The 57,671-nt window shown below is 46.3% G+C and carries 53 protein-coding genes and 4 tRNA genes (1 of these 57 cut by a window edge); 11 read left to right on the forward strand and 46 right to left on the reverse strand.

What is annotated here, in order from left to right:
* Positions 1-92: 92 nt before the first annotated feature.
* Both DFR28_RS06710 and DFR28_RS19825 read left to right on the forward strand, forming a co-directional pair.
* Complete coding sequence (locus DFR28_RS06710; RefSeq protein ID WP_211316913.1) at positions 93-512, forward strand: transposase; 420 nt, start codon at positions 93-95, stop codon at positions 510-512.
* The gene (locus DFR28_RS19825) at positions 509-733 is read left to right on the forward strand and encodes a hypothetical protein (protein ID WP_211316914.1); all 225 of its coding nucleotides are present in this window, start codon (positions 509-511) and stop codon (positions 731-733) included. Before DFR28_RS06710 ends, DFR28_RS19825 begins: the two co-directional genes overlap by 4 nt.
* Before the next feature lie 387 nt (positions 734-1,120).
* Here the strand turns inward: DFR28_RS19825 and DFR28_RS06715 are convergent, their stop codons facing one another.
* Complete coding sequence (locus DFR28_RS06715; protein WP_113953577.1) at positions 1,121-2,023, reverse strand: hypothetical protein; 903 nt, start codon at positions 2,021-2,023, stop codon at positions 1,121-1,123.
* Positions 2,024-2,146: 123 nt separating this feature from the next.
* Here DFR28_RS06715 and DFR28_RS19830 point away from each other — a divergent pair, with 123 nt between their 5' ends.
* Positions 2,147-2,401, forward strand: coding sequence for a transposase (locus tag DFR28_RS19830; RefSeq protein WP_211316915.1), 255 nt, complete (start codon positions 2,147-2,149; stop codon positions 2,399-2,401).
* 69 nt (positions 2,402-2,470) lie between these two features.
* A complete protein-coding gene (locus tag DFR28_RS19835; RefSeq protein WP_211316916.1) occupies positions 2,471-2,992 on the forward strand; it encodes a hypothetical protein in 522 nt (173 codons plus the stop codon).
* A 641-nt stretch (positions 2,993-3,633) separates the two neighbouring features.
* Here DFR28_RS19835 and DFR28_RS06725 read toward each other — a convergent pair.
* Entirely contained in the window at positions 3,634-4,605 is a 972-nt protein-coding gene (locus tag DFR28_RS06725; protein ID WP_113953578.1) for a hypothetical protein, read from the reverse strand.
* On the reverse strand, positions 4,606-4,743 hold the full coding sequence (locus tag DFR28_RS19635) for a hypothetical protein (RefSeq protein WP_170132000.1): 138 nt from the start codon (positions 4,741-4,743) through the stop codon (positions 4,606-4,608).
* Between the two features lie 96 nt (positions 4,744-4,839).
* On the opposite strand from DFR28_RS19635, the gene DFR28_RS06730 reads away from it, so the two are divergent.
* The 3 genes from DFR28_RS06730 to DFR28_RS06740 all read left to right on the forward strand — a co-directional run bounded on the left by DFR28_RS06730 (position 4,840) and on the right by DFR28_RS06740 (position 7,267).
* Complete coding sequence (locus DFR28_RS06730) at positions 4,840-5,271, forward strand: transposase (protein ID WP_113953579.1); 432 nt, start codon at positions 4,840-4,842, stop codon at positions 5,269-5,271.
* A gap of 238 nt (positions 5,272-5,509) precedes the next feature.
* The gene (locus DFR28_RS06735; protein WP_113953580.1) at positions 5,510-6,865 is read left to right on the forward strand and encodes a TolC family protein; all 1,356 of its coding nucleotides are present in this window, start codon (positions 5,510-5,512) and stop codon (positions 6,863-6,865) included.
* 9 nt (positions 6,866-6,874) lie between these two features.
* Positions 6,875-7,267, forward strand: coding sequence for a hypothetical protein (locus DFR28_RS06740; RefSeq protein ID WP_113953581.1), 393 nt, complete (start codon positions 6,875-6,877; stop codon positions 7,265-7,267).
* Positions 7,268-7,547: 280 nt separating this feature from the next.
* Here the strand turns inward: DFR28_RS06740 and DFR28_RS06745 are convergent, their stop codons facing one another.
* The 4 genes from DFR28_RS06745 to DFR28_RS06760 all read right to left on the reverse strand — a co-directional run bounded on the left by DFR28_RS06745 (position 7,548) and on the right by DFR28_RS06760 (position 14,340).
* Positions 7,548-9,341, reverse strand: coding sequence for a PQQ-dependent sugar dehydrogenase (locus tag DFR28_RS06745; protein ID WP_170132001.1), 1,794 nt, complete (start codon positions 9,339-9,341; stop codon positions 7,548-7,550).
* 84 nt (positions 9,342-9,425) lie between these two features.
* Positions 9,426-11,162 carry a DUF1501 domain-containing protein gene (locus tag DFR28_RS06750; protein WP_113953583.1) on the reverse strand — a complete coding sequence of 579 codons (1,737 nt, stop codon included), beginning with the start codon at positions 11,160-11,162 and terminating at the stop codon, positions 9,426-9,428.
* On the reverse strand, positions 11,159-13,537 hold the full coding sequence (locus DFR28_RS06755; RefSeq protein WP_211316917.1) for a hypothetical protein: 2,379 nt from the start codon (positions 13,535-13,537) through the stop codon (positions 11,159-11,161). The genes DFR28_RS06750 and DFR28_RS06755 overlap by 4 nt, the downstream gene beginning before the upstream one ends.
* 377 nt (positions 13,538-13,914) lie before the next feature.
* Complete coding sequence (locus DFR28_RS06760; protein WP_147250946.1) at positions 13,915-14,340, reverse strand: cupin domain-containing protein; 426 nt, start codon at positions 14,338-14,340, stop codon at positions 13,915-13,917.
* Between the two features lie 787 nt (positions 14,341-15,127).
* On the opposite strand from DFR28_RS06760, the gene DFR28_RS06765 reads away from it, so the two are divergent.
* The gene (locus DFR28_RS06765) at positions 15,128-17,713 is read left to right on the forward strand and encodes a delta-60 repeat domain-containing protein (RefSeq protein WP_113953586.1); all 2,586 of its coding nucleotides are present in this window, start codon (positions 15,128-15,130) and stop codon (positions 17,711-17,713) included.
* Between the two features lie 394 nt (positions 17,714-18,107).
* Here DFR28_RS06765 and DFR28_RS06770 read toward each other — a convergent pair whose 3' ends face one another.
* The 16 genes from DFR28_RS06770 to uvrC all read right to left on the reverse strand — a co-directional run bounded on the left by DFR28_RS06770 (position 18,108) and on the right by uvrC (position 33,286).
* Positions 18,108-18,899, reverse strand: a complete 792-nt coding sequence (locus DFR28_RS06770; protein ID WP_113953587.1) for a hypothetical protein — start codon at positions 18,897-18,899, stop codon at positions 18,108-18,110.
* 673 nt (positions 18,900-19,572) lie between these two features.
* The gene (locus tag DFR28_RS06775) at positions 19,573-20,022 is read right to left on the reverse strand and encodes a GIY-YIG nuclease family protein (protein ID WP_113953588.1); all 450 of its coding nucleotides are present in this window, start codon (positions 20,020-20,022) and stop codon (positions 19,573-19,575) included.
* Between the two features lie 52 nt (positions 20,023-20,074).
* Complete coding sequence (locus DFR28_RS06780; RefSeq protein ID WP_245941739.1) at positions 20,075-20,848, reverse strand: tyrosine-type recombinase/integrase; 774 nt, start codon at positions 20,846-20,848, stop codon at positions 20,075-20,077.
* A gap of 388 nt (positions 20,849-21,236) precedes the next feature.
* Complete coding sequence (locus DFR28_RS06785; protein WP_113953590.1) at positions 21,237-21,653, reverse strand: DNA-binding protein; 417 nt, start codon at positions 21,651-21,653, stop codon at positions 21,237-21,239.
* Positions 21,653-21,847 carry a helix-turn-helix transcriptional regulator gene (locus DFR28_RS06790; RefSeq protein ID WP_113953591.1) on the reverse strand — a complete coding sequence of 65 codons (195 nt, stop codon included), beginning with the start codon at positions 21,845-21,847 and terminating at the stop codon, positions 21,653-21,655. The genes DFR28_RS06785 and DFR28_RS06790 overlap by 1 nt, the downstream gene beginning before the upstream one ends.
* Before the next feature lie 96 nt (positions 21,848-21,943).
* Positions 21,944-22,933 carry a hypothetical protein gene (locus DFR28_RS06795; protein WP_113953592.1) on the reverse strand — a complete coding sequence of 330 codons (990 nt, stop codon included), beginning with the start codon at positions 22,931-22,933 and terminating at the stop codon, positions 21,944-21,946.
* Positions 22,930-23,418, reverse strand: a complete 489-nt coding sequence (locus DFR28_RS06800; protein ID WP_147250947.1) for a hypothetical protein — start codon at positions 23,416-23,418, stop codon at positions 22,930-22,932. The genes DFR28_RS06795 and DFR28_RS06800 overlap by 4 nt, the downstream gene beginning before the upstream one ends.
* Position 23,419: 1 nt before the next feature.
* On the reverse strand, positions 23,420-26,005 hold the full coding sequence (gene hsdR, locus DFR28_RS06805) for an EcoAI/FtnUII family type I restriction enzme subunit R (RefSeq protein WP_113953594.1): 2,586 nt from the start codon (positions 26,003-26,005) through the stop codon (positions 23,420-23,422).
* Positions 26,002-27,219, reverse strand: coding sequence for a restriction endonuclease subunit S (locus DFR28_RS06810; protein WP_170132002.1), 1,218 nt, complete (start codon positions 27,217-27,219; stop codon positions 26,002-26,004). Before DFR28_RS06810 ends, hsdR begins: the two co-directional genes overlap by 4 nt.
* Positions 27,219-28,673, reverse strand: coding sequence for a class I SAM-dependent DNA methyltransferase (locus DFR28_RS06815; protein ID WP_113953596.1), 1,455 nt, complete (start codon positions 28,671-28,673; stop codon positions 27,219-27,221). The genes DFR28_RS06810 and DFR28_RS06815 overlap by 1 nt, the downstream gene beginning before the upstream one ends.
* 189 nt (positions 28,674-28,862) lie before the next feature.
* A complete protein-coding gene (locus tag DFR28_RS06820; protein WP_113953597.1) occupies positions 28,863-30,062 on the reverse strand; it encodes a tyrosine-type recombinase/integrase in 1,200 nt (399 codons plus the stop codon).
* Between the two features lie 151 nt (positions 30,063-30,213).
* A tRNA-Leu gene (locus DFR28_RS06825) sits at positions 30,214-30,300 on the reverse strand.
* Positions 30,301-30,445: 145 nt separating this feature from the next.
* Positions 30,446-30,519 (reverse strand) — tRNA-Cys (locus DFR28_RS06830).
* A 113-nt stretch (positions 30,520-30,632) separates the two neighbouring features.
* Positions 30,633-30,707: transfer RNA gene (locus tag DFR28_RS06835), tRNA-Gly, on the reverse strand.
* An 80-nt stretch (positions 30,708-30,787) separates the two neighbouring features.
* Complete coding sequence (gene pgsA / locus DFR28_RS06840; RefSeq protein ID WP_211316918.1) at positions 30,788-31,375, reverse strand: CDP-diacylglycerol--glycerol-3-phosphate 3-phosphatidyltransferase; 588 nt, start codon at positions 31,373-31,375, stop codon at positions 30,788-30,790.
* Between the two features lie 102 nt (positions 31,376-31,477).
* A complete protein-coding gene (uvrC, locus tag DFR28_RS06845; protein ID WP_113953598.1) occupies positions 31,478-33,286 on the reverse strand; it encodes an excinuclease ABC subunit UvrC in 1,809 nt (602 codons plus the stop codon).
* Positions 33,287-33,400: 114 nt separating this feature from the next.
* Between uvrC and efp the strand changes: the two genes are divergently transcribed.
* Together efp and DFR28_RS06855 are read left to right on the forward strand one after the other, a co-directional pair.
* Positions 33,401-33,964, forward strand: coding sequence for an elongation factor P (gene efp, locus DFR28_RS06850; RefSeq protein ID WP_113953599.1), 564 nt, complete (start codon positions 33,401-33,403; stop codon positions 33,962-33,964).
* 242 nt (positions 33,965-34,206) lie between these two features.
* Positions 34,207-34,283 (forward strand) — tRNA-Arg (locus DFR28_RS06855).
* Between the two features lie 13 nt (positions 34,284-34,296).
* Here the strand turns inward: DFR28_RS06855 and queA are convergent.
* The 23 genes from queA to DFR28_RS06970 form a co-directional block, all read right to left on the reverse strand.
* Complete coding sequence (gene queA, locus DFR28_RS06860) at positions 34,297-35,340, reverse strand: tRNA preQ1(34) S-adenosylmethionine ribosyltransferase-isomerase QueA (RefSeq protein ID WP_113953600.1); 1,044 nt, start codon at positions 35,338-35,340, stop codon at positions 34,297-34,299.
* 60 nt (positions 35,341-35,400) lie between these two features.
* Positions 35,401-36,630 carry a sterol desaturase family protein gene (locus tag DFR28_RS06865; RefSeq protein ID WP_113953601.1) on the reverse strand — a complete coding sequence of 410 codons (1,230 nt, stop codon included), beginning with the start codon at positions 36,628-36,630 and terminating at the stop codon, positions 35,401-35,403.
* A gap of 148 nt (positions 36,631-36,778) precedes the next feature.
* The gene (gene fadJ, locus DFR28_RS06870; RefSeq protein ID WP_425455470.1) at positions 36,779-38,899 is read right to left on the reverse strand and encodes a fatty acid oxidation complex subunit alpha FadJ; all 2,121 of its coding nucleotides are present in this window, start codon (positions 38,897-38,899) and stop codon (positions 36,779-36,781) included.
* A 31-nt stretch (positions 38,900-38,930) separates the two neighbouring features.
* Positions 38,931-40,214, reverse strand: coding sequence for an acetyl-CoA C-acyltransferase FadI (gene fadI / locus DFR28_RS06875; RefSeq protein WP_113953602.1), 1,284 nt, complete (start codon positions 40,212-40,214; stop codon positions 38,931-38,933).
* A gap of 115 nt (positions 40,215-40,329) precedes the next feature.
* Positions 40,330-40,878, reverse strand: a complete 549-nt coding sequence (ampD, locus tag DFR28_RS06880) for a 1,6-anhydro-N-acetylmuramyl-L-alanine amidase AmpD (RefSeq protein WP_113953603.1) — start codon at positions 40,876-40,878, stop codon at positions 40,330-40,332.
* An 11-nt stretch (positions 40,879-40,889) separates the two neighbouring features.
* Positions 40,890-41,378, reverse strand: coding sequence for a phosphatidylglycerophosphatase A family protein (locus DFR28_RS06885; RefSeq protein WP_113953604.1), 489 nt, complete (start codon positions 41,376-41,378; stop codon positions 40,890-40,892).
* 3 nt (positions 41,379-41,381) lie between these two features.
* Positions 41,382-42,350, reverse strand: coding sequence for a thiamine-phosphate kinase (thiL, locus tag DFR28_RS06890; RefSeq protein WP_170132003.1), 969 nt, complete (start codon positions 42,348-42,350; stop codon positions 41,382-41,384).
* A 21-nt stretch (positions 42,351-42,371) separates the two neighbouring features.
* Positions 42,372-42,803, reverse strand: a complete 432-nt coding sequence (nusB, locus tag DFR28_RS06895) for a transcription antitermination factor NusB (RefSeq protein WP_113953606.1) — start codon at positions 42,801-42,803, stop codon at positions 42,372-42,374.
* 1 nt (position 42,804) lies between these two features.
* Positions 42,805-43,272 carry a 6,7-dimethyl-8-ribityllumazine synthase gene (gene ribH, locus DFR28_RS06900; protein ID WP_113953607.1) on the reverse strand — a complete coding sequence of 156 codons (468 nt, stop codon included), beginning with the start codon at positions 43,270-43,272 and terminating at the stop codon, positions 42,805-42,807.
* Positions 43,273-43,315: 43 nt separating this feature from the next.
* Complete coding sequence (gene ribB / locus DFR28_RS06905) at positions 43,316-44,410, reverse strand: 3,4-dihydroxy-2-butanone-4-phosphate synthase (RefSeq protein WP_113953608.1); 1,095 nt, start codon at positions 44,408-44,410, stop codon at positions 43,316-43,318.
* A 33-nt stretch (positions 44,411-44,443) separates the two neighbouring features.
* Entirely contained in the window at positions 44,444-44,836 is a 393-nt protein-coding gene (locus tag DFR28_RS06910) for an MAPEG family protein (RefSeq protein WP_113953609.1), read from the reverse strand.
* Between the two features lie 51 nt (positions 44,837-44,887).
* Positions 44,888-45,535 carry a riboflavin synthase gene (locus DFR28_RS06915; protein ID WP_113953610.1) on the reverse strand — a complete coding sequence of 216 codons (648 nt, stop codon included), beginning with the start codon at positions 45,533-45,535 and terminating at the stop codon, positions 44,888-44,890.
* Between the two features lie 10 nt (positions 45,536-45,545).
* A complete protein-coding gene (gene ribD, locus DFR28_RS06920) occupies positions 45,546-46,688 on the reverse strand; it encodes a bifunctional diaminohydroxyphosphoribosylaminopyrimidine deaminase/5-amino-6-(5-phosphoribosylamino)uracil reductase RibD (protein WP_113953611.1) in 1,143 nt (380 codons plus the stop codon).
* A 26-nt stretch (positions 46,689-46,714) separates the two neighbouring features.
* Positions 46,715-47,272, reverse strand: a complete 558-nt coding sequence (nrdR, locus tag DFR28_RS06925; RefSeq protein WP_113953612.1) for a transcriptional regulator NrdR — start codon at positions 47,270-47,272, stop codon at positions 46,715-46,717.
* A gap of 29 nt (positions 47,273-47,301) precedes the next feature.
* The gene (gene glyA / locus DFR28_RS06930; RefSeq protein ID WP_113953613.1) at positions 47,302-48,579 is read right to left on the reverse strand and encodes a serine hydroxymethyltransferase; all 1,278 of its coding nucleotides are present in this window, start codon (positions 48,577-48,579) and stop codon (positions 47,302-47,304) included.
* Between the two features lie 170 nt (positions 48,580-48,749).
* Positions 48,750-49,700: a protein translocase subunit SecF gene (gene secF, locus DFR28_RS06935; RefSeq protein WP_113953614.1), complete on the reverse strand. Its 951-nt coding sequence runs from the start codon at positions 49,698-49,700 to the stop codon at positions 48,750-48,752.
* A 20-nt stretch (positions 49,701-49,720) separates the two neighbouring features.
* A complete protein-coding gene (secD, locus tag DFR28_RS06940; protein WP_113953615.1) occupies positions 49,721-51,577 on the reverse strand; it encodes a protein translocase subunit SecD in 1,857 nt (618 codons plus the stop codon).
* A gap of 60 nt (positions 51,578-51,637) precedes the next feature.
* Complete coding sequence (gene yajC / locus DFR28_RS06945; protein ID WP_113953616.1) at positions 51,638-51,967, reverse strand: preprotein translocase subunit YajC; 330 nt, start codon at positions 51,965-51,967, stop codon at positions 51,638-51,640.
* A gap of 112 nt (positions 51,968-52,079) precedes the next feature.
* Positions 52,080-53,195 (reverse strand): tRNA guanosine(34) transglycosylase Tgt, encoded by a 1,116-nt coding sequence (gene tgt / locus DFR28_RS06950; RefSeq protein ID WP_113953617.1) that lies wholly within the window; start codon positions 53,193-53,195, stop codon positions 52,080-52,082.
* Positions 53,196-53,289: 94 nt separating this feature from the next.
* Entirely contained in the window at positions 53,290-53,733 is a 444-nt protein-coding gene (gene aroQ / locus DFR28_RS06955; RefSeq protein WP_113953618.1) for a type II 3-dehydroquinate dehydratase, read from the reverse strand.
* Positions 53,730-54,827 (reverse strand): 3-dehydroquinate synthase, encoded by a 1,098-nt coding sequence (aroB, locus tag DFR28_RS06960; RefSeq protein ID WP_170132004.1) that lies wholly within the window; start codon positions 54,825-54,827, stop codon positions 53,730-53,732. The genes aroQ and aroB overlap by 4 nt, the downstream gene beginning before the upstream one ends.
* Before the next feature lie 57 nt (positions 54,828-54,884).
* Positions 54,885-55,733 (reverse strand): shikimate dehydrogenase, encoded by an 849-nt coding sequence (gene aroE, locus DFR28_RS06965; protein WP_170132005.1) that lies wholly within the window; start codon positions 55,731-55,733, stop codon positions 54,885-54,887.
* Between the two features lie 86 nt (positions 55,734-55,819).
* Complete coding sequence (locus DFR28_RS06970) at positions 55,820-56,884, reverse strand: 3-deoxy-7-phosphoheptulonate synthase (RefSeq protein WP_281268362.1); 1,065 nt, start codon at positions 56,882-56,884, stop codon at positions 55,820-55,822.
* 247 nt (positions 56,885-57,131) lie between these two features.
* Here DFR28_RS06970 and ppk1 point away from each other — a divergent pair, with 247 nt between their 5' ends.
* Positions 57,132-57,671: the beginning of a polyphosphate kinase 1 gene (gene ppk1, locus DFR28_RS06975; protein ID WP_113953621.1), read on the forward strand. It continues 1,560 nt past the right edge of the window; 540 of the gene's 2,100 nt are visible here — the first part of the coding sequence; it begins with the start codon at positions 57,132-57,134; its stop codon lies off the right edge, out of view.

Consider the following 57,671-nt stretch of genomic DNA (forward strand, 5'->3'; position numbering starts at 1 on the left):
CGAAGACTAATAGGGACAGGCATAGTAACACTTGAAAAGCACCTTCCAAAATGTCACTCTAGTCACACAAGGAAACAAACTGGAGTTACGGAATGACTCAACCACGCGGCACGCTCGTGTCGGCTACCGACACGCCCTATTACCATTGCGTTTCACGGTGCGTTCAACGGGCCTTTTTATGTGGCTACGACCAACACACTGAGACCGATTACGAACATCGTCGACAATGGCTAGAGTCCAAACTGCATCATGTTGCGACCGTGTTTTCGATCAAGCTATGTGCGTATGCCGTGATGAGCAACCACTACCATGTGGTCGTACATCTTCGGCCAGACGACGCCGCGCACTGGAGTAACCGCGAGGTGGTTCAACGCTGGCATACGCTCTTTAGAGGAACCTACTTATCGCAATGCTATAAAACAGAGATACGCTACTACCCGCGCAAACTGCGGTGCTTTATCGTGACATCGAAACATGGCGTGAGCGCTTATCAAGCCTGTCATGGTTCATGAAAGTGGTGAACGAATCGATTGCTCGAAAGGCCAATATAGAAGACAACTGCACAGGCCATTTCTGGGAGAGTCGATTTAAGAGTCAGGCCCTGCTGGATGAGCGAGCTTTACTTACGTGTATGGCCTACGTTGACCTGAACCCGATTCGAGCGAAGATGGCTGCCACGCCCGAGACATCAGACCACACCTGTATAAAAGCCAGAGGCGAGCGACGCACTTGAGTGGAATAGGGTGAAAAGTACAGCTACACCAGCTAGCAATCCGCTAGTGGATCTGCTGACTTGAAAAGTTAAGCGATTGCTGCCGCGGCTCATGAGCTTATTCGGTTTGCATTTAGTGAGGTACTCATATTCGTCCTAGTTTGTTTGCAGTCATTTGACTTCCTATTTACCAATGCTTCTCTCGTAAGCTCATTCGAATTGTTCATACTTGCTCTTGCTCTATTAGCGATGTTATCGATTAACGCCGTACGGTCGAACCACCTTGCCACGGCAATCCGAATACTTTGATTGCATTTGTGAATAAGCCATATTATTGATCAAATAACCCGACGGCCGCATCTACCTGCCCCAACCACAGTGTTCCTTTCGTCCCGACTACTACGCTATCTAGGGTCTGAGTATCACTCCATCCTTGAGGTTCTTGCGCAAATCAAATTCAACATTTCGGTCATTTGGCGTGGGATTAAAGTAATGAGTAATCATTGGAAACTCACCATAAATTTTACCGTAATGTGCTGATTCGATATTACCGTCTTCATCGATTTTGGTGCGCACTCGGAAGTAGTAGTTGCGATTCTGATCGAACGTATTAATAGGTTTTGAATCAGGCCCACTTCTTGATCTTAAGAAACTCCACTGGCCTATATACCCAGTTGCCGGAGCGAGATAGGCGGACTTATATTCACTTTCGATATCACTTTTCCATTTATTGCTCATTTCAGTAACGTAAAAGGGAATAAGGCCGTCTAGATCACCGCCAAATTCTATTGTTAACTCAAAATTATGCTGAAAAGCCTTTTGATAATTATAACTGCCCGAAAATATTAGATCAGAAACATGGCCCTTACCAAATGGCCCTGTAAAGTCCCCCGCAAGCAAATCATAGCCTATAGACTTAGCTGGGTTTTTTTCAATAAGACTCTGAATTTCTTCCTGTCTGGCTACATACATTGCAATCGGGTTTTTAACTTCGCGAAGCTCTAATGTCAAATCCTGATCACCATAACCTGTACGGTGGCCGCTATCGTAATAACCCTCCTTGGTAACCAAAATTGATTGCCCATAAATCCCTTTTTCCGTTGCTTCTACCTTTCCATCAGTATCAGTATAACCTATGTAAGAATTCCCTCCCTGGCTCAGCATAAACCCCATATCAACTTTAGCGCCTTCGACGGGGTGATGATCTTGATCGACCACCTGCAACTTGACGTTAACAAGTTTACCTGCCGCACAAGCTGAAAGTGAAATCATCGACAAACCAAATATTGCTATAAACTTAACAAATTTCATAGTGCAGAACCCTCTGTTAATTCGGCGATGGATGAGACTAATAGGGACAGGCATAGTAACACTTGAAAAGCACCTTCCAAAATGTCACTCTAGTCACACAAGGAAACAAACTGGAGTTACGGAATGACTCAACCACGCAGCACGCTCGTGTCGCCTACCGACACGCCCTATTACCATTGCGTTTCACGGTGCGTTCGACGGGCCTTTTTATGCGGCTACGACCAACACACTGAGACCGATTACGAACATCGTCGGCAATGGCTAGAGGCCAAATTGCAACATGTCGCGACCGTCTTTTCGATCAAGCTTTGTGCGTATGCCGTCATGAGTAATCACTATCATGTGGTAGTGCATTTGCGACCAGACGATGCCGCGTAATGGAGCAAATGTGAAGTGGTTCGACGCTGGCATAGGCTCTTTAAAGGAACTTACTTATCCCAATGCTATTTGAACAGAGATACGCTTTTACCCGCGCAAATAGCCGTGCTTGATCGAGACATCGAAACTTGGCGTGAGCGCCTATGTAGCCTGTCTTGTTTCATGAAAGTGGTCAATGAATCGATAGCCAGAAAAGCCAACATAGAAGACAACTGTACAGGCCATTTCTGGGAGAGTCGATTTAAGAGTCAGGCCCTGCTGGATAAGCGAGCTTTACTTACGTGTATGGCCTACGTTGACCTGAACCCGATTCGAGCGGAGATGGCTGCCACGCCCGAGACATCAGACCACACCTGTATAAAAGCCAGAGTCGACATTCTGAAAAATCAACAAAAGCCGAGTCGCTCCATTGAGGAATTCGCGGGATCTAATCCCGAGAAAAAAGGCTTACCCTTTGTGTTAAGAGACTACCTTGAACTGGTTGATTGGACGGGGAGAATTATTCGTGAAGGTAAACGTGGCTACATAAACCCGTCAACACCACCGATTCTTGAGCGCTTGACACTCGATCGTGATGCTTGGCTAATTTGACTACCCAGTTCGAACAACAGTTCGGCCAATGGGTTGGGTCTGAGATCATGGTAAGGCAAGTTTACTCAGATCGGCACTATCAACGTATACCCGCCACAAATTCACTGCTTTAATTCGTTAACAAAGTCCTCTAGAGACCCAATCGCCGGTGGCGAGAATGGCACTCGCCTAGACTTTGCAAAAAGACCAAATCACTCGAGTTTTAGCACAGAAAATATGAGTCTTGAGCTATAAAGAACTAGATTTACTTGCGATTCGTTATCGGAAAAATCAAGTTCATATCTCTCCTTAACATGCCTATCCTTGTTATTCTTATCTGGAAAATCTAACCATGCTGACGCATTCAACTTAGTTTGGCCGTTGCTGCTCTAGATAACTTCACAATTCCCCACATTGAACTAAAAAATTGAATGAGATTAGACGTGTAAGTAGGCAACCAGTTCTTCTTTAGAGTGGCTGTCCATTATTATTTTTGTATTCTTCCAAATGAGAATTGAGCTTGATCTATTACGGGGCAGCGTAGTTCTGCCTCTAATGTGAGTTCCTTGGAACCAGTTTGTAAAGAAGATCAATAGCGATGTCAACATTGGCGCTGACGTCGCTCAAACTGACGACATAATGAGTTGTCGATTCAGACATAGCTAATCGGTTTCAGACGCATTCATTGCTTCTTCCTTGTGGCGGTGAATGAAATCTATCAATCTGTAGTAATTTGGAGGCCAGTCCACTGATTCGAGATGACTCAAAATCTGGTGCTCTACGTCGATATCATGATGTTCCAGCTTGTCTGTATATTCATAATTGACGTGATACCCCAATAAACTTCCTAAAAATCTCCGAACTGCATCTTGTTGCTCAAACGCTTTTTTTTCGTTTCCAGTCATCTTCCCCTCCAAATATCGATCTAAATCATGCTTCAGGCTGAAAGCGCCACTATTTGTTACGTAGTCCTTCTTGATAACTGGAATAAGGGAATACCAATAATTAAGATCAGGTAAGACGACAATATCTCCATCATCAATGTCTTGATCAAATAAGTAACGCTCTATCTGCATCATTATTCCGACGAATGTATCAACTGGGTCAATGTAAATTTGAGGCACCCATTCGTTTACACCCAAACTGAGTGGAAAATCGTTCACAGCCACAAATTCAGAACCGTAAATCATTCTGAATAATTTCAATGTAATCGACGTATCCACGACAGGCCCGGATGGCAATGTATGAAACACGCTCCAAAAGTATCCATTCTCCGGAGAGCTCGCCCCTTTGTACAAGTGCGGATTCAAAACTCTTTCCGTCGTATTTTGAAGTACCCAATCCCAAAAAATGGAGATATTGTTAAGATACGAATCCAAATCCCTGTTGAAAGTGTAACTAGCAACCGTCGACCAGCTAGGTACTATACCCAAATCATCTAACTCCCCAATATAATTCGATACATCTCCAGAATCGTAGAATCTGCGTATAGCAAGGAACTGGGGCGATTCGGATACATCTATACCATCAATTTGGTGAACAGACGAGATACTATCAATTTGTTTTCTAATCCATTCTGACCTCAAAGCATCAAACTCAGCGTCAGTCATTTGGGTTTCATCTTTGTACTTCATCTATTCTAAACCTTCCTCTCTCAAATTTTGCAATGCCTCTTCAGCTAATGAAAAACCTTTTATTTTGAGCTGATTTAATAGTTGTGCTGCCCCATCGACATTAATCGAATCGACTTTATCCGATTTAACTGTGGACATCAGACTAAGACTAATAGGGACAGGCATAGTAACACTTGAAAAGCACCTTCCAAAATGTCACTCTAGTCACACAAGGAAACAAACTGCAGTTACGGAATGACTCAACCACGCAACACGCTCGTGTCGGCTACCGACACGCCCTATTACCATTGCGTTTCACGGTGCGTTCGACGGGCCTTTTTATGTGGCTACGACCAACACACTGAGACCGATTACGAACATCGTCGGCAATGGCTAGAGGCCAAATTGCAACATGTCGCGACCATCTTTTCGATCAAGCTTTGTGCGTATGCCGTCATGAGTAATCACTATCATGTGGTCGTGCATTTGCGACCAGACGATGCCGCGCAATGGAGCAAATGTGAAGTGGTTCGACGCTGGCATAGGCTCTTTAAAGGAACTTACTTATCCCAATGCTATTTGACCAGAGACACGCTTTTACCCGCACAAATAGCCGTGCTTGATCGAGACATCGAAACTTGGCGTGAGCGCCTATGTAGCCTGTCTTGGTTCATGAAAGCTCATTAACATGCCTGTCCTTATTATTTACATTTAAAGTGTCCGTTAAACTATGACAGCTTCAAAAAAGATTCTAGGCGATCAAATTCGTTCTCAAATCAAAACACACAGCCACCGCTGTTTACAAGAACTTAAACTGTAACTATGAACGTTTTTTAATATACAATCAGTGGCAGCTGTTCGTTACAGTTATTTGGGCCCAAAATGACTGGCTATACTGCCAATATAATAATAAAACTCAGAGACTATGACCTTGTATAACATTCCTGTAAAAACAACATTCCTATTATCGTTTTCGTTACTTGCATCCCTATTTCATTTTGCCTCCACGGCTCATGCTGGCGCATTGCAAGATGCGATTGACAACGAAGTTCAAAAACTTACCGAAGAGTCGGTTGGCAACCTCGAAAAACAAGCGATGGATGCTAGAGTAAAAGCCACTCGTAGCGCTCTTTTTCCATCGGTAAGAATTAGCGGCACCGAGGCTCAGCGCAGACAGTCGATTCGCGCAGAACAGAACAGCTTGATACTTTCAGGGGACAACACCTTTGATAATAGGCGCTATATGGCTATTCTCGAACAGCCGCTATTCGATAGAGAAAAAACCAGCGCCTTAGACGAAGCAAAAGTTTACGCCGAATTTGCCAGCCAAACAGTCGACTTCGAACGCCAACAAGTCATTTCAGGATTGCTAGCTGCATACCTGGAAATTGCGAAAGGCAAAGAAATTGACGAATCATTCACTCGAACGTTGACCAATTTAGAACGAGAACATAAATCGGCGCAAAAAAAGCTCGATTTAAAGCTTATTACTTCTGGCCAATTAAATACAATCAAACTGCATCTTCTTAATGCCACAAAGAATCGCGACCTAAGTAACTCAGATACAGCAAGAGCAAGATCGTTCATGGACGCACGACTCTTAGGTGGCGCAGCTGCGATTCCAACCGTAGCCGATAATGCCGACCTACATGCTCTGACGATACCAGCAGAAGACCAACTGTCTAGATCTGACGCGGATATCATTAGCTTGAACACCGACATTGCATTACTGAAGGCCAGAGCAAAGAAAGAAAAAGCAAAACGTTTGCCAAAAATCAATTTAGTTGCGTTATATGAATACGATGATGCGGCCGAAACGGTATTCGGCGGCCCGAGCCGTATTGAAGATTATGAGGTGGGAATAGTTTTACAATGGGATCTATTCAAGGGCGGTTATTCAAAACATAAGGTCCAAGAAATTAAGTTTCTACAACGCGCCAAAGAGCAACGCCTCAACGAAGCGCTGGCAGGAGTTAACAGCACATTACTGTCGCACTCTGGCGCATTTCAAGACGCGCTGGCTCGCTTAACACTTGAGCGCGACATGATGACATTTCGGAAGCAAGTGCTTGACGCAACGGTAAAAGGTTTTAGTGTTGGCGAACAAGATTACCTCGGTACTATTGACGCGGCACTGTTATACGAAGAAAGCCGACGAAACCAAATCGAAGCCAAATATAAGGTGTTAACCGAATTTGTTGCTGCCCACCGCCTAGCCGGATCACTTAGCTCTGACGCGGTTCCGCAAATTGAATCACTGTTTGAGCAACAGGTGTTGTGAGCAGACATTGTGAATAGACAAAAACTTAAAAAATTGATTGCGGTAACGCTATTCTGCGCGGCGGCGACTGCGTCCGCCGATGAAGCATTGTCAACATTAAGCTTTAATGTTGACAATCGACATGGCAAGGACGACATCACGCTCTTTCAGTGCAGCTCATTGGACTGCAGTGGGCAATCGAAAGAGTTACTCGCCAATATAGCGCATGGACAGTTAGGTGACGGTTGGCCGGTAACCACTCGTCATCCGACTCAGCAAGCGGTATTGAAACTATTGCTACAGAATAAAACTGATCAACGCACGTGTAGCGTTACTCTGGGGCAACATGGTCCGTTCATGCTAATCACGCCTAGATTTGACGACCATGAGGTTAACTGCGATGTCTCGCACATCACTAATTAGCCCAATTTCGATACAAGAAATACGTCTTTTCGACCTGTGATTTGAATTAGGTGTTAAACCCATCGCTTGTTGCGAGCTGTTAGTCAATTCAGCTCTGAGCATTGTTTTACCGCCTTTGTCAGCGCGCCTTATTAGCTGGACTTGACACCTTTTCGTGTAGTCTAAGCCCATCAGAGCGCGCTAACTGCGGGACGCATCTCAGTACCTCCAAGTACGCCAATGTAAGAAGAAAACTGCTTAGGCAGGCACTTGGTTTGCGATGCAGGATTAAATCAAAACATCATAAACAGATTGGACTAATAACGCCTGTGTGAGCCACCTTGATGATAAAACACATTGATTGATCCCGCTCTACTAGCTCATAAATAACACCAGACATTGAGTCTGAAGCTCGGTCGGTATTGGCTGAAATAAAGACCCGCCCGTTTGCCAAAACCTTAATTGAATGCATTATCTCGATTGAAGATGAACCCAACTTTAGTTCTATTGGCGTGAGCAGGTACTCATCTAAGTCTCCATTGAAATCGACACCAAGCAACTTTAGGTTATTTTGAGAATCTATCGAGTCTCGCACTCCCACCAACCAATCGAAGTCTTGCCCAGCTAACGTGGTGTTGTCTTTACTCAACGCCTCCAGAACAACGCCCTGCCCTAGGCTACGATCTATAGCGAGTACCGGTGGTTCATCGCTTGCTTGCGCGTCTCGATTACTAAGATAGCTGTCATCTAAGAATCCATTAAAATTGTAACTGTATGTACCTTCGGCTTGGTTCCAGCCATAAAACTGTGCGGCGCTAAGCCAGTTAATTTCATCAATAGCAACCTCACCGAGGTCTACAACGAATAGAGCACCACTGGGGTCTTGACTAATTTGAGACGGACTTCTAAAGCCATACGCAAAGACCTCTTCAACTAAGCCACTGACTCCCACAAATGGATTGTCAAACGGGATGCTGTACTGCCCGTTCGCCGCGGTATGACCTTGTGGGTCAATTCGCAACACTGAGCCCAGAGGGTTGCTTAAATCACTCGCATTACCTTCTCCATGACCTCTAACGGTCTGAAAGATTGATCCGTTGAATTCAATAGTTTGGTCTTGATCGCCTTCCGCACCACCATCACCAAACCCTATAAGCAATGCGCCTGTAGAATCGAAATGCATTGCACCACCATTGTTACCTGCCTGAGGCTGAGCTATGCGCAACAGAGTCCTAGAGCTAAACGATGTAACTGCCAGATCTGATTGGGCAAGCACTGTCCATTCTGTAACGACATTATTGTGATGCGCGTCAACTCCATTGGGCAAGGTGGTGAAATCAACCGGTACCGCGCTTAACGGCTCGGTATGAAAAGTATAGAACTTTTTACTAGTGGCGTAATCTGGCGCAAACACCATATTGAGCAAACCGTGCTCAGAGACTCCTTGGCTTAAATCTGTTTCAACTAACAACCTTTCAGCAAGCTCTAAACCAAGGTCGATAAATACGCTGGCTTGATTATTGGAGGTATCAAAGCGGGTTATTAAACCATTTAAATCTACGATGAAAATCACATTTGGCTGGCTTGCCTCAACAACCAAGCCACGTGGCCAACTTAGACCAGACTGCCGGCTCTCTGCTGCCAGCTCGATGGCATCGCCGGATAGAGTCAAAGGCACACTAGGATTTAAGATTTTAGCCGGAGGATCTAACAGAGCCACTGACAGGTTGGCTGGTGGCAGTTGATTATTCACAACAGAGTGTGAGCCACTGGGCGATCCAAAATAATGGCTGTTTACCGAGCCCTCGCTCCAGCCAGGAAAGTATCCGGCTTGAACCTCGGTAATATTACTAGAGCCAGACTGATTTTGATCTGAATTCTCTAAACCAGCGAAATCAAAAGCATAGTCTAAATCAGACACGTCAAAGGGTCGCCGTGACTCGAGCAATTCAAAGACTTCCCAACCATAACTATTCCAGCCGTTGGTGGAACCGCCCGCTGGTGATACATGGCAGATTTGGCAAGCTGCTTGGGATTCGCCAATGTCCGTGAATTGCGCATAGCGGGCATTCCAGCGCTCAAGAAATGAGCCCATGGCATATGCCCCTTCCGCGCTGACACCTTGAATCGCTATACAAACAACTAGCCAAAAGCAAACACGCATACTTGTTGTTACAGCCTAAACGTTGCTTTTAAATAAATTATCAAACAATTGCGCTTGTTCAAGAATCGGCGCTTCGCCGGTGTAGTCAGGCGCGACACGCGGGAACACTACACTTCCGGACGTTGGCGCAATCGCTTCACATACGGATGCAAATAAGTGATCAAACTCGGTGCGCGGCGTGATATCTGGCGTGAATAATGCAGCGTCGGTGTATTTAGCAATCTCGTCATCTTGAAACAATTCGCCGTAAACACCACCGTTTACTGATTCACCAAATACCAACATAATATTCCCAGCACCGTGATCGGTACCTGAATCACCATTATCTCTAATCTGGCGACCAAACTCTCCTGCCGCCACAAACACGAGGTTTTGCTTGGTAGTTGAGTCTAAGTGTTTCCATAATGCCGATAGCCCGTAATGCAATTCAGCACCAAGCTCATCTTGCGGCCCACCAAACACATCTTGAAATGCACTTTCAATGCCACGATTAATATATGGGTCCTGCAAATCAGGTACATCCATGTTCTTTCTTTGCTGCGAATGACTGTCCCACTCGAGCGTGTATTGCAACGAGGCTACTTTCAAATCCAGCAAACAGTTTGCAGCCAGTACATCGTATAAATTACGAATTTGCTCGCCCCATTTTTGATCAAAACAAACATGCCTGGCAACGCCGTTAACGTCATCATTGAAGTCATGGGTTGGAAATTCTTCCGCGCTCCCCATTGGGTCTTTGCTTCGATCTAACGTGGGAGCATACAGAGCTCGTATCTCATCAGGCACATTGAAGTTGAGCTGGGTACTCATTTGCTGTCCCAACACGCGCAACCGCTGCTCGTGGGCTAACGGTTTATCATACTGTTGATTAAGGGTTTCCTGCTGCAACGACCCGTAGTAACTCTTGAGGGTTCGAGCCAACGCAAAGTCGGCTCGATTTGACTGGTCTTGATCTAAATCGTGCTCACGTAAACCAAGATCACGTGAGTTACGAATCGCTACTAAATTTGAATTGTCGATCAAATTTGGCTCGTAAACAGGTGAGGTAACTGGCCCAAAAGTAAAAGGGCTCGGTGTCTCGGTTAGTGCGACGCTGGCACCGCCAGCCGCTGTTGCAAGACGACCTCCCCAACCAGAGCGACCTCCGTCATCGACATTCGAAAGTATGTTTCCCTGATCTAATTGAATGACCGCGTGGTCATGAGCGCGATGAGTAGCGCCGACCATATTTGCACAGATAGCAACCTTGCCTTCTTTAAACATTCTGATCAGCCAGCCAGCACCATGCCAAATTCCAAACTCAGTGGTTGAGGAACTGGGGCCAACATAGATTGGATCTCCCACATTATTGGCAGTAGTAGCAAACGTGGCTGTATCAAAATGTTCGTAATGATCATTCCAGCGTGCACGCCAGGCGGCTTCTTGGGCAATAAGGTGAGCGTCATCCGATGCAAAGCCGCCACGAGCAACTTCGGTACGATGCGCACGTGAACGATATTTCCAGTACAAATATGCAAAGCTAGAACGCTGCTCGGTTGGCACCAGCACGCCGTCTACCCCAGGCATACCCGGCACTATAAAGTGACGAAAATCTGGGCCACCACCTAACATGATGTTGATCAATGCTCGTTGATTTAAAGGCTCAAAACCACTACCAACACAACCAGCAGCGCTGGCACTTTGCGAAAATGACGGAAGCGATGCAGCCGCTAAGGCAGCCGCGAGGCTTTGAATAAACTCTCTACGTTTCATTGCGAAGCCTCCGAAGAAATGTTCTCGTCACCAAACACGAATGGCGTTGCAAATATGAATGATAGAGCATGGTTAATACGCTCATTTGCATAGCGGCTCACCTGCCCTTCTTCGCTACCTAATGGCAGCTCCGTTTGGTGTAACTGATCTAACAATGCCTGTATCGTCGGATCGTTACTGATTTCGCTAGTGGTAAACTGCCTATTTAGCCATTCTTTTTCCTGAGTTGAATACCCGCCTTGATGAGAACAGTAGTTCAAGTCTGACAAAATATCGTTGATTGTCGCGACACTCTGATTATTGGCAATACGGTCTTCACGCATGCACAACAGATAAGCTAGATCATAAAAACGATCGTTATGTCCAACGTCATCGCTGATCGAGTAGTATCGCGTAGCCGCTAATAGAGGCAAAAGATGCGCCTCTTCAAGGTCTGTATAATCGTCCAAATCACCTATCGTATGCTCCCACAACCATCTGGCTACATGCCCGGCTGGGTAGGTTCCATTGACGCTAGGAATCACTTTTCTCCAATCCTTTGCCCAGCTATCGCCAGCATCGCAATCATTACAATAAGCGGCATTTCGGAACTGCAGCGACTGATCAGTCGCGCGATTGTAGTTATTAGCAAAGATCGCTACTGAGTCAGCCGCTTCTTTGGGAGTTTGCCCACCAAACACATTGTGCTCGGGCCTAAATACATCGACTAATTCATCATCAGTAATTATATCATCAAGCGGACGCCCAACACTGCCGCCGTTGCGGTATGAATAGAGTGCTTCGATGTTATCAATATTAAAACGGTTAGCTTTGTAGAAAGCTCTCTCAAAGCTTGTCAACGAGCGACTTTGTAATTCGTCGTGCAACAACGATGAGGTGGCGTACGCACGGATGAACTCTAGGAAATTTTTATTGCTGCCCATGCTTTGCCATGCCGCTCGCAAACTAATTTTCTTGTCTTCATTCAGCGTGTCATCAGCTAATCCTTCAACAATCATAACGGGCAAGTTTTTAAGACTCTCGACATGCTCAATAGAGCGCATCATCAAGTTATCGATTTTCTCTGACGCACTCGCACCAGAGACCTGCGTGTCATAAACGTCGGATGGATTGAAGATAGTTAGAGTTGGAACATGATGACTGTTAGTGCCGAAGTTAACAAACCGCGGATTTGCCGGCCCCACTGACATATCAGTAAGCATCTTGCTAGTGTTCTTAATGGTTACATTTTCATGATAGCTCGGGTCGCTAACACCAAAGATACCAAAATAGAGTTGGTGAATCTCGCGCGCAAAATCATCATTACAAAAACAAATTCCATTAAAAAAAACGCTGTTTTCATGCCCGTATTGAACCGCCACCGCCGAAGTCTTAGCCGCCAGCGCAAGCACTTGTTCATAACTAGCGCCAGACTCATGCGCCTCCATAATGACATCGTAATAATGGGCCATCTGAGTCGTGCTCACGGTCGCGTCTAGAGATAATGCCAAATGATAGTTAGTTTCCCAAAACCCAATGCGCTGCCGGAACGGGTTTAGGCCTCTAATAGTAGACATAATGTAGAAGCTTTCTTCTAGATTTTGACCCAGCAGCCTAAAGTGGTTACGAACACTGTAATCCATAGGTAGGTTAGGAAACGACTCTAGCCCCATGTAGTTGTCGGCGAATTCCACCAACGAAGCAAACTGAGTTGCAGCTTCAGGGTAACGTTCCCCAGGGATTAGCGGCGAAAGCTTTGAGTTATGTTCGTCAAAGTTCAACATCTCTTGGATCGCTACTTCGGGCAACATATTCGCCCAAGCCACAATTTGACTGTCGAAGGCTTGCCCGCCAAAAGCGAATAGCTTCAACACTTTGCGAACAGCTCGAACGTCCCAATCAAGGCGGTTAAGCCGCGGCAACTGCAAATCGAATTGCTGTGTTACTAGATCAACATTAGTAATCGTGCCGCTAGTCTCTGATTGATTTTCCAGCACCACGCTATTAGAGCCTACCAACAAACTAGCGTCTAACTGAATGCAGTACTCGCCCTCTCCTTTTAGCAAAAATGCATCCTGTTCAACGCCATTCAATGTCAGTACGAAAGCGCTCGGATCATTACTCTGATTTAAAGAATAGGCAAAACAAAAAACGGCGGACTCATTTGACTCCGGAAATACCTTAGAATATGGCTCGTCCACGGTGTACACGTTTGCATCGAGCACGTTGAGCGAAGCCGTTGGAGTAACCGAAATAGTCTCATCGTTTATGAGCAATGATAAGATTGCCGGCATATAGCCTTTCGCATCAGCCGCGGCATGAGCAAAACCGCTTGGAGAAAACAGACTCAACCCCCAAACTAGAAACACCGACAACAGTTTGACCCTGATTTTCAATAGTTTTGAAACTAATGAAGTCGAATTATTAAGTATTATTATCATACGACAATTGTAGCCGACTTTATGCTGGGAGCATTAACGAAAGCAACGCCTAATCAACGTTGCTGGACACATGCTTTTTAGTCACACACACATAGCTAGACACATGACTACCTCTGTATCATTTTAGCGGTGTTATTGAAAATTCCCACACGACTAACTTTGAAAGAATCGAGTTTTGTCTGAAACCTGAGCTAGTCAAACAAAAATAGAAATCGACTTTGCTGGAGTGCGCATCCATTTCTACACTCCTTAATAGCAGGTAAAAAATAAGCCCCAGAAAATGTAGCTAACAACGATTTCTGGGGCTTAAAAAACTTAGCTATTGCTAAGCACTACGCACAACTACACTGATAGCAGTAACACATTGTTGCGCCCTGCGGTCCCACCTCAAACTCATAACCAGCGCCGGCAGGAATATACATCCAGTCACCTTGAGTTAATTCGACATCCCCGAAATGGATAGACCCACTTATCATAAACCGGATACCAGCGCCCTCATCATGGCTGTGTTTCGGCACCTTGGTATAAGGCGCTCCGGACGAAATATACATTGTTGATGCAGACTCGAAATACACCGGTAGTAAGGTTTTGGTGAATCCCTTTGGAACGTTATCTACCGCTAGCGCTTTGTACATTAACTTTCTAATCTTAGGCTGACGAGAGTGCACGATTTCGCGAGAATTGATGCCTGCTTCCTTTTGCATCGATAGTATATTTTCAATACAACTCGCGAGTGTCGATTGGTTTGGATTAAACATTTTAATATCTCCTTATTAATTGGTAAAACTTAGACAAAACCAAGCTCCAACCCGACAACACATTCCTTTGAATTTAACGTCAGCTAAGTTCATTATCCATAAACCTATCCATAAACTTAGCTATACCAATCTGTCTCCTTAGCCCACCGTCATTCAGCTTGACTGAGAAAGGTGGAAATAGACATACCCAAACCTGTAATCAAAAATGCATATATCACACTTGGTCTACTCTTAAGTGCGCCAAACATCCAATTCCTCCCACTACTTAGTTTTATTATCGCATGATAAATAGCCGTGCATAAAAGCCAGCTCCACTAGAACGACTTATGACGTAGTCTATTTTGGTGTCAAAACCCTTAGTTTCATCGGCTCTTCAACGCCATAATTTCTTTAGCCCTCGCGTTGCTTGCGCTCATAAAATCCCAAACTAAGCTCAAAAATATTGCGAAATTAGACGAGTGGATGGGGAGTCGACTTTTCTTTAGTGTGGCTGTCCTCTTCAGGATGTCTTTAGGATGGCTGTCCATTTCTATTAACTCACCCTACTTTTCGCCAAATTGGTAGGACGGCTCACCCATAGAAATTGACAGACAGGGAACCTCACCGTCGATTTGAAAAATAGGTACCTATACTCATGTACAGGGTAAATGACTGCGCTAGGATAAATTCTGGTCTATCTACATCGCAGCGCTGGCTGTTGTTTGTTTGCAGCTCAAACAGCATTTCACTGGAGCCATTATTGAATGACATATCTCACTTCCCCTAACTTACAACAATTTGAATTAACTTGAAAAATTACGATATTGATAATTGGATCGACATGCTGCCATCGACTTGGGTCTTTAGACAGACACATCAAGCGATAAGGCTAATGGCAGTGTTTCTAGCGCTGACGATTAATTGTTCGGTACACGCTCTATCTGGCGGTGATGCTGAAGACGGCTTTCAAGCATTCGCGAACTACACAATAAATTCAATTGCCATACAGCACGACGCTACCATTGTGCTCGGTGGAGCGTTTTCGACTATAAACGGCTTCTCGCGACCTGGTTTAGTGCGGCTCCACCCTGACGGCAGCCTTACCACCAACCCAGGTGCAGACGCGCCAATACTCGGCGTTGCTGTACAAGCAGATAACAAAATACTTATCGGAGGCTTATTCACTAGTGTTGGTGGTGTTGAGCGCGCGGGCATTGCTCGGTTGAATGCGGATGGCACACTCGATTTAAGTTTTAATCCAGGTGCGGAAGGTGCCACTGGTTCATTTGCTTTTCTAGAGAATGGACAAATTATGGTAGGTGGTTTATTTAGCAGTATTGCCGGTGTTTTGAATAATAATATTGCGCGTCTAAATATGGACGGCAGCATTGATTCAACGTTTCAAGCAACTACCGATGGCGCCGTGCGAAGCATAATTCAACTACCCGATGGAAAAACACTGATCGCGGGCGAATTCAGCACCGTTAATGGTGAAAGTAGACGCGGTTTAGCACGCCTTAATGCAAACGGTTCTCTAGACCATCAGCTGAATGCAAACTTAGATGATGATGTATTCGCAATGCAGCGTCAGATTGATGGAAGCATCATTATTGGTGGTCGCTTTACCCAAGTTTTCGGCGCTATTAGAGAAAGGTTAGCTAGAATAAATGACAACGATTTACTGGATGCTAGTTTCGATCTACAGCCCGACGATGAAGTTAGAAGCATAGCAATACAAGACAACGGCGCCATTATTATCGGAGGCATGTTCAACTCTGTTTTTAAACCAGGCGTTGGGGTCACCGCGCGGAATCATATTGCCAAAATCACTAACTCGGGATTTCTTGATAGCAGTTTTGTTCCTAATGCAGACGGTGATGTGTTGGCCCTAGCACTACAACGCGATGGCAATATTCTTGCTGCCGGTCATTTTAATAGCGTGAATGGCTACAGTCGACCTTATATAGCCAGGCTCTATCCAAATGGCATCGTAGACCAAGACCTTATTGCCGATACAAATAGCAGTGTGCATGACCTCGCTGTGCAAGGCGACGGTAAAATAATCGTGGCAGGAAATTTTTCAAGCATTGGTGGGATTACAAAGGACAGGGTCGCGAGAGTTAATCAAGACGGAACCATAGATTCCACTTTTAGCGATCCAAATGTCAGTGGTTTTGTTTTTACTACGGCTATACAGCCTGATGGAAGGATTTTGATTGGTGGAAATATTGAAAGTGTAGATGGGACGACACGAACAAACATTGCTAGGCTTTTACCGAACGGTGATCTAGATCCAATGTTTGATCCAAATGCAGATAATTCAGTGCTTGGCTTTGGCCTACAGAGAGATGGAAAGATAATCGTAGTTGGCCGTTTTGAACATATCGGTGGTGTTGAGAGGCACAGCATTGCCCGGTTGAATGCCGACGGCAGTATTGATGGCGCATTCAATCCAAATATAAATAACAGTGTTTCTGGCGTCCATGTCAGAGATGATGACAAAATGTTGGTAATTGGGGGGCTATCGAATATAGGGGGACAGCCCGTTTCCGGGATTGCACAGCTGAATCCGGATGGAAGCTTAGATACGTCATTTACCTCTCCATCAATATTTAGTATTGATACTATGGCTGTTCAGAAAAATGGAATGGTTGTAGTCGGCGGTAGATTCAACTCTGTTGGAGGAATTGCCAGGAACCGTTTAGCTCGATTTGATATAGATGGCAGCCTTGATATGACCTTCGACCCTGATGTCGATATGTCGGTGACAGCTCTGTCTATTCAACCCGATGGTATGATTCTAGTCGGCGGGCGCTTTTCAAGCATTGGAGGTACGTCAAGAAGCATGCTTGCTAGGCTATTTCCAGATGGATCGGTTGACCCAAATTTTGACCCCAATGTCGATAACACGGCTGAAGGCAATGAGACTATATCTTCAATTTTGTCGCAACACGACGGCAAGATTTTGATCGGTGGAAACTTCTCACAAATCGGGGCTAATAATAGAGAAAATTTAGCTCGATTAACGCCTGGCACACCAGCGCAACAGAGTCTTGATGTACTTCAGGACGAAGGTTCAGTTTTCTGGCATCGAACTGGATCAGGGCCTGAATTGAGCGACGTGCGATTTATGATTGAGTTTTTAGACGATGGTAATGTTGAAGACCTAGGGTTAGCCACCCCTGTTGATGGCGGTTGGCAAATAAGTGGAATCTCATTACCTGAAGAACGGCTATTTTCATTACATGGCATGGGTAGTTATGGCACCCGAAAAAGTAGTCGTGGTTCTAGTTTGCACAGTGAAAAAATATTTTATTTAGAACCACTCCCTGATGACTCCATGTGTTTTCCAATCATTGCAAGTAATGCAAAAATTGCAATGATTTGTTTATGATGAGGTTATAGCGAGCTCTGACAGTCGGCTTTCTAGCCCATACCGGACATGAGCCCATTCGCTAGCAAAACAGCATAAAATGAATTATCTCACCCGAGAATTGGTACTAAGTTTGGGGAAAGGTCAGATGGAAGATGACCTAAAGAAAGCAAGGTGATAGCGAAGGGGTCGATGCAGGAGCGTATTCATCGCTCCGCACGACCGCAACGCTATCTTTGATACCTTGGAGTTCTGACAATAACTGTATGCACGATATGCAGAATTTCAAACCCGATCTAGCGAAGTATGTAAGGAGGTTTCACTGCTCTATGAAAGTCGATTTTTTGCCCAAAGCGGTCAGTTAAGAGCTAACCAACCGGTGAACACAAAGAGAACGCTTTAATCAATTAAATCATTATGTCTTGAGCAGATAAACCAATGTCATCAGCCCTACGACTAAAGGAAGAAAAATTTCATACCACCACAAAAGGCTTCCATATAGTTTTTTTCGGTATCTTTTCATTACCTTTTTACTCCATTCCGATCGAGCTTTTGTTATATAAGTTGATTCTTCTGAAGTCATGGCTTCATCACTAATTACATTCCATGTAGACTGTCCCGATGTCCCACCCGCTTCCATCTTTCTTAAACGAACAGCCCATTCAGCACGCTTGCTCATACTTTTAGTGAGATACAAATCACTTACCAGAACTGTCACGCCCGTTTCCACCTCGACACGCTTATCGCCGATGGCTGCATCGGGGTTCAAACCCTTTAAACGGATGACGCACTCTTCACGATCACCAAAATCAAATTGATCAGTTTTCCGAACCCAGTCACTCCTAGGCACAATTCTATAAAATCTTAATCCATCGATGCTCACCATAATCCGTTTAATATCCGAATAAAAATCAAACAAAAATGATAGTTCGAAGTATGCGATAAAGATCGCCATCATCCAGAAAACGGGGTTCAAATCCCTCAGCGGTTCACTAAACTTTATAAACAGTATTGACGACAGCTCTAACTTTGGATCCAAGGTCGCCAAATACAAAAGCGCTAGGCTCACGGATATCCCAAGGATAAGGTTACGCCTCTTGGATCTTGTAAATTGGCTTAGTACATGGTTTGGAGTCAACGCAGCCAATGAATACTTTGAGACATAATAATCTTGATCTGATTTCACGTTTGGGCTGTGTCCTAACATTTCAAAGTCCTCTTCACTAGCTAGTTTGTGATCGTGCTTCTGCAGTGAGAATATAATTTCACCGACTCGGGGCAGCTATAGCCTCAAATCAATGGATGGCCGAAATGAGTATGTTTCTGACCATGCAAAAAGTCAATTTCTGCTCTACAGTGCATATCCACATCCAGTTAGTTCGGAGGATGACCTTACGCGGAAATCATATGCATGTACTCTGCAATTCCGAATACGGTTGGTTTCTAGAATCATAAAGCACCTTCCCAATGTCTACATTGCGTCTACGTAACAGAAATGCATCGACAGACTGGAGTTAAGAAAATATTGAAAAATTATCTAAATCATTGTTTTTTTAAGGAATTTAAATGGTGCCGGGGCCGCACCAACATGACTTCCACAACACATTGATTAAATTAAATATTCCAACAACATATATGCAAACTACCCCCATTTATACCCCCAAATAATTTTATACAACCGCTTTTATGAGATAATTTAGTGGTTAAAAGTTCCAGCTGTCTATACATAAAAAACCTAGTAAGCGTCTTCAATAAGCTCGAGAGTACAGAGGTGTACCGCATACTCCATGTATGTAAAGTCACTTCAAAATTCACCAGCTAGATCACCACAGCGCGGCAGAGCTACCCCTGCCAATTCATCGTAGACAGAACCTAAGGAGTTAGGGCGCTAGACCATTCTTATTAGCTACCGTTTTAATCTTGCTTAACAGGTACTCCTCAAGCGCGGGGGCTTCGAATCTTGAGGTATCTGGCACCACAATCATGTAAACATATCTAACGTCAAAGTTCTCCCATTCATGTCTAAGTTTGCAGGTAGTTCTAAGTTTGTCTGCATAAGTGCAATAACTATTCACTCTATAGCCTAGCCCATTTCCCATGGATGCTTTGCCGATATAGAAAACTTCAAGGCTCGATGTCAAAAAAGCATAGACACCCGCCTCATCAAGGTACGGCCATGGATCAACCCATGTAGAACCAACAAGACTAGATGCGCCCGATTTCTCAGGAAAGAGATCAATCAGCTCGCTCCTTTTAAACGCCTCTAAACTCGAATGTCTATAAGTCTCACAATAAATATCAACGGCTGCATCTAAATCATCTAAAGTCATCAATTATCCACCTCATAGTAAAATCAAAATACTAGCATGGCGAATCCCCAGCTCAAACAACGCTCTGATTTCTTATTTCCAGCGCAACTGCTCTCGCCAACTCCTGAACATGGTTCGGCTCTTCAGCCTGCGGGTTTCTAAATTGTTCAAAAATTTCCGATTGTTTTTGAGGTTGCACCTCACCGTAACTCATGAAGGTAGTCAAAACCTTCGTATGCCCAAGATTTTGGCTCCATGCCTTGAATTGTTCAACAGTGTTACAACGCTGTTCGCCAAGTGAGGCAAGAGTGTCCCGAAAACTATGAGGATTGAAGTAATCTAAATCGGCTTGAGTGAATGCCTCTTTGAAAATATCGCGAATTGGATTAGTTGTTGTCCAGTGCTCTCTTTTTAGGCCACTTGCTTCAAACTGCTGTTGTTCGTTTACAATCATTCTAGTTTTAGGAAATAAGGGGTCATCGTTGCCGAACAGCGCCTCAGACCTCAGGTAGTTAATCCAATCGGCCACAATCCCGATAATATCCTCACCCACAGGGAAGAAGTAGCTAGTAAAGGATTTGCTAAACTTGGTATCGACTTCTCTTGCGTCCTGAATTACACGCTGACCTGCCAAGTCGACGTGCTTCAACTTCATTGATGCTATCGCGGCATCACGAGCGCCTGACAATAGCGTGAAGGCTATAAGCGCCCTATTTCGACGCTGTATAGGCGTGCTTACTTCCATCGAATCGAGAACGTGCCGAATTTGTTCTATGGTTGGCGCTAGCTTTTCACGACGAGTCGTGGCTATTCGGGCGTCTTTGGTTGATAGGTTGAAATATTCCATATCACCATATTGAAGACTAGACTTATATCCAGTTTGCTGGCACAACCACTGAAAAAATGATTTAACATGCCTGAGCGTAGTGTGTAGTGTAGACCTGCTAAGTGGTTTACCGGTCGACTTATTGAGTTGTTTTGCTAAGTGGGCTTTAAAGCCTTTTGCCTGTTGGTAATGAAACTTCTTAAAATCACCGTTTTTTATGTAATCCTCAAACCGACTAAGAGCCATCGCGACGCCATCGACAGTGGCGGAGTTTTGGCCCTTGGCATCGCTTAGAAATGTGAAGTATTGACGCTTGATACGCTCGTTTTTTGCATTGTGTTTCATGGTGTATTTATCTCTTAGTAAAAGTAACTGTATTAAGGGGGTTGGTATTACCTACCTATGTGTTTTAGGCCTCTCTTACAGTCACCTCCAATTTACGTCGAAGTTCAGGCAAAGTATTTACGCTGGAGATCTTATTGAGCAGGGTTTCGCACACAGAGCAAATTGCGACTAATCTCCCGGTAGTTTGGTTTATTGGAGCAAATTCGACCATATCGCCGTAAGGTGTTCGTGGTTGTCGGCATTTCAAGCAGTACAGCTCATGTAACTCACAAGGCTGCTTCAATCGCTTGTTTTTGGTCTTTAAGTAATCCCTTAATTGTTGACCTTGCACGCAGATTGGGCGCAAGCCATCAATCGGCCTCAATCCATCTTTTAGCCATGCCCGCACAGTGCCTTTGAAAACACCAAAGAGCGTGGCGATCTCTGCAACGGAATAGCTATAGTGAATTTTTGCTAGATTTGGATTGTAGCGTTTAGCCATTACCCTACCTCCCTGCTGCCTTCAATTCTCTCGACAAGCCAATTCTGAATATCACTTTCTAGCCAGCCCACCGCTCGCCCGCCCAAAGAAATTGGCTTTGGGAACTCGCTGTTTGCTATACGTAAATAGATGCTGCTACGAGATAAACCAGTAATTTCTCTAACATCGGGAAGCCTTAGTATTTTGTGTGTCATCGTTGAACCTCATAAAGGTAATTAGGATGACTGTAAGGCTATGTGTAATGTCCACAACTAAGGACTAACTAGGTTTTAGGATTCCTAATTAGGTTGTTATTTGTTTCTTGATTCAAGCGCTGCGGGTATTTGACTTAAAACCTTTCTAATAGTGTCGTCACTGACTCTCGCACCCATTTCTTCGGTTGCAGCTTCTATTGCTTTAGATATACCTCGCTGGTTATAGTCGAAATTCGCTTGATCGCACATAGTCGCCAATAAAACCAACAACGTATTTCGCTCCCTAGCACCAAGGCTCGAGCCTGAGCCTTGCGTGTCTTCACCCAATGATGACAAAAACCTGAGCACTTCATCGCTTTTCACGACATAGACAGCATCGTTAGGCAGTCCCCCCATTGGATAGTAGTCATTCTCCTTCGCGGTCTCTGATCTCTTTTCAAGGTACTCAGCTCTCGACGCGCGGTAGTCTTCGTGTAGCTTTCGAGCCGCTTTTTTTGAAATATTTTTCTCAATGATCGTTCTTTCTAATAACTCTCCACTTGCCTTGGAACCTTTTTCAAACTCATTCTGCTCAAAGCTTTCTTGCAACTGGCAAACCTGATTACCGCGCTGTAAAAAGACACCTTCAATCGTTTCCAATGTGACTGCGGGACCATCAGTTAACATTTGGTATTCATGCTCTAAGTCCAATTGCTCAGCACCCCACATAGACAAATCCCACGTACCCCCGACAGTTATGATTTCATCGTCCAAATTAATATATTTGTCCTCGCTTAACTTGAGGCTCTTAAGCACCGTTATTTGAGCAATGTCCTGCTCCAACTCTACTCCGTCAGACAGCAACCTCTTCAGCAATTCTGGGGTAAAAATCGAGGGAGAATCATAATAGACTGCATCTTCAAGACCACCAACTGTCCCTATTCGTGCTTTCGCAAAGTTCACAAGATTAACCGACAACTTCAAATGCCCATCAAGCGCGAGCCGAAATATGTCTTTCTTTTCAACTTGCTCGCCAAAAGCCGATGAAAAATGGGTTGCGGCCTCGGCTATCGTCAACCATTCTTTGAGTTTAAATAGCTTGCTCATTGGTTATATACTTGATCAGCATACTTAAGATTTTTCTTTGTTAGACTCAAAAACCAAGCCTTCTGCGTCGAACTCCAGCTTTTCAACTCCCAAAACAAACCCCACTCAAACCGATAAATAGCCCTTAGCAACATTGAATCATTCAAGATACAGACCAACAGATAGTCGAAACGCTTATCTTGCAAATTATGATCATTTGATAGATGAAATAAACCCGTACGCTTTGCGCTCGATAGAGTTACTGATTTGGTGGAATAAGCCAACCAGTCGCAGTCTTCTGCATCCACATCCTTTGCATTTGTGGGTAGTACGGCAAAACTCGGAAGCCCTACCTGTTTATTGAAAATAGTCTCACAATAACGCTCACCCAGCTCACCGACGATATTCTTGGTTCGGATAATTCCCCTTTCGCGAAGCGCCCCCAAAACGTGACCATAGGCCAGAATTAACTCCTCATCAGTGAGGTTGGACAAGTCTAGAGGCAATCTAATCTCCCCCCCGCTGCTCATAAAGATACTTCTGAAACCCAACAAATGTATCTCGAATAACCTTGGTTGAACCAAATTCCGTTGCTGCGTCGCTCAGTGTGGCGTACTTCAGTTGAATTAAACTTTGCATTTTCTTAGTAGACAGTTCTTGGACACCATCGGCGATGTATTTCTGCAATACAAAACTAATAAACTCTTGTTGCTTGGCGCTGTAGTTCTCTCGAATCTCTTCGATAGCGTACTGCGCCCTGCCTTCTCGTGTCTCGGTTTCTGCTTCAAACGCCACATACGCCAGCACGTCGTACACATCGCTGTCTCGGGCATCTATTAGGTCTCTCATGCCTTCTAGCTTTTCAGCGTCGTAGCCGTCCTCTGAGAGGTCTTCTAGTAGCTTTTCACGGGTATTTGGGTCACTCCATATCTCGCGTAGCTGGTCTTCGTTTTCAAAGAATCTAGGTAGGTCGCCGAACATGCGTTCTACGAACTCTTTGGCGGTGATGGGTTTACCTGAATCGCTCCAATACATTACTGCGTCTATGTGTCTAATCTGGCGAGTTTTGCCGTCGCTCAGTGTAATGACTATTTTCTCATTGCAGGTACACGGGCTATTACCGCAAATTGCACAGGCACCGGGTTCGCAGATACAGGGCGTTGTACCGCAAATTGGGCAGTTTTCTGGTTCACACACACACGGGGTTTGCTTACATTTTGTGCAAGGCTTGTCGCAAGCACAGGGTGTAAAACCGCATTCATCACATGGCTCTGGTTCACACGTGCAGGGAGTGTTATTGCAGACCTTGCAATCTTCTGGCGGTAGTGGCTCGCCATCCCATTCGGGGTCGGCGAAGTTGTGGTGGGCTTTGACAAAATCGTACACCGTGAAGAAATCTTTGCCTTCGATCACGCGTGTGCCTCGCCCAATGATCTGCTTGAACTCGATCATATTATTGCAGGGCCGCATCAGTACAATATTGCGTATATTGCGGGCATCCACTCCAGTAGATAACTTTCTTGAAGTGGTTAGGATGGTGGGGATGGTTTTTTCATTGTCTTGAAACGTCTTTAAGTCGGTCTCACCCGCCTTGCCATCGTTGGCCGTTACCCGCACACAGTAGTCTGTATTCGTTGTCCACCCTCGTTCAACCGCGTACTGATTAATAAAATCCCTAACACTTCCAGCGTGTTCTTGGGTAGCGCAGAAAACAAGCGTCTTATCTTTAGGGTTGATTTTGTCCATCCAATACTTAACGCGGCGTTGCTCGCGTGCTGGAATGGTGATGATTCTATTGAAGTCGCCCTCCTTGTATAGCCTACCGGGTTCAGGTTCTCCCTTTACCACTAAGCCATCACCGGGGGTATAAACATACTCATCCATGGTGCCGACGATGGTGAACACCTTAAACGGTGTTAGAAAACCATCATTAATGCCCTCTTTAAGTGTGTAACTGTAAACAGGGTCGCCAAAATAGTCGTAGGTATCGACGTTGTCTTTACGCTTTGGCGTAGCGGTTAGACCTAACTGCACCGCTGGTGAAAAATGCTCTAAGACTTCGCGCCAGCTACTTTCATCGTTCGCCCCGCCACGATGGCACTCGTCAATAATAATGAAATCAAAAAAGTCTTCTGTGTAGTCCTCAAAGTAAGCCTTGTCACTCCCTTCGTCATCTTTGCCACTCATAAAAGTTTGGAAGATGGTAAAAAACACCGCCGCGTTTCTAGGCACGTTACGCATTTTGGTTGAGCGCACATCCTTTGGTTTGGCGATGGTCATTGTGACGTCATCGACTTGCTGATTGAGTTTATGCAACTCATCAGAGGCGATGCGTACCAGTGCATCCTCGCCAAAGGCGTCGAAGCTATTAAACGCCTGATTGGCCAGAATATTACGATCTGCTAGAAACAAAATGCGCGGGCGTCGTTTAGCCGAATCGGGGTCTTTTTGTGTTTTTAAGGTCCAACGAGCATGAAACAATTTCCACGCGATTTGAAAGGCAATGGACGTCTTACCAGTGCCAGTAGCCAAGGTTAATAGAATCCGATTCTCACCTTGCGCGATGGAATCCAACACCTTATTGATGGCGTTCTCTTGATAGTAACGTGGTGTCCAACTGCCGCTTTTGGTTTCGATTGGAATAGCGGCAAACCGTTCACGCCAGCCACTAGTGAAATCAGGTTTAGGCGTACCATCTTCGGGGCTAAATGTAAGTGTCCAAAGCTGCTCAGGCGTTAGGTAGTCATCAACTAACGACTCTTGCCCAGTGAGTATATCAATCTGATAAATATCATGCCCATTAGTGGCATAGGCTATGCGGCACTGTAAACGCGTCGCGTAATCTTTGGCCTGACGAACACCCTCAACGTAAGACAAACCTTCTCGCTTGGCCTCAACGACCGCTAGCTTACGGCCTTGGTAGATCAATACGTAGTCACTGGATACCTTAGTGCCACGCTTGCCGCCAGTAATGATGCGACCAGGACAGATTTCTTCACGGCGGATATAACTGTATTCTACCACGCCCCAGCCATCTTGCTTGAGCTTAGGGTCAATCAGGTCTGCACGTGTATCCGCCTCTTTTCGATTCATGCAGCTATGTCCTTGCTTTTGGTCAGTTCTCCTGAGAAGGCTTTTTGGAGTAGGGATTTTTTGAGTTCTTCGAGCGCGGTTAGCTTTTCCTTGTAGATAGAAGTGATTCTCTGCGACTGTCTAACGAAGGCTAATACCCTTTCCACTATCCTTTGCTGTTCAGCATGACACGTCGGATAAGTAACGAGCATTTTATCAACCCTCGTTATATAAATATGTTTGATCGTGGCCCCACCAGCGTTTCCTATCATCTTTTTTTGATAGTCAGGACTACTCAATAAAAGACGAAGAAAATGCGAGCCTACTTTTTCATTGGGCCGCAACACAGCTACCGATTGGTTAACACAAATATCCGTTTGTTCTACTACTGCAAGCCTCCCAAGCGTCCCATCTTTCGTGAGTAGCACGTCGCCTAACCTTGGGCGACTTTTATCCGTCAAGAGGTTCTCGAAGGCATCACGTGAAGTGTGGCGAGCTGTCGTGTAGTCGACTTGGCCATCAATAACATTTTTCGCAGTTACCATCCACGGCCCATCTTCGACTGCTGGCATGGGGTTTGTAAATCCGTATGTGATCAGTTCGAGACATTCCGCAAGTGGGGTCTCAACCCACCCCTCACCACGCTGGCTAAACACCTGCTGCAAATAGCTATCAAATAACTCACGGGCATTCTTTAGATTCTGCTCGGCGTTGGCGCGGGCTTTGTCGATGTCGGCAAAGGCTTGATCGAGGATGGCGACGATGCGTTGTTGTTCGGGGATTGGGGGGAGTGGTATTGGAAATTTTCTTACCGTTCCAACATTCAGATTTCCTACTCCTGAACCACTGATACTAGATTTAGCAAGTTGCTTTACCTCGCTAGAGTTTAAATAGTATTTCAAAAACCGATTATACAATATGTCGTGCTTTGGCTTAATCAAAGTAAGGCTTACAAAAACGCTAAACTCTTCATCTGAATCAACAATTGCGGCCTCTCCAAAACTTCCAACTCTTGTGTATAAAATATCTCCCCTTGTAGGCTTATTATTTTTTGTTAATTCATCATGGTCTTGCTTAGTAATGTACTGATAACCATTCCAAATAATCATGCCATTTTTAACATTTTTAGCAGATAAAAATGGAATGCCCGAGTCTACATAATTTGGTCTCTTTGCTACACCGCAAGTAATTAGGTCGGTGACATCTACTAAATTGTGGACTGGCCAACAATCCATCATAACAACTCCCGAATATTACCCAGAATTACTTCACTCTCTTTATCCAATGCCATAATCTCTTCGATAATCACCGCTGGCTCACGGAAGATAACTTCATCGTTTTTATTCGGGTTTTTAACCGATAAATCCCAAGTGCTTTGGTCTATCTCGCTAACATCAACTGACCAAGATTGATCAGAATCAGCAAAGGTTTTCTGCAAGGCGACAAACCCTTTCAGGTCATTGTCATTCAGTGGGTTGGTCTTGCCCATGTTGCGGCCCACGTCTAACTGGTAGAACCAAACTTTCTGCGTGGGCGCGCCTTTCTCAAAGAACAACACCACGGTCTTTACACCCGCACCAATGAACGTTCCACCGGGGCAATCTAATACGCTGTGCAGGTTGCAGTTCTCCAACAGCTCCTTACGCAGAGCGACAGCGGCGTTGTCTGTGTTAGACAGGAAAGTATTCTTAATGACTACCGCAGCGCGACCACCGGGCCTTAGCTTCTTGATAAAGTGTTGCAAGAATAAAAAAGCAGTCTCGCCAGTTTTAATAGTGAAGTTCTGCTGTATTTCTGGGCGTTCTTTGCCACCAAACGGCGGGTTAGCCAATATGATGTCATGGCGATTGCTGTCCTGAATATCGGCTATATTCTCACCCAGAGTATTGGTATGGATTACGTTGGGCGCTTCGATGCCATGCAGGATCATGTTCATGATGGCGATGACATAGGCCAGCGATTTCTTCTCTTGAGCATAGAAGGTGCTTTCTTGTAGAATTTTCAGGTCAGTGCTAGATAGCCCCTCACGCTGGCGCAATACATCGTAAGTTTCACATAGAAAGCCTGCTGAACCTGCCGCACCATCGTAAACAGTCTCACCTATCTGCGGGTTGACTACCGCTATCATGGCGCGAATCAGGGGCCTTGGCGTGTAGTATTCTCCGCCATTACGACCAGCGTTGCCCATGTTCTTGATCTTGGTTTCGTAGAGGTGCGACAGCTCGTGTTTTTCTTCTTGCGAGCGAAAGCGCAACTCGTCTATTTTCTCTAGCGCATCCCTGAGACTGTAACCGCTTTGAATTTTGTTTTTGATCTCACCGAAAATCTCACCAATCTTGTATTCAATGGTGTCTGGGCTTGTCGCGCGTTGCTTAAATGACTTGAGATATGGAAACAGCTCATTATCGACATACTCCATCAGGTCATCGCCAGTGAGCGCTTCATTGTGATCGAAGTTACCCTCAGCGTCTTTCGGAGCCGCCCATGTATTCCAGCGATGCTCTGGATCAATGATGTGGCTGTACTCTTGCTCCATCAGCTCAGCAGCAAGCGCCTTCTCGCGTTCTAGGTCATCAAGGTACTTTAGGAAAAGCATCCATGAGGTTTGTTCTGTGTAATCCAGTTCACTCGAACAACCCGCGTCCTTATGGAGAATATCGTCTATGTTCTTAAAAACTTGCTCAAACACCCTTCGCCCCTTTTCCGTGTATTAAGGTCGGCCTGCACTATGGCTTTGATAAAGCTCACGATGTATAGGCCATTAATATCTAATCTAGTCTTAGGTAGTCTAATCTAAAAAGCGGTTTAGATTAAGTATTGATCACACTCCATATGAGACAGGCGACTTACTGCGCTGGCTTTACTTATTTTCCGCTATTCAATTCTCACTTTTATTAGTTTTTAGAGGAATAACGTTTTCATTCATTGAGGCTAAATAGCGACTCCAATCATTGAGCATCCTAGTTCGCTCAGCAAGGTACTCACTTCTATTGTAAGCGGCCCTAACCTTATCTCGTTCGCCGTGTGATAGCTGACGCTCGATAGCGTCAGCGTTGTAGCCTGATTCGTTTAGAAAAGTGCTGGCGGTGGTTCTAAAGCCATGTACCGTCGCCTTGTTTTTATAGCCCATTCGGTACAGCAATTGAATCATGGCATTAGTGCTAATTGGCTGTTTGGGCCTTTGCGGGCTAGCAAATACGTATTCACGACTTCCGTTGTGTTGCTGCAAAATTGTAAACAGCTCAATTACCTGATCTGAGAGCGGTATTAGGTGATCAGCAGCTTGAGTTTTCATGCGCTCAGCAGGGATAGTCCATAAATGGTTTTCAAAGTCGATCTCAGCCCATGTGGTGAACCTTAACTCTTGGCTACGCACAAATGTATGCGCCACAATCTTGGTCGCCGCTTTTACTATTGCATGGCTATCGAAGCCTTCTAGCTTGCTGAAAAACGCGGGGAGTTCCTTCGCTTCTAGCGCATTTAGGTGTTTAACCTTTTTAGTTTTTAGTACACCAACTAACTGAGTTGCTGGATTGGTTTGAGCGCGCTCAGTTAGGATGGCGTGTTTAAAAATCACTTCACAGCGTTGACGCAATCTGGCCGCCACGTCTAATGCACCTCGCGCTTCTACTTTTTTAAGCACTTCAAGTAGGTCAGTGGGCGATATTTGATCGATTGGCTGGTCTTTGAGAATCGGGAACAGATCACGCTCCATTTGTCGCCAGACTTTATTTGAGTGTATGGGCTTCCAGTTAATCTCTTCTTTATCAAACCACTCCTTCGCAACATTACCAAAGGTGTTAGATAGTTGCGCTTTTGCTTGGCGCTTGGCCTTGGCAGGGTCGTTGCCCTTTTCCAGTAATGCGAGCGCCACATCTCTTAGCTTTCTGGCTTCGGCTAATGATGTGAATGGGTATTTACCGTGAGTGAGCAGCTTCTCCTTGCCGTTGATACGGTACTTTTGCCTCCATGTTTTAGTTCCACTAGGACGAACATAGATATGCAAGCCATGAGCATCTGAAACCTTGTACGGCTTCTCTTTGGCCTTCAATGAATTGATCTTGCTAGTAGTAAGCATAAAATCACTATAACAAAAGAACCCCCAAATGTACCCCCAAATAATGTGGATTTACTGAAATGGCAATGGACTAGCTAGGACGTAAAACAGGCGAAAACCCGCATTAAATATGGCTTATTGGAACTTTACAGGATTGAATAAAACTAAAGAATGGTGCCCGGGGCCGGACTTGAACCGGCACGGTGTTGCCACCGACGGATTTTAAGTCCGTTGCGTCTACCAATTTCGCCACCCGGGCATACTAATTAGGTGTGTAGGGATTGGCTTCCCTCTACTAATTTTTCATAGCGGCTCGTTGCGAGCTGCCGTTGGTCGTGTTTGCCAGCTATTGCTGACTGACCTTTACTGATGCGTGCTTCTAGCACGACTACCGCTAAACTAAATGGAGGCTCGAGCCGGAGTCGAACCGGCGTACACGGCTTTGCAGGCCGCTGCATAACCACTCTGCCATCGAGCCATTTAGTGCAGTACTGAGTTTATTATAAACTAACCGACCTAAATTCGATCAACAATATAACTTGCTCAAATAGAAACGGGAAAAGACGTTGCTTTTCCCGTTTCTGTTGTCTTTGGAGCGGGAAACGAGATTCGAACTCGCGACCCCAACCTTGGCAAGGTTGTGCTCTACCACTGAGCTATTCCCGCTTGAGTGGCGCTATTATATGCAGATGAATCGGCTAGTCAATCGTTGATTTAGGTTTTATTTCAAAAATCTCGAAACTAGCTTAATCTGCCTTAACTGCATTATAGGCAGCGCGCAAATAGATCGACATTGACCAGATAGTGAGAACACCTGCTGCGTACAACATTAGCTCGCCGATCAACAACACCGGTAATCCAATAAAGTGACTTTGAAACAACAGGCAGCCAATGGCTCCCATTTGAATGCCGGTTTTGTATTTACCAACGGTGGAGACCGCAACATTGGCACGTTTACCTAATTCTGCCATCCACTCGCGCAATGCCGACACAGTGATCTCGCGACTGATAATGACAATCACCGTTACGATAAACAGCATCTCGCTCCACAATCGCGAATGCAGGTTCACATCACTGATAACCAGCAGCAACATGGTTGAGACTAATAACTTGTCGGCAACCGGGTCGAGAAACGCACCGAGCTTACTGGTTTGATTCCAACGTCGGGCTAAGTAGCCATCAAGGGCGTCACTAATTCCGGCTAAGGTAAACACGATGGTGGAATACCAATTGCCGTATTTAATGTCCGAAAAATAGATGATCGCAATTAGCGGAATCGCGATAATTCGAAACAGAGTCAGGCAATTAGGAATGTTTAAGCGCATGGTTTTCATCGACAAGCGATGTTAATAATTAGGGTAACTACGAGTTGTAGTTTAACATTAAAGCAAGGCGAGATTTAACTCGCTTTGATAAGTTGTGGTGGACTTAATTGGCTATTTTCGCAAGTAGTGATAGATTTTATCAGCGAGGTCTTCGTTAATGCCAGTGACTTTTGCAAGATCTCTCATGCCAGCCTGTTGAATGCCCTGCAGCCCGCCAAAATGCTTCAGCAAAGCTTGCCGGCGTTTTGCACCGATACCCGGTATCTCTTGTAGAATCGATTGCGTTTGTGCCTTACCGCGACGAGCTCGATGCCCGGTAATCGCGAAGCGGTGAGCTTCATCACGAATCTGTTGCACCAAGTGCATGGCCGGCGAGTTGGCAGCTAGCTTAATGCCAATTGACTGACCCTCAACAAACAAGGTTTCAAGCCCGGGTTTTCTGCCCTCACCTTTGGCTACCCCAACTAACAAAACATCGGTGATTTGCAATTCACGCATAATCTCTGCCGCCGACGACAACTGACCCTTGCCGCCATCAATTAACAGCAGGTCGGGTAGCTTGCCCTCTTCTTTGAGTACACGCTTATACCGACGCATAATGGCTTGTCGCATAGCGGCGTAATCGTCACCGGGCGTAATGCCAGTAATGTTATAGCGCCGATAATCAGATTTAGTAATCCCCTTCTCAGTGAACACCACACAGCTAGCGACTGTTTGCTCGCCCTGTGTGTGACTGATGTCGAAACATTCGATCCTTGTTAGTTGTTGCTCGAGTTGAAATACCGCCGACAATGCTTGCAGACGTTTCTCAACGCTTTGTTTCTCCGACATATGCCGCTTGAGTCGCTCGGTAACGTTGAGCTGTGCCATTTGCAGCCAGTCACGCCGGTGACCACGCACGGAATGAACGATCGATACCTTGCGGTCGCCTTGTTCGGTAAGCCATGTTTCTAAATTGTCGCCGTCAGGTAAGGCTTGCCCGACCAATATCTCTTTCGGCGCGGAACGTCGATGATAATACTGTGTGATAAATGCGCTGAGTATTTCAACCTCAGTAAAATCTAAGGGCACCTTGGGAAAATGACCATTACTGCCGCTATGGCGACCACCACGAATAAATGTCACCTCAACGCAGACCTTACCGTGCAGAGTCGCAACGGTAATAATGTCGATATCAGAATGCCCGGCAGTAATCGATTGATGCGATTGCACTCGGCGCAACGCATTAATACGGTCGCGCCAACCAGCGGCTTCTTCAAACTTAAGGTTTTTTGACGCTTTCTCCATATTGGTTTGCAGCAAGGTATTTAATGAGTCGTCTTTGCCTTGCAGAAATAATGCCGCAAGCTCAATATCTTTGCTGTAGTCCTCTTTCGAGATAACACCAACACAGGGGCCACTGCAACGTTTGATCTGGTACTGCAAGCATGGGCGTGAGCGATTGCTGAAAAATACATCGTCACATTGCCGAACCGGTAATACCTTTTGCAATAAGGCCAAAGTGTCGCGAATTGCAGTAACCCCAGGATACGGGCCAAAATAACGCCCGGGTTGACTGCGGTCGCCGCGATAAAAGCTTAACCGCGGATAGTCATGCGAATCGTCGATATGAATGAATGGGTAGCTTTTGCTGTCACGCAGTAGAATATTGTAGCGTGGCTTATGTTGCTTAATAAGGTTGGACTCTAAAATCAACGCCTCATTCTCGGTGTGTGTGACTACCACCTGAATGTCTTCGACCTTTTGCATCATCGCTTCGGTTTTAATCGGCAAACCGGTGGTGCGAAAATAACTGGATAATCGTTTTTTTAGATTTTTCGCTTTGCCAACATACAGTAAGGCACCTTGCGCATCGAACATTTGATAAATGCCCGGCGCTTGTCCGACGTGTTGCAAAAAAGTTTTAGAATCAAAAGCCAAGGTAAGCTACATAAAAGACCAATTTCAAGCACATTATAACGTTAATCAGGCTGGTCTTGAGACGCTTCGTTCACCTATAATCGCGACTTACCAAAATTACCCCTCTACAAGGCAATGGCAAAGATATCGGCAAATGAAATTCGACTTGGTGGCTTAGTTGAGCACCAGGGCAACTTATGGCGCGTTCTTAAAAAGAGCCATGTGAAACCTGGCAAAGGTGGTGCGTTTGTTCAATGTGAATTGAAAGACATCATCAACGGCACCAAATTGAATGAGCGCTTTCGCTCTACCGATAAAGTCGAGCGACCACATGTAGAGCCACGCAAGATGCAATACCTTTATGCTGACGGCGATGACCATATCTTTATGGATAGCGAAACATATGAGCAGCTAATTTTGAGCGCTGATGACATATCAGAGCAAGCCGGCTACCTACTGCCAAACACTGACGTGCAAATCAACTTCTACGATGAGACTCCGATTGGCGTTGATCTACCGGCCAACGTGGTACTCGAAGTTGTCGACACAGAAGGCGTGGTTAAAGGTCAAACTGCCGCGAGCGGTGGCAAACCGGCCAAATTGGAAACGGGGATCCGTATCACTGTGCCTACATTCGTTAACATTGGCGAGAAAGTCAAAGTTAACACTGAAACCGGCGAGTATGTTGAGCGAGCCTAGTAAGCCCGAACATTTTCAAGCTTAATTGTGAGGCTGGTATTCAGCGAGCCTCACAATCGAATATTACCTTCGCTGGGCTTTTAAAAATTACAGAGCTTTAAAATTAAAAGGCTGTGAAAGTTAATAGTCCGACAGCGAGTCAAACTGAGAATCACATACAAGTAGCAAACAATGGCCGCTACGCGCTATTGATATTTGACGTGTAAGATTGTCTCAGTTTATGTGTGTTAATAGCTAAATACGTCCTGGTAGCTCAGCTGGATAGAGCAGCCGCCTCCTAAGCGGCAGGTCGGAGGTTCAAATCCTCTCCAGGACGCCACACATAGCCACCGCTAAGCTGTGCTCTTTTCCAGCAGCATGGCATCGCCATAACTAAAAAAACGATAGCCTTGCGCAATAGCGTGCTGATAGGCTTGTTGAATTGGTTCTGTACCAGCAAACGCACTGACTAGCATCAGCAAGGTTGATTCAGGTAAATGGAAGTTGGTCTGCAGTAAGTCGATCACCTTAAACTGGTAACCTGGATAAATAAAGATATCCGTGTCGCCCTGAAACGGCGCTATCAATTCATCACCAGTCGCTTGCGCCGCCGTTTCGAGTGAACGCACCACCGTTGTACCAACCGCAACAATACGCCCGCCTCGCTCTTTAGTCAGTTTGATCTGATCGCAAACCTGCTGATTTACATCTACGTACTCAGAATGCATAACATGATCTTCGACCTTGGTAACGCGAACCGGTTGATACGTTCCAGCACCAACATGTAAAGTTACTGTGGCGATATCCACTCCTTTGGCTCGAATGCGGGCTAACAACGCATCGTCGTAATGTAACCCTGCGGTTGGCGCGGCGACGGCGCCCTGCTCCTTAGCAAACACAGTCTGATAGCGATCAGCATCACCAGCCGTGTCGTTGCGATCAATATACGGCGGCAAAGGCATATGCCCTACCCGCTCAAACCAATCAAACAAAGAACCTTGCTGATTGGACTCTAATTCAAAAAACGTGTCACGCCGCCCAGTCACCATTAGGCGTGCTGAATCATCACCATCTACGTGTAAAACTTGGCCTGGTTTGGGCGCTTTACTGGCTCTAATTTGCGCTACAAATTGATTTGCACCGGTTATACGCTCAAGCAATATTTCAACACGGCCACCCGTCTCTTTTTGCCCATGCAATCGAGCTGGAATCACCTTGGTGTTATTCAACACCAACAGGTCTCCAGACTGTAGTTCGTCAACAAGATCAGGGAACTGCGAGTCTTCAATCCCGCGACCTTGCATAAGTTTCAGCAAGCGACTAGCGCCGCGTTGAGGACTAGGAAATTGAGCGATCAACTCGTCAGGTAGATCATAGGTAAAATCAGCAATATTCATATTTGCGGAGTCTATCAGCTCACTTAGCAAAGCTCTATATCAACGCGCTACTGACCTACCTCATGCAGCACTTTTTAATGCCTGAACCTGACTCATAGCCTGATGACGGCCAAGTAATAAAAATGGGGCTGAAATGACACATATTGAGCATAACCCAATGCTTAGCGCGATTGGAATCGGGCTGAGTAGTGCCATAGTGAACAACACGGCTATCCGCATCCACTCAAGCACGCCAGCATAATGGCGATTTTCTAGCACCGACCCAATGGCGAAGCTACTAAACAATACAAAGCCGATTAACGAAGCTAGCTCTGCAAAAGCTAGGTCCGCTGCAACGATGCCAAACCAAACCCCTAAGGTGGCGGTCGCGCTGTATTGCAAAATACTATAAATCTTCAGTGCACCGGGTATGGCGATATCGAATTTCTCAAAGTCTTCTAACTCATTTTTTTCCAACGGGTATTGGTCTACCACATCCGGTGGCCGCCATCCGGTTCGACGAAACCACAGCGTCAGCTTATGCCACCAATTCTTCGTATGCACAGCATCCCAAAATAGCTGATTGTAGATTTGAAAATTTACCCATAACGGATTCCAAGAACGCACCGCACCACGAATTCCATACACGGGCAGATCATCGTCTTGCTCTTCCTGATAAGTGCCAAAAAAACGGTCCCAAAGAATAAAAACACCGCCGTAATTACGATCAATATAAACAGTGTTCTGCGCGTGATGGCCACGATGATTGGATGGCGTTACAAAAAACCACTCAACCCAACCCAGTTTGCCAACATGGCGAGTATGTACCCAAAATTGATACACTAAATTAAGCGCACCGACGGTAACCAACATCAACGGATCGATACCCATTACGGCCATTGGTAGATAAAAAATAAAGCCTAAGAAGCCCGTACCTGTCTGACGTAAAGCCGTGGTCAGATTATATTCTTCACTTGAATGGTGAACCACATGCGAGGCCCACAAGATATTCATCTCGTGGCCCATGCGATGCTTCCAGTAGTAAAAGAAGTCATACACAATAAACGCTATGATCCAACCCCACGCAGAATCGGGCCAACTAAACAGCGCCACACTGTCGTAGACCATCACGTAAATGGTGAATGGAATTAGCCTTTTACTAACCGCGACGAGCTGATTAATGGTTCCGGTTGTGAGGCTGGTTAAGGAATCATTGACGCGGTAATAATTAGTTCCACGCCACTTATCTACGATTAGCTCTAGCGCTATCAAAAGTAGAAAAAAGGGAACGGCGTATAACAGTATATTCATGAGCGCTGTCTCATCTCGTGCAAGTTATTATTAGACCTACGACTCCCCCACAGCAACCCATGCAACACCATCATACAATAGGCTATCGGGCTAACGCCATGGCGCAGCGAAAACCCGACTCCCGCGTGGTTGTACTCTGTTGCGCCCATTAGCTATAAAACGATGTGCCTTCTTTTGCATGTTTAAGCAGTACTGGAGCCGGGGTATAACGTTTGCCAAACTCAGTTTGCAGCGCGCTAAGCTTTTCTACTATCGTGGCAGCACCAATGGAATCCATATAGCGGAAAGGCCCACCAAGAAACGGCGGAAAGCCCAAACCGAAAATCGCGCCGATATCACCGTCACGTGGGCTGCGTAAGATGCCCTCCCCTAAGCAGTACGCGGCCTCATTAAGCATGGTCAACATAATGCGCTCGGCAATATCCTTGCGGCTCAACTCAGTTCGACCGTGATTTGAAACCTGCATCACTTGGTAGATTGTCTCGTCTACGCGCTTACCTTTAGAAGACTCAGAGTAGTCGTAAAAACCCCTGCCATTTTTGCGCCCTTGACGGTCATCGTTCAACACTCGCTCTACACCATCGATTAGCGGAACACGATTACCAAAAGCTTGATTCAGCGTAGTTACGATATGCGCCCCAACGTCTATGCCGACTTCGTCCATCAACTTAATTGGGCCAACCGGCATTCCAAAGTCCTCCAGCGCTGCATCAACCTCTTCTATTGAGACACCTTCTAACACTAAGCGAACCGCCTCCATGTTGTATGGCACCAATACTCGCGTGGTGTAGAACCCTGGCCCGTCGTTCACCACAATCACCGTTTTACCTTGTTGTTTACCAAGTTCAACAGCGGTTGCGGTAACCCAGTCTGCGGTTTTTGAACCTTTAATGACTTCTAATAGCGGCATCTTTTCAACTGGTGAAAAATAATGCATACCAACCACGCGCTCGGGAAACTTAGCTTTAGCAGCAACCGCATCAATGGGAATAGCCGAGGTATTAGTGGCAAAAATGGTCTCTTTATTAGCCGCTAAAGATTCAATGTCGGCCACCATTTTTTGTTTAAGCTCAAGACTTTCAAACACGGCCTCAATCACCACATCACTGTTCTTAAACCCGCGATAGTCCGTGGTGCCAGTCAATTTAGCCATCGTCGCTTGCCGATCAAGCGGCTTCATTCGGCGCCTTGATACAGCTTTGTCGAGAATTTTTCCCACATAGCTAATCCCTTTTGCCAAACCGTCATCTGAGATGTCCTTCAATCGAACCGTGTGATTAGCCTTCGCCACACTCACATAACTAATACCGGCGCCCATTAAGCCGGCGCCTAACACACCAACGTGGTCGATATCGCGCGCAGTTTCTGCGGAATCTACCCCGCTGTCTTTTTTAAGTTCAGTCGTAGCAAAGAAGATGTTAACCAACTGATTTGAGACCGGCGTCATCAACAGCTCAGCAAAGCCTTGCGCTTCGATCTTCAAGCCCTTGGCAAGACTAGTGCCTAAACCACGGTTAACCACATCTAATATTTTTAACGGTGCTGGGTAGTGGCCTTTAGTCATTTTAAGCGCTTGAGCTCGCGCCTTTGAGATCACATAGGACCGCATCGGTCCAATTTTCATCAATTTGTTGATCACGCCTTGCTTACGGCGAGGTTTGCGCTTGGCAACATAGTCGGCGGCAACTCGCTCTAGTAACGCGGCTGGCACTACCGAATCGACCAAACCGGCATTTAACGCTCGTTTAGCATTTAGCTGCTTACCGGTTAACAATAAATCCAACGCGGTTGGCAAATCAATGAGTCTCGGCAAGCGCTGGGTACCACCGCCGCCAGGCAAAATACCTAACTGCACTTCGGGCACGCCAATTTTGGTTGCTTTAGAGTCAGACGCTACGCGATAGTCAAATGCGAGAGCCAATTCCAAACCGCCGCCCAAACATACGCCATCAATCGCGGCCACGGTAGTGAATGGCAGATCAACAATGCGCTGAAACATTGCATGCAGCAACTCAGAGGATTCGGCCGCTTGCGCCACAGAATCAATACCTTGCAACATTGATATATCAGCACCGGCCAAAAAACAACCAGGCTTAGCAGACTTGAAGATTAACCCCTGCACGGTTGTATCTAGCTCTAATTGACTAAATACCGCCTCGTAGTCGGTTTGGATTGCTCGATTCAGAACGTTTTGCGGCTGAGTTACATCGTTCATCGTGATGATGGCGATATCATTTTGTTTTTCTAAGTTAAACACACTCATATTCATTTCCTAGTTTGTCGCTGCCAAGCCAAGCTTGTTACGCAGATTCGAGCACCATTGCTGCACCGAGACCACCAGCCGCGCAAGCTGTGATCAACCCAAATTGTCCACCAGTGCGCTTTAAATCATAAAGCATCTGGGTCAACTGACGTGTGCCAGTAGCGGCAAATGGATGCCCGAGTGAAATTGAACTGCCGGAGACGTTCAGTTTATCAAAATCAACTTCGCCAATTGCTGTGTCACGATTGAGTCGTTCTTTAGCGAACTGTTTGGAGCCAAAGGCTTGGGTATTCGATAACACTTGCGCAGCAAATGCTTCATGCATATCGATAAGATCTATTTGTGCCAGCGTCAAACCAGCTAAATCAAGCGCCTTGGGGGTAGCAAAAGAAGGTCCCATCAACATCTGCCAATTCGGATCGATCGCCGAGAATGCAAAACTGTTAATGTAGCCGAGCGGCTGCAAACCTAATTGTTTGGCTTTACTCTCGCTCATTAGAACCACCGCCGACGCACCGTCGGTAAGCGGCGAGCTAGTTGCGGCCGTAACAGTGCCGTATTTACGGTCAAATACCGGTTTTAGGCGCGCATATTTTTCTAGCTCAGAGTCAGCCCGAAACAGATTGTCTTTACTGATAGGCTGGTAACTGGGCCCAGTAATCACCGACATTACTTGCTCATCGAACCAACCTTGCTCCCACGCTTTTGCCGCATTAATGTGTGACCGGTGCGCCAGCGCATCTTGATCCACTCGGCTAATGCCGTTCTCCTTCGCCATTTTTTCAGCCGCCTGCCCCATGGTGAGCTCCGAAGAAGGCTCTTTGATCGCGGGTTGCGTAGGTATAAGATCTTTTAAACCGATGCCTTTAAATGCTTTCCACTTTGGTCCTTTGCTATAACTAGAGCGAACCATGGCCTCGGTCATTTTCTTGTTGAAACTAATCGGCGGTTGCGACATGACATCGCAGCCTCCGGCAATGCCAGTATCTATGATTCCCGCTTGTATATTCATGGCAATATCAACCGCTGACTGATAGCTGCTAGCACACGCCCTGGAAACACTGTATGCATCGGTCTGCACTGGCAAGTTTGCACTCATCACGATTTCTCGCGCTATATTTGGTGAGTCCGGTGCCATTACGACTTGCCCAAACACTAATTTTTCAATTAATTGCTTGTCAACTTCAGCTCGTTGCACCAGCTCGGCGACCAACTCAGCCGCCAATGTTCGAGCGGGTAACTTACTGTAACCGGTTGCGATTCGCAGAAAAGGTGTTCTGGCGCCGGCGATAACCGCCACGCGTTGCTTGGATGTATCCATGGTGAATTTCCGTGGTGAGTTGGAATACGCTCAAATTGCGTAAAACAATTGAGTTACACAATAATAGCAAACTATCAGCTAGTCGCGCAGACAGGCTCGACAATATGTCCACTATTCAGAGTTCGAATAGCCGCTGCCAATTAAAGTAGGGGCCGGGGTCGGGTTTGCGCCCTGGAGCGATATCGCTGTGCGCAAAGATATTCGACTCAAGGATGTTAGGGTAAGCCGCGCGTAAACTAGCGATCAGCTCACGTAATTCTCGATATTGTGCGTCGGTGAAACCATTCGGATCGGTGTCTAAGCCTTCTAACTCAATACCAATTGAAAAATTATTTACTTTAGGCCGTTGCAAGCATACCGACTCACCGGCGTGCCACGCGCGGTCATGGGTAGCCACAAACTGTATCAACTCACCGTCGCGCTTTACTAAAAAATGTGCCGAGACTCGCAGGTCGGCTATGTGCGTAAAATATGGATGCTCGTGCCCAGCTAGTTGATTAGTGAAAAAACGTTCTATTTGATCACCACCATATTCACCAGGCGGTAACGAAATACAATGCACGATTATGCATTCAGGCTCAGCACCGATGTCGCGCTGATCAAAATTCTCCGACGGCAGATGTCGCGCTGAATCAATTAACCCTGAACTGGTGTCTAAATGCATTCTGGTATTAGTCAGAATGTAAGGTACGGCTGTGCAAAAAACAAAATAAGGCCGGCAAACACACCAGCCAACACATCATCAATCATAATGCCAAAGCCACCATGTACATGGCGATCGAGCAGCTTAATCGGCCACGGCTTTAAAATGTCGAAGATTCTGAATAGAACAAACCCAACAACCACATTGAGCCAAGTTGGTGGCACCGCGATGAGAGTAATAAACAAACCAACAAATTCATCCCAAACGATGCTTCCATGATCATGTGCGCCTACATCGGAAGCTGTTTTACCGCACACATAAACGCCAACCACGAAGCTAAGCAGAATGAATGCTAGGTATGCTGGCAGTGTGGCAGGCAACCAGGCCACCGCAACTAAATAGAATGGCACGGCGGCCAAGGTACCCCAAGTACCCGGTGCAGGCTTAAGTAGCCCAGACCCAAACCCAAGTGCGACTAAATGTACTGGGTCGCTAAGGGTAAATTTAACCGGATCGTTCATTGTTTATCCAAAATGTTGAAATCCTAAATCAGAATTAAGTTTAACGGGTTTTCCGTTTGCCAGTAATCTTACGGGTATAGCAGTTTTTTCGACCACGCTACCGATGCGTGTAAGCGGCACGGAAACAACATCTGATATAGCTAATATAGCTTCACGTTGTTTGCTTGGTGCGGTGAAGGCCAACTGGTAGTCATCGCCGCCGGCTAAAGCGGACTCGTAGCTGCCACCAGACTGTAGATAGGCTCGATACGTGTCAGACAGTGGCACTCGCTCCTGATGTATTTCAATACAGACCTGACTAAGACTTGCTACGTGAGCCAAATCGGCCAATAAACCGTCTGAGATATCCAGCGCTGCCGAAGCTACTCCACGTAGCGCTAGACCCAGCGCAACTTGCCCAGTGGGACGATGCAATGCGGGCGCAATATTCGAGAGAGCCGATTCAGGCAACTCGATCTGCCCTAAAATTACTTTGAGAGCCAGCGCCGCGTCCCCCACCGTATTGCTTAGCCAAACATCATCACCGAACTCAGCACCTGCTCGTGAAATAGCTTTACCTTTTGGCACTAAACCCATGATAGTTAACGATAAACAAAGAGGCCCCTTAGTCGTGTCACCACCAATTAGTTGTACTCCAGCTGATTCCGCTGCGGCGTCAAGTGCATTAGAAAACGCGGCTAACCATGCCGCGTCTTCATGCGGCAAGGTCAATGCTAACGTTGCCCATTTAGGTTCGGCGCCCATCGCGGCCATATCGCTGAGATTAACCGCTAATAGCTTATAGGCAAGGTCAGCTGGAGCCACGCTAGGAAAAAAGTGGACACCTTCAACCATAGTGTCAACGCTAACCGCTAACTGCATTCCGCTAGGGACATTAACGACCGCGGCATCGTCACCAACACCGATCACTGTGTGCTCGGAGGTAGCACCGATACCCTTACAAAAACGGTCGATTATCGAAAACTCAGACACCGTTATTCGCGCGCCTATTAGTTAGTCGGCCTTGCTACGTAGTGTATTAGCAAGCTTATCCATAACGCCGTTAACGAATTTATAGCTATGATCGGAACCGAACACTTTGGCCAGCTCGATCATTTCATTAAGCACAACCTTGGTTGGCACATCACTGCGATACAACAGTTCATAAGCACCAAGCCTTAGGATCGCTCGTTCCACGGGGTCGAGACTAGTGAAATCACGCCCAATGTAGGGGCTAATGGCGTCATGCAGAGCCGGCTCAACTTTCGGAAGCTCAGTCATAATCTCACGCAAATACTTGCGGTCGACGTTCTGCATGTCGTGAATTTGAGTGAACTGCCCTTCTATCTCGTGAGCAGCCTGTTTAGTCAGATCCCATTGGTACAGCGCTTGCACCGCTGCGCGGCGCGCATTATGCCGACTAGATAGCGGTTTGCTATTGGCCATCTTAGAGCTTAGCCATAAGGTTAACCATTTCAACAACGGTCATTGCTGCTTCGGCACCTTTGTTACCAGCTTTAGTGCCGGCACGCTCAATCGCCTGCTCAATACTATCGACAGTCAACACACCGAATCCAACTGGAATACCTGTCTCCAGCTGTACAGAGTTAAGACCTTTAGCACATTCGCCAGCAACAAAGTCGAAATGAGGAGTCGAACCGCGAATCACAGCGCCAAGCGCAACCACACCGTGGTATTTACCGCTTTCTGCCATTTTTTTGACTGCCAACGGAATTTCGAAAGCCCCTGGCACATAGGCCACACTGATATTCGATGTGGACACGCCGTGGCGCTCCAACACATCGATAGCGCCGCCTAATAAGGCGTCACCAATAAAACTATTAAAACGCCCTAACACGATAGCGATGTTCTGGTCGTTGCCTTGCAACTCGCCTGTAATGACCTTGTGACTCATAATTTTCTCTTTAACTCTATAATGCCGTGATTAGTATCGACGGTTATTTTTCAATGTATTCCACGATTTCGATATCGAATCCAGAAAGACCATGTGTTTTTCGTGCGCGACCCAAGACTTGGATCTTACGTGCTCCAAGACTAGATAGTATCTGACTACCTGCGCCTAATAAGCGTAGATGTCCTTGACTTCCGGGGCGCTTATTATCTTTTATTTGATCGATATCGTAAATGATTTCATCTGCGCTTTGTGCATAGCGCAAGATGACCACAATACCAGTCCCCGCTTCCAATATATAGTCAACCGCGTCTTGAACTGGGAATGTGCTCTTATTGTTAAGCCCTTTCAAAACACTCAAGAAATCTGATTCCACATGGATACGCACTGGCACAGGCGTATCTGGGTCAATCTCGCCGCATACCAACGCAACGTGAGTTTCGTCTCGTTCAGTATCTTGAAACAACACGGAACGAATGGTGCCATGTTCAGTGGGAATTTCAGTGTCATTGACAGGTACTACTGTCGGCTCTTTCTCCAACCGATATCGGATTAGCTCGGCGATAGAACAGATCTTTAAATCGTGTTCCTTGGCAAACTCGACTAAGTCAGGCATGCGCGCCATTGAACCGTCTTCATTGAGGATTTCGCAAATCACACTAGACGGATCACGATCAGCTAAACGCGCAAAATCAACGCCAGCTTCAGTATGCCCTGCTCGACTTAATACTCCACCGGATTGCGCCATAATCGGAAAAATATGCCCAGGCATAACGATGTCACCAGGCTTTGCATCGTGCGCTACCGCCGCTTGTACCGTACGCGCTCGATCACCTGCGGAAATACCCGTGGTAACTCCTTCGGCGGCTTCAATAGACATGGTGAAATTGGTGGAAAAGCGCGCGCCGTTGTTGTCGCCGACCATCAGCGGCAAACCGAGCTGCTCACAACGATCTTCAGTCAACGTTAGGCAGATCAACCCACGTCCGTAACGAGCCATGAAATTGATGTCTTCGGGCCGAACTCGGTCCGCTGCCATCATCAAGTCTCCTTCATTTTCACGGTCTTCGTCATCAGTAATAATGACCATTTTACCGTTACGATAATCTTCTAAAATTTCTTCTATGCTGCTTAATGCCATGGGAATTCTCTTCGTTAAGTTCAGCGGAATTAGTTAAACCGACACAGGGATGTAAAACATCAGGAGGGTTATGCAGGCTTTGACGATTACGCCTAAAGTCGCCAACACGCCAATTTGACGACAAATCATAAGGTTTTTAGGGTAAGCCATTCCAACGACGTGTAGTACGCGACCTATTAGTAAAATTGAGCCTAACCAGAACGCCTCAAACGACGATAAAGTCATGCTTTCAACCATCCACATAAGAAACAATGCAAATGGCACATTTTCACCAAAATTAGCATGTATGCGACTCGCCTTAATGAGTTCTATGTTGTCGCTTTCACCGTAAGCGACTCGATAACGAATTCGAAAACGAATTACGTTGAAGGCCAGCAGTACATACAAAAGTCCGAGTACGGCTGCAAATAATGGAGTTACAAACATAGTGTGTTGTCTTGGTTATTTGATTTGTTTGAAGGCGATCGACGGGCAGATTTAAGTAAATCCATGCTCCGCCAAAAATGACTGACTAATACTAGACGTTGATGACTTTTCACCAGTCAATAAGCGCTCTAAATAGCGCGCTATTAAATCCACCTCAATATGTACCTTGTCACCAATACTTAGGTCGCCAAGCGTGGTCACTTCAAAGGTATGCGGTATCACATTCACATCAAAGCAGTTATCGTTTACCGCGTTGACCGTCAGACTGGTACCGTTGATCGTGATACTGCCTTTTTTCGCAATGTACCGTTTTAAATCATCAGGAACCTTAAAATCCATACGCCAAGAACGTGCATCGCCAGTTAATCCGATCAACTCAGCTAATCCATCGACATGACCTGACACTAAGTGTCCGCCGAGCCTGGTAGTTGGTAACAGTGCCATCTCAAGATTAACGCGTGTACCAACTTGCCACTGTCCAATCAATGAGTGGTTGATCGATTCCAGCGACACATCGAATGAAAATTCATCGCCGTTAAGCTCGATGACCGTTAAGCAGACCCCATTGACCGCAATACTATCACCGAGCGCAACGGTTCGGTCTTGATAGTCAGCAGCACGAATAGAAATTCGCACATCGCCGCCCACTGCGCGTTTGGCAGAGACGGTCCCAATAGTTTCAACAAGTCCGGTAAACATAAGTATTTCGTCAGTCTTTAGTTACAAGCGTTTGCCAGCTGGCCTGATTGATCGCCGTCAAACAGACATCTGGACCAACCATTTCAGCCGAGCGAATGTGAAAATCAAAGCGCTCTGCAAACGACAATGGTGATTCAAACTGAAACATGCTCTGAGCCTTATCGCCAAGCACACTGCCAGCGTAAAACACCGTCAGTTCGTCAATTAACCCTGCTTCCATAAAGGCGCCGCTCAAAGTTTGGCCAGCTTCGAGCAAGACTTCATTACATTGCCAGTTACTCAACTCAGCCATGACATCATGCAGGTTGATGCGACCCGAGCTAGTATCATTTAACTGCACTACCTCGACTCCCGCTTCAGTTAATGCACTGACTCGGTCGAGGTCTTGAGACAAGGTAAACACGATTAATTTTTGATCTGTGCCAATAATCTGCGCATCAATAGGCAGCTGTAAATGGCTGTCTAATACCACTCGATATGGCTGACGCTCGGCGCCGTCTATGCGAACGTTCATATTCGGGTCATCGGCCATTACGGTACCGATACCGGTAACTACCGCCGAGCTATTAGCACGTAGCTCCTGCACGGCAATGCGCGCTTCAGGACTCGTGATCCATTTGCTTTCGCCATCATAAGCCGCCGTACGCCCATCCAATGTTGCGCCCGTTTTCAACGCTACCCATGGCCGACCTCTCACCATTCGACTAACAAAACCGCGGTTTAACCAACGTGCTTCGTTTTCTAACAACCCATACTCGACGTCAATTCCGGCGTCGGTTAGCAGCTCAAAACCACCACCTTCAACTAATGGATTTGGGTCTCGCATTGCCGCCACAACCCGAGAGATTCCAGCATCGACTAAGCCATCTGTACATGGCGGCGTCCGGCCCTGATGACAACAAGGTTCTAGATTCACAAAAGCCGTACCACCGCGCGCTAATTCACCGGCCTGCTCAATTGCTAAGCGTTCAGCATGCGGCTCACCAGCCATATGATGAACCCCTTCCCCAACGATTTCCTTACCATTTACAATGATACAAGCGACTCGCGGGTTAGGTTGCGTGGTCGATGTGCCCTGCGATGCGAGCTCGAGGACTCGCTGCATGATAGACGTATCAAAATCACTTAAATTGTCATTTAGGTTACTATTCATAGCGTTGCATCATACCGATCATAGTGTCAGGACTTGTGAGATTTATCGCTTGAGCTTGAGTGAGAGTCGGCTGGATTGATCGAGCGTGACTTGGTCTGCACTCTGGCTCTCGATTCACGTCGCCCTCTCATTGTTTGTTCTTGCAGCCGTCTAATTTCGTCACTGAATGCATCAACGTCTTGAAACGAACGGTACACCGAGGCAAATCTCACGTAAGCGACTTGGTCGACGTCGCGTAACTCATTCATTACCAGCTCGCCAATTTCACGGGCTGCAATCTCTCGCTCGCCACAGGTCAACAGGCTGCGCTTAATTCGGTGTAAGATATTCTCAATTTCGTGCGATTCCACCGGCCGCTTTTCCAGCGCCCGCTCTAAACCTCGAGCCAGCTTAGACTCATCATAATGCTCTCGATCGCCGTTAGACTTTACAATATAGGGCAACTTGAGGCTGGCTTCTTCCAAGGTACTAAAACGCTCCCCACATGCCTCGCAAGATCGACGACGCCGAACGGCATCGCGATCTTCGGTTAAACGCGAATCAATAACACGAGTGTCATCGTTTTGACAAAATGGGCAGCGCATCGTTGCTTACTGGTTAACTGAGTAATTAATTAGTCGGCGTAATCATAGACAGGAAAACGTGCGCACAGCTCTAGCACTTCTGTTTTAACACGCTCCGCCACCGCTTGATCAAAACCACCGCTAGCATCAATAGTGTCCATTACGTCGGCCATCCAAGTTGCTAGACGCTCCATCTCGGGCACACCAAATCCGCGGGTAGTGATGGCTGGGGTACCAATGCGAATTCCGCTAGTCACGAACGGGCTTTGCGGGTCACTCGGCACACTGTTTTTATTGACGGTAATATTGGCCGCACCTAACGCAGCTTCGGCAGCTTTACCGGTAATGCCTTTTTGAACCAGACTGATCAAACTTAAGTGATTGTCCGTGCCACCTGAAACTGGGGAATAACCGCGCTCTTTCAAACCCGCCGCTAAGGCTCGAGAGTTATCCAAAACGCACTGTTGATATTCCTTGAACTCAGGAGCCAGTGCTTCTTTAAACGCAACCGCTTTAGCCGCAATAACGTGCATTAGTGGACCGCCTTGGGTACCCGGAAAAACCCGAGAACTAAGCGCTTTCTCTAATTCAGGGTTACTTTTAGCCATAATGACGCCGCCACGAGGGCCGCGTAATGTCTTATGAGTTGTGGTGGTTACTACATCAGCTATCTGGACCGGGCTGGGGTATAGACCCGCTGCAATTAAACCCGCTACATGCGCAATGTCACACATCATGATTGCGCCAACCTTATCTGAAATATCTCTAAATCGTTGCCAGTCAACGACGCGAGAATAAGCGCTGAATCCAGCAATAATCATTTTCGGCTTATGCTCTAGCGCTAATGCTTCGACTTGGTCGTAGTCAATTTCGCCAGTGGCTTCCACCAAACCATACTGCACTGAATTATAGAGACGTCCGGAGAAATTAATCTTGGCACCATGCGTTAAATGGCCACCATGGTCGAGGCTCATTCCCAACACGGTGTCACCGGGTTTTAATACCGCTTGGTAGACCGCAATATTTGCGGAAGAGCCAGAGTGCGGTTGAACGTTGGCGTAATCTGCGCCAAATAGCTCTTTAAGGCGAGCTATGGCTAAATCTTCAGCCACATCAACGTAAGCGCAACCGCCGTAGTAGCGCTTGCCTGGGTAACCTTCTGCATACTTGTTGGTTAACTTTGTGCCTTGTGCTTGCATCACCGCAGGGCTTGCGTAATTTTCTGATGCAATCAGTTCGATATGCTCTTCCTGACGCGTATTTTCATCACAAATCGCACTCCAGATCTCGGGGTCTGACTCAGCTATGGTATTGGCTTTTTTAAACATTAGGATTTCTCCGCAAAAAATTTTAGAATCTGGCTAACCGACGCTGAGGAATTAACTCTATCGAAGCGTCGATTTACAATGTCTGTTGGCCCTCGGCCTCGGTTGTTTAACTCGCATCATTTACCCTTAGTAACTCGGCCATCAATCCTATGACGATTAAGGCGACTAGCCTAAGGCGTATACATAGTTGGGTCGTCTACACCTTCTTTTTCGACGATCTCAACCATTAAATCTTCGGCTTTAGCACCGAGTTGCAGTACCGCTGGGCTCGCAACGAAGATAGACGAGTAAGTACCAACTACGACGCCAATAATCAAAGTAATGGCAAAACCTTGCAATGCTTCACCGCCGTACACGTATAACGCACCTAAAACCAGCAAAGTGGTCAGTGAGGTTAAAATGGTTCGCGTCAAAGTCTGATTAATAGAGACATTCATAGTCTCAATAGTGTCGACATCACGTAACCGTCTAAAATTTTCACGTATACGGTCGAACACAACAATCGTGTCGTTTAATGAGTACCCGATTACCGCCAACAATGCCGCCAACACGGGCATGGTGAACTCCAGTTGAATCAATGAGAACAGACCAACTGTGATCACAACATCATGCGCAAGCGCAATTACCGAACCGAGTGAAAACTTCCACTCAAAGCGAAACGCCACATAGATCATCACACCAATCAGCGCGTATACCAACGCCAAGATGCCCTTCTCAAATAATTCCTTACCAAAAGTTGGCCCTACAAACTCGACACTTTGCACCGTGCCGACACCAATAGCGGAGCCTTGCAGCAGGTCCACGACACGAGTGCTGACATTTTCATCACTGGTGCCGGCGGTGAGCGGTACGCGTATCAAGACGTCTTGGTTGCTTCCAAAGTATTGAACTACAGCCTCGGGAAAACCGCCCTGCTGCAGCACAGAGCGCACGTCGGTAACATCTACGTCGTTGCTGTAGAGTAACTCCATCTTGGTACCGCCAGAGAAGTCGATACCATAATTGAGCCCCTTTGTTGACAAGGAATAGATGCCAACAACGAGCATTACTATCGAGAACACTAGGGCAATAAATCGCTTGCCAATGAAATCAATCGTCGTTTGTGATTTAAATAATTGCATTTTGGTTTACCAATACTGCGTTACATCGACAGTTTATCTAAGCGGCGGTTGCCATAAATCATATTGACCAACACACGGGTCACGAAAATAGCAGTGACCATTGATGTTGCTATACCAATACTTAAGGTAATAGCAAAACCACGAATAGGTCCTGTGCCAAAATTGAATAACACCAAAGCAGCAATCAATGTCGTAAGGTTCGCATCGATAATGGTCGAAAACGCGTTGTCATAACCGCGATGAATCGCCATCTGCGGTGCAGCGCCATCTTGAATTTCTTCTCTAATACGCTCAAAAATCAACACATTAGCATCTACCGCCATACCCACCGTTAATACCATACCGGCCACACCAGGCAGGGTTAAGGTAGCTTGCAGCAAGGACAATACGCCGACAATAATCACCAAATTGAGGATGAGAGCAAAACTTGCTACAGCACCAAAAACTCGGTAAAAAATCACCATAAAGACCAATACCGCCATAAAGCCATAAAACACTGACTGGAAGCCTTTGGCGATATTTTCAGCACCAAGACTTGGCCCAACTGTACGTTCTTCGATAATGTAAACCGGCGCGGCGAGCGACCCTGCACGCAGCAACAAAGCGATGTCTTGGGTCTCTTTAGGACTGCTTAATCCGGTGATAATGAAGCTCTTACCTAGCTGGTCATTGATCGTCGGCGCAGTGATCACCTCTTCGACCTTCTTGGTGATTATTTTGACATTGCCCTTAGCATCGGTAATGGTCTGCGGAATTGATTCAACATAAACCACCGCCATTCGCTTACCGATATTGTCGCCGGTGACATCCGAATTAATGGTCGTACCCTTGGCATCTAATCTGATACTCACCACTGGCCCACCGTCTTGCTGACTGATGCTCGCACTGGCGTCGATAATATTTTCGCCTGAGTAGAGAACTCGCTTCTGCAGCAGAATTCCGCGGCCATCGCGAAAATAGAATCGCTGCGAACCGCTTGGCACACGCCCTCTTTCATTTGACGCCTGATTTTCTTCATCGACCAAGTGAACTTGCAGCGTAGCGGTTTTACCTAATATGTCCTTTGCCACCGACGGATCTTTGACGCCCGGCAACTGCACCACAATCCGATCCACTCCTTGCTGTTGAATCACTGGCTCAGATACCCCGAGCTGATCGATTCGATTACGCAACGCAAGCATGTTCTTCTTCAAAGCGGCACTGCGTATTTCAGACAAAGCGGTTTCGTTGACTTCGATGTTAAGGAAAAATTTATCGCCGTCTTGCGTGTCGAAGCGGTGTAGCTCAGCATATTGAACGGAGATTAGGCTATTTGCTTGGTCGCGGATTGTTTGATCAGCAAAGCGAATGCTAATCGCACCGTTCTTCTGACGCACCATACCCGAATAGCGCAAGCCTTCTTCACGCAATAGTCTACGAATATCTTCGTAATAATCGTCATTGGCTTTCTTTTCAGCCGCAGCCATATCGACCTGCAATAGAAAATGAACACCGCCACGCAAATCCAGCCCTAAATACATGGGCGCACCGCCCAAATTTTGCAGCCATTGCGGAGTTGTAGTGATGTCTGCAAGCGCAACTGGGTAATTGTCACCGAGCTCCTCTTTCAACAACACTTGACCGCGTGTTTGGTCGTCTTCAGAGCTCAGGCGCGCTCGAAGCTTACCCTGCTCGAGCGACAGAGATTTAATCTCAATGCCCGCCTCATCAAGGGTCTTCTTGACACGCTGCAGCACGACATTATCGACATCTGCAGTACGCGCGCCAACAACTTGCAAGCCCGGGTCGGCTTGATACAGGTTGGGCGTAGCGTAAATGACGCCAAATGCCACAATAAACAGCAGTAACAGATACTTCCAGGTCGGATTCTTATTCATAGTCAGCGATAAATTGTTTGAGCTGCGGCTGAAGCATCAACCACACAGCCCTAGCCAATTTTAATAGGTTCCTTTAGGCATCATTGCCTGTACAGACATACGCTGAACGCGAATCTGAGTGTCTTTTGCAATCTCAACAGTAAGAAAATTGTCGTCAACTTCAATCACTTTGCCTAGCAAGCCGCCCATCGTGACAACCTCATCACCTTTGCTCAAGCCGGCAACCATACCCTTGTGCTCTTTCTGGCGTTTTTGTTGAGGTCGTATCAGCAAAAAATAAAAGATCACGAACAACGCAACCATTGGCAAGAGACTCATCAAATTGCTACCGCCGCCGCCAGCCGTTTGCGCTGCTGCATCTGAAATAAAGAAACTCAATAACTCATTCATGGGTTGATACCTTTGTTAGAAGTCCAGTCTAGTCGACATGGTTAGCTAGTAATTGCTCCGCTCTTCACTAAATAGCTAAAAGCAGCTGCTGCGTCAAAAAATCAAGCGCGAATTATGCCACAGTTGGGTCCGGTTGGCCTCGCATCTCGAAAAAATTTGCGCGAAATTGATCGAACGAGTTTTGCTCGATTGCCTCTCGCATTTGTTGCATCAAGTCGAGAAAGAAGTGGAGATTGTGCACCGTGGCCAATCTAGCGCCTAATATCTCGTTCGTTTTCAACAAGTGTTTTATATAGGACCGAGAAAACTGTTTACAAGTATCACAGCCACAAGCCTCATCAATCGGTCGAGTATCTAACTCATACTGCGCATTGCGAATCTTTACCACACCGGTCTGGGTATATAACCAGCCGTTTCGAGCATTACGAGTTGGGAGCACGCAATCAAACATATCAACACCATAATGCACCGCAGTGACCAAATTCTCTGGTGTGCCAACCCCCATTAAATATCTAGGCGCTTGATCTGGCATTTTATGCGCCAAATGCCGGAGGATTCGATACATATCCTCTTTCGGCTCACCAACCGACAGGCCGCCGATAGCGTAACCATCAAACCCTATATCTTGTAAACCAGCCAACGATTCATCACGCAGGTGCTCAAACATACCGCCTTGAATAATGCCAAACAGAGCGGAGGAGCTGTCACCGTGAGCTGTCTTCGAACGCTTAGCCCAACGCATTGATAACTCCATTGAAGTTCTAGCCTCTTGCTCAGTCGCGGGAAATGGCGTGCATTCATCAAAGATCATAACAATATCGGATCCGAGCTTGGCCTGAATATCTATCGCCTCTTCCGGCCCCAGAAACTTTTCACTGCCATCAATAGGTGAGCGAAACGTGACACCCTTCTCAGAGATCTTACGCAACTCAGCCAATGACCAAACCTGAAATCCGCCAGAGTCAGTCAGAATCGGTTTTTGCCACTGCATAAAATCATGCAGATCACCATGCGCCTGAATCACATCCGTACCTGGCCTGAGCATCAAGTGAAAGGTATTCCCCAACACAATCTGCGCACCAACCTGCTCTAATTCAGCCGGTGTCATTGCCTTTACCGTGCCAGCGGTTCCAACCGGCATAAAGATCGGTGTCTGGATTTCTCCGCGCGCAAACGACAAGCGCGCTCGACGTGCGTTGCCGTCGGTATTTAGTAAGTCGAATTTCATGGCGCGAATTATAGGTAATTGAACGAGCCGATCAATGCATTCTTCTGCATTTAACGACTCGAGCTTGGAATGAACGTGTCAAGTCAAACAACTTTCAAGCAAGCCCGCTAGAAAGTTCAGCAGCAAGGAACTCAATCGCATCGATGTAACCCTGCTTACCGCGACCGGAAACCTGCTGCAAACACACATCCTTAATCATCGACACGTGACGAAAAGCCTCGCGCGAATAGATATCTGATAAATGCACTTCAACCGTGGGAATTTGACATCCGGATATGGCATCTCTCAACGCCACGGAATAGTGAGTTAACCCACCGGGATTAATCACCAACCCATCAACCCGTCGACGATGCTCATGCAAATAGTCAATCAACAGGCCTTCATGATTGGATTGAAAAAACGCCAATTGGTGAGCTTGACTCGATTCATGCTGCTCTATCCAAGCATTGACGTCGGCCAGCGATTCACTCCCGTACACCTCCGGTTCACGCTCGCCCAACAGATTCAAGTTCGGACCGTTGACAATTAATAGCTTCATTGCACCGCACTCAAACTCTGCCTAATGTCATCCTCAGAGACATCAGTTGAAACCAAGCCATTACCGATACGATCAAGCAATATAAAATTGAGCTTGCCATTGATCATTTTCTTGTCATGCGCCACAACACCAAGCACCTGGTCAGCTGTCACTTCTGCTAACGCGGGCAACTCAAAACGATCAAGCACTGCTTTTGCACGCTGATACTCAAGATCACTCAACAAACCTTGTTTATGAGAAATAAACCCAGCGCACTTCATTCCGTAGAGCACCGCTTCTCCGTGATACAAACCTTGATAGGCCTGCAGCGTTTCAAATGCGTGCCCGATGGTGTGTCCATAATTCAGCAATCGCCGCTCACCATTTTCAAACTGATCATTTGAAACAATTTGCGCTTTTATCCGGCAACTCTTAGCAATTATTTCGCTGAGTAACGCCTCATCATTCAAACTGACCAAGTCATCAAATCGAGTCTCGAAAGTGTCAAATATTGATGAATCGCGAATAAAGCCGTATTTAACCGCTTCAGCTAACGAGGAGATCACATTACGACGCGGCAGCGTCGCCAAAAAATCAGGGTCAATAAGTACCGCTTTCGGCTGATAGATAGCACCGACTAAATTTTTTCCAGCAGTTAGATTAACAGCAGTTTTGCCGCCAATCGCTGAATCAACCATTGCCAGCAGAGTAGTTGGCACTTGAATAAAGGGAATACCGCGCATGTAGGTAGCTGCAACGAAACCGCCGAGATCACCAACCACACCGCCACCGAGCGCCAATAGAATTGACGAGCGATCACATCCCATGGCGACCATTTGACTCCAGACTGATTCAGCATGCTGTATGTGTTTAGCCGATTCGTCACCAGGCACAATAATCGTTTCGATGCGAAATCCAGCGGATTTAAGTTGATTGACGACCGGCTGATAAATATCAAAAATTGCTTGCTGCGTTAACACAACCCATTGCTGGCCTTGATTCCATGGAGCAAGATGGTCGGCTAGATGGTTTTTGAGACCAAAATCTACGTGAATTTGGTAAGACTGTTCGCCCAGTTCGACGGGAACAGAGTGGTTTAATTTGACGGAGTTCATTGAATAAAGTGGATCGTGCGCAGCGATAGCACTACGCAACATTTAACAGCGGTGGTGTTATTTTATCGCTTTCTCTAGGTCTCTGACCAGCGCATTCATGTCTACATGTGCCACAATATTGCCGCCCATCCAAATCTCCACCGAATAAACCGCCTGCGCCACTAACATTTGAAGCCCATTAACGATAGCTGCGCCTTGACTCTCAGCATCACTGAGAAACTTGGTTTTCATTGGCGAATACACCAAATCAAAGGCTAAGCAATTCTCACTAAATATAGACTCGCTTATCGGCGACATCTTGGTGTTAGGCGCCATGCCTAAGGAAGTGGTGTTAATAACGCAATCTAACTCAGCAGACCGCTCGGCCAATTCTTGTTCACTGCACACGGTAACGCTTATCGCATCGTTAACAGCCAGAATAATTTCTTTGAGTCGCTCAGCACGTTCAGGCGTACGATTGACAATGTAAACCTGCTTCGCAGCGCCTTCGGCCAACACGGCGCCAACCGCTTGCGCACTGCCACCAGCGCCCAATATGGCAAACACATTGCCGTCGATATGCACGTTGTTTTGACGCAAAGAGTAAGCAAAGCCAAGTAGATCTGTATTGTAACCGGTCAATTTGTTGCCAACTCGGTTAACACAGTTCACCGCATCGATTAACTTTGCCTTGCTGTCAACTTCATCGAGCAACTGAATAACACGCGACTTATGCGGTATCGTGACATTGACACCATCAAACCCACCAACTCGAAAACCAGTGAAAAAGCTCTTGAGCCGCTCTTCAGGCAACTCAACCGTGCGATAGGAAGCATCATCAATTTCCAATTGACGATAGATAGCCTTATGCAGTAAGGGACTCAAACTATGTCCCACCGGTTCCCCCAATAACGCAAATCTCTTCAAATTATACCCTGTCAACGCTGTTGAGCGGCTCACTCCTCAAGCCACTCTAATATGATGAATAAATGTTGTGTTTCTCCGATCGAGCTCTAGGCAGCGCGAACGGCACGCCTTGATCGTACCGCATTTGCAAGATTTCGGCAAAGTTCTTCCGTTTCGTCCCAACCAATACAGCCATCGGTAATGCTTTGTCCATACACCAACGGTTGCCCTTCGACCACAGACTGACTGCCGCCGACCAGATGAGACTCAATCATCACACCAAATATACGGCTCTCGCCCTGCTCTATTTGATGACACACATCAGCACATACTTCGCGCTGACGTGATGGTTGTTTGTAACTATTAGCATGACTAAAATCAATCATGATATTAGGTGTTAAGCCAGCTTTGGTTAACATATTAGCCGACTCTTCTACAAATGAAGCGGCGTAATTAGGTTCACTACTGCCGCCACGAAGAATAATATGAGTATATTTGTTACCAGTACTCGCGACGATGGCGGTACGCCCTTCTTTGGTAACCGACAAAAAATGATGTGGATTACTGGCCGCACCAATTGCATCGATAGCAATTTTAAGATTGCCATCAGTACCATTCTTAAAGCCCACCGGACAAGACAAGCCAGACGCTAACTCGCGATGACATTGGCTTTCGGTGGTACGTGCACCAATAGCGCCCCACGACACTAAATCTCCAGTGTATTGCGGGGTTATTAGATCAAGGTATTCACAGCCAGCCGGCACACCAAGGTCATTGATCGACAATAATAAGTTACGCGCGATCCCCAAGCCCTTATTAACACTAAAACTGCTATTTAGATCCGGATCATTAATCAAACCCTTCCAACCAACAGTGGTACGCGGCTTCTCAAAGTAAACACGCATTACGATAACCAGATCATCAGTCAACTCGGCCTTCAGCCCAGCAAGACGCTGCGCATACTCAATAGCCGATTTCGGGTCATGGATAGAACACGGCCCAACAATTGCGACCAAGCGATCGTCGTCGCCCGACATGACGGCCTCGATATCGGCACGTGCTCGCGCAGTAGTTTCAGATGCCATATCAGTAACAGGAAATTGCTCATGAATATGCACTGGCGCTATCAATTCTTTGGTTTGCGCTATTCGCAGGTCGTCGGTTTGCTTCATAATTCTACAGTTGGCTCTACACTTATTTGAAACTTTGAGTGTGATACGATCTAGGGTCAGTAGAGATGTGCGATCGCAGCACTCAGTCATTGGATTACTAATATACCATGACGAGCACGATTATCATTCCTTGATGTATATTTAGAATTAACTCGTACACACCTGAACTATTGTCACAATTGCGCGCTAGCGTGTGCAGGTCCCGAGTTTGCATTCACACCTCTTTTTGAAACTTCTTAGCCAAGCAATGAACGATTTGACCATTATTCCGACAGCTGCGAGCAGTCAACCACAGACCCAATACCTAAACCCCGAATTGAGCCTACTCTCATTTCACGAGCGGGTTTTGAGCATGGCTCTGGATACTCGTACTCCAGTGCTGGAGCGTCTTAAGTTCTTATGCATCTTTAGCGCCAACATGGATGAATTCTTTGAGATTCGAGTTTCGGGATTAAAAGCTATGGCACAAAGCGCTGTTGCTGGCGAGAGCATCGACGGCCTAACACCACAAATCGCCTTAGACAAAATCAGCGAACGAGCTCACCGCTTAGTTGATTTACAGTACCAAACACTCAATCAACAAGTATTGCCTGAACTCAAGACCTATGGCATTCAGTTTCTTGCTCAAGAAGAATGGACCGCAGGACAAAGCAAGTGGATCCGCAGCTATTTTAAGCGCGAGGTGTTACCGATACTAACCCCGATTAGACTTGATCCAGCACATCCTTTTCCGCTGACCATCAACAAAGGACTCAGCATTGTCGTTGACTTACACGACCCAGAGCGT

This window comes from Arenicella xantha, from assembly GCF_003315245.1.
GTDB classification, from domain to species: domain Bacteria; phylum Pseudomonadota; class Gammaproteobacteria; order Arenicellales; family Arenicellaceae; genus Arenicella; species Arenicella xantha.

What these genes read in the sequence shown, in the direction of transcription:
- DFR28_RS06885 (WP_113953604.1), bottom strand. Translation starts at nt 41,378, where the DNA reads ATGAACGATCCGGTTAAATTTACCCTTAGCGACCCAGTACATTTAGTC.
- DFR28_RS06780 (WP_245941739.1), bottom strand. Translation starts at nt 20,848, where the DNA reads ATGGAATATTTCAACCTATCAACCAAAGACGCCCGAATAGCCACGACT.
- DFR28_RS06795 (WP_113953592.1), bottom strand. Translation starts at nt 22,933, where the DNA reads ATGAGCAAGCTATTTAAACTCAAAGAATGGTTGACGATAGCCGAGGCC.
- DFR28_RS06775 (WP_113953588.1), bottom strand. Translation starts at nt 20,022, where the DNA reads ATGACTTTAGATGATTTAGATGCAGCCGTTGATATTTATTGTGAGACT.
- DFR28_RS06865 (WP_113953601.1), bottom strand. Translation starts at nt 36,630, where the DNA reads ATGAATATACTGTTATACGCCGTTCCCTTTTTTCTACTTTTGATAGCG.
- DFR28_RS06770 (WP_113953587.1), bottom strand. Translation starts at nt 18,899, where the DNA reads ATGTTAGGACACAGCCCAAACGTGAAATCAGATCAAGATTATTATGTC.
- fadI (WP_113953602.1), bottom strand. Translation starts at nt 40,214, where the DNA reads ATGGATACATCCAAGCAACGCGTGGCGGTTATCGCCGGCGCCAGAACA.
- aroQ (WP_113953618.1), bottom strand. Translation starts at nt 53,733, where the DNA reads ATGAAGCTATTAATTGTCAACGGTCCGAACTTGAATCTGTTGGGCGAG.
- aroB (WP_170132004.1), bottom strand. Translation starts at nt 54,827, where the DNA reads ATGAACTCCGTCAAATTAAACCACTCTGTTCCCGTCGAACTGGGCGAA.
- hsdR (WP_113953594.1), bottom strand. Translation starts at nt 26,005, where the DNA reads ATGAATCGAAAAGAGGCGGATACACGTGCAGACCTGATTGACCCTAAG.
- nrdR (WP_113953612.1), bottom strand. Translation starts at nt 47,272, where the DNA reads ATGCGCTGCCCATTTTGTCAAAACGATGACACTCGTGTTATTGATTCG.
- nusB (WP_113953606.1), bottom strand. Translation starts at nt 42,803, where the DNA reads ATGGCCAATAGCAAACCGCTATCTAGTCGGCATAATGCGCGCCGCGCA.
- DFR28_RS06970 (WP_281268362.1), bottom strand. Translation starts at nt 56,884, where the DNA reads ATGAAGCAAACCGACGACCTGCGAATAGCGCAAACCAAAGAATTGATA.
- DFR28_RS06750 (WP_113953583.1), bottom strand. Translation starts at nt 11,162, where the DNA reads ATGAAACGTAGAGAGTTTATTCAAAGCCTCGCGGCTGCCTTAGCGGCT.
- pgsA (WP_211316918.1), bottom strand. Translation starts at nt 31,375, where the DNA reads ATGAAAACCATGCGCTTAAACATTCCTAATTGCCTGACTCTGTTTCGA.
- ribH (WP_113953607.1), bottom strand. Translation starts at nt 43,272, where the DNA reads ATGAGTCACAAGGTCATTACAGGCGAGTTGCAAGGCAACGACCAGAAC.
- ribD (WP_113953611.1), bottom strand. Translation starts at nt 46,688, where the DNA reads ATGAATAGTAACCTAAATGACAATTTAAGTGATTTTGATACGTCTATC.
- secD (WP_113953615.1), bottom strand. Translation starts at nt 51,577, where the DNA reads ATGAATAAGAATCCGACCTGGAAGTATCTGTTACTGCTGTTTATTGTG.
- tgt (WP_113953617.1), bottom strand. Translation starts at nt 53,195, where the DNA reads ATGAAATTCGACTTACTAAATACCGACGGCAACGCACGTCGAGCGCGC.
- efp (WP_113953599.1), top strand. Translation starts at nt 33,401, where the DNA reads ATGGCAAAGATATCGGCAAATGAAATTCGACTTGGTGGCTTAGTTGAG.
- DFR28_RS06810 (WP_170132002.1), bottom strand. Translation starts at nt 27,219, where the DNA reads ATGGATTGTTGGCCAGTCCACAATTTAGTAGATGTCACCGACCTAATT.
- ampD (WP_113953603.1), bottom strand. Translation starts at nt 40,878, where the DNA reads ATGCATTTAGACACCAGTTCAGGGTTAATTGATTCAGCGCGACATCTG.
- DFR28_RS06915 (WP_113953610.1), bottom strand. Translation starts at nt 45,535, where the DNA reads ATGTTTACCGGACTTGTTGAAACTATTGGGACCGTCTCTGCCAAACGC.
- DFR28_RS06735 (WP_113953580.1), top strand. Translation starts at nt 5,510, where the DNA reads ATGACCTTGTATAACATTCCTGTAAAAACAACATTCCTATTATCGTTT.
- DFR28_RS06790 (WP_113953591.1), bottom strand. Translation starts at nt 21,847, where the DNA reads ATGACACACAAAATACTAAGGCTTCCCGATGTTAGAGAAATTACTGGT.
- DFR28_RS19830 (WP_211316915.1), top strand. Translation starts at nt 2,147, where the DNA reads ATGACTCAACCACGCAGCACGCTCGTGTCGCCTACCGACACGCCCTAT.
- DFR28_RS06715 (WP_113953577.1), bottom strand. Translation starts at nt 2,023, where the DNA reads ATGAAATTTGTTAAGTTTATAGCAATATTTGGTTTGTCGATGATTTCA.
- DFR28_RS06760 (WP_147250946.1), bottom strand. Translation starts at nt 14,340, where the DNA reads ATGTTTAATCCAAACCAATCGACACTCGCGAGTTGTATTGAAAATATA.
- queA (WP_113953600.1), bottom strand. Translation starts at nt 35,340, where the DNA reads ATGAATATTGCTGATTTTACCTATGATCTACCTGACGAGTTGATCGCT.
- DFR28_RS19635 (WP_170132000.1), bottom strand. Translation starts at nt 4,743, where the DNA reads ATGTCCACAGTTAAATCGGATAAAGTCGATTCGATTAATGTCGATGGG.
- yajC (WP_113953616.1), bottom strand. Translation starts at nt 51,967, where the DNA reads ATGAATGAGTTATTGAGTTTCTTTATTTCAGATGCAGCAGCGCAAACG.
- DFR28_RS06725 (WP_113953578.1), bottom strand. Translation starts at nt 4,605, where the DNA reads ATGAAGTACAAAGATGAAACCCAAATGACTGACGCTGAGTTTGATGCT.
- DFR28_RS06820 (WP_113953597.1), bottom strand. Translation starts at nt 30,062, where the DNA reads ATGCTTACTACTAGCAAGATCAATTCATTGAAGGCCAAAGAGAAGCCG.
- DFR28_RS06910 (WP_113953609.1), bottom strand. Translation starts at nt 44,836, where the DNA reads ATGTTTGTAACTCCATTATTTGCAGCCGTACTCGGACTTTTGTATGTA.
- DFR28_RS06710 (WP_211316913.1), top strand. Translation starts at nt 93, where the DNA reads ATGACTCAACCACGCGGCACGCTCGTGTCGGCTACCGACACGCCCTAT.
- DFR28_RS06745 (WP_170132001.1), bottom strand. Translation starts at nt 9,341, where the DNA reads ATGGGCTCATTTCTTGAGCGCTGGAATGCCCGCTATGCGCAATTCACG.
- secF (WP_113953614.1), bottom strand. Translation starts at nt 49,700, where the DNA reads ATGCAATTATTTAAATCACAAACGACGATTGATTTCATTGGCAAGCGA.
- DFR28_RS06785 (WP_113953590.1), bottom strand. Translation starts at nt 21,653, where the DNA reads ATGGCTAAACGCTACAATCCAAATCTAGCAAAAATTCACTATAGCTAT.
- DFR28_RS19825 (WP_211316914.1), top strand. Translation starts at nt 509, where the DNA reads ATGAAAGTGGTGAACGAATCGATTGCTCGAAAGGCCAATATAGAAGAC.
- fadJ (WP_425455470.1), bottom strand. Translation starts at nt 38,899, where the DNA reads ATGAATATGAGTGTGTTTAACTTAGAAAAACAAAATGATATCGCCATC.
- DFR28_RS06730 (WP_113953579.1), top strand. Translation starts at nt 4,840, where the DNA reads ATGACTCAACCACGCAACACGCTCGTGTCGGCTACCGACACGCCCTAT.
- glyA (WP_113953613.1), bottom strand. Translation starts at nt 48,579, where the DNA reads ATGTTTAAAAAAGCCAATACCATAGCTGAGTCAGACCCCGAGATCTGG.
- ribB (WP_113953608.1), bottom strand. Translation starts at nt 44,410, where the DNA reads ATGGCATTAAGCAGCATAGAAGAAATTTTAGAAGATTATCGTAACGGT.